Source organism: Pseudomonas sp. Leaf127, from assembly GCF_001423155.1.
Lineage (GTDB): Bacteria > Pseudomonadota > Gammaproteobacteria > Pseudomonadales > Pseudomonadaceae > Aquipseudomonas > Aquipseudomonas ovata.
Window position 1 is genome coordinate 227,266 of the sequence record NZ_LMOA01000021.1, and the last position, 56,149, is coordinate 283,414.

Annotated in this window: 52 protein-coding genes (2 of these 52 running past the window's edge); 24 read left to right on the forward strand and 28 right to left on the reverse strand. The window is 63.0% G+C overall.

Annotated features, from left to right (window positions below; all coding sequences use genetic code 11):
• Positions 1-761, forward strand: partial view of an alkene reductase gene (locus ASF84_RS14360; RefSeq protein WP_056839457.1) — the 3' portion only. It extends 310 nt beyond the left edge of the window; the window shows 761 of its 1,071 coding nt (coding positions 311-1,071); its start codon lies beyond the left edge, outside the window; the stop codon is at positions 759-761.
• On the opposite strand, the gene ASF84_RS14365 is transcribed toward ASF84_RS14360, so the two are convergent.
• A complete protein-coding gene (locus ASF84_RS14365) occupies positions 758-1,765 on the reverse strand; it encodes a zinc-dependent alcohol dehydrogenase family protein (protein ID WP_056839459.1) in 1,008 nt (335 codons plus the stop codon). The genes ASF84_RS14360 and ASF84_RS14365 overlap by 4 nt on opposite strands.
• A 77-nt stretch (positions 1,766-1,842) precedes the next feature.
• A complete protein-coding gene (locus ASF84_RS14370; RefSeq protein ID WP_056839461.1) occupies positions 1,843-2,697 on the reverse strand; it encodes an SDR family oxidoreductase in 855 nt (284 codons plus the stop codon).
• Between the two features lie 85 nt (positions 2,698-2,782).
• Here ASF84_RS14370 and ASF84_RS14375 point away from each other — a divergent pair, with 85 nt between their 5' ends.
• Positions 2,783-3,199: a winged helix-turn-helix transcriptional regulator gene (locus tag ASF84_RS14375; protein WP_056839463.1), complete on the forward strand. Its 417-nt coding sequence runs from the start codon at positions 2,783-2,785 to the stop codon at positions 3,197-3,199.
• Here ASF84_RS14375 and ASF84_RS14380 read toward each other — a convergent pair.
• Positions 3,187-5,535 (reverse strand): FdhF/YdeP family oxidoreductase, encoded by a 2,349-nt coding sequence (locus ASF84_RS14380; RefSeq protein ID WP_056839465.1) that lies wholly within the window; start codon positions 5,533-5,535, stop codon positions 3,187-3,189. The two genes, ASF84_RS14375 and ASF84_RS14380, sit on opposite strands and share 13 nt — an antisense overlap.
• Before the next feature lie 74 nt (positions 5,536-5,609).
• Positions 5,610-6,248: an NAD(P)H-dependent oxidoreductase gene (locus ASF84_RS14385; protein ID WP_056839467.1), complete on the reverse strand. Its 639-nt coding sequence runs from the start codon at positions 6,246-6,248 to the stop codon at positions 5,610-5,612.
• Positions 6,249-6,347: 99 nt separating this feature from the next.
• Here ASF84_RS14385 and ASF84_RS14390 point away from each other — a divergent pair, with 99 nt between their 5' ends.
• A complete protein-coding gene (locus tag ASF84_RS14390) occupies positions 6,348-6,956 on the forward strand; it encodes a TetR/AcrR family transcriptional regulator (protein ID WP_056839468.1) in 609 nt (202 codons plus the stop codon).
• 18 nt (positions 6,957-6,974) lie between these two features.
• Here ASF84_RS14390 and ASF84_RS14395 read toward each other — a convergent pair whose 3' ends face one another.
• On the reverse strand, positions 6,975-7,472 hold the full coding sequence (locus ASF84_RS14395) for a CinA family protein (RefSeq protein ID WP_056839470.1): 498 nt from the start codon (positions 7,470-7,472) through the stop codon (positions 6,975-6,977).
• Between the two features lie 231 nt (positions 7,473-7,703).
• On the opposite strand from ASF84_RS14395, the gene ASF84_RS14400 reads away from it, so the two are divergent.
• Positions 7,704-8,927, forward strand: a complete 1,224-nt coding sequence (locus ASF84_RS14400) for a zinc-dependent alcohol dehydrogenase (RefSeq protein ID WP_056839471.1) — start codon at positions 7,704-7,706, stop codon at positions 8,925-8,927.
• A 25-nt stretch (positions 8,928-8,952) separates the two neighbouring features.
• The gene (locus ASF84_RS14405; RefSeq protein ID WP_056839474.1) at positions 8,953-9,174 is read left to right on the forward strand and encodes a PLD nuclease N-terminal domain-containing protein; all 222 of its coding nucleotides are present in this window, start codon (positions 8,953-8,955) and stop codon (positions 9,172-9,174) included.
• An 8-nt stretch (positions 9,175-9,182) separates the two neighbouring features.
• Here the strand turns inward: ASF84_RS14405 and ASF84_RS14410 are convergent, their stop codons facing one another.
• The 3 genes from ASF84_RS14410 to ASF84_RS14420 all read right to left on the reverse strand — a co-directional run bounded on the left by ASF84_RS14410 (position 9,183) and on the right by ASF84_RS14420 (position 12,283).
• Positions 9,183-10,478 carry an NAD(P)/FAD-dependent oxidoreductase gene (locus ASF84_RS14410; protein WP_056839476.1) on the reverse strand — a complete coding sequence of 432 codons (1,296 nt, stop codon included), beginning with the start codon at positions 10,476-10,478 and terminating at the stop codon, positions 9,183-9,185.
• 217 nt (positions 10,479-10,695) lie between these two features.
• A complete protein-coding gene (locus ASF84_RS14415; RefSeq protein WP_056839478.1) occupies positions 10,696-11,115 on the reverse strand; it encodes a RidA family protein in 420 nt (139 codons plus the stop codon).
• 28 nt (positions 11,116-11,143) lie between these two features.
• Positions 11,144-12,283, reverse strand: coding sequence for a tyramine oxidase subunit B (locus ASF84_RS14420; RefSeq protein ID WP_056840151.1), 1,140 nt, complete (start codon positions 12,281-12,283; stop codon positions 11,144-11,146).
• Between the two features lie 227 nt (positions 12,284-12,510).
• Between ASF84_RS14420 and ASF84_RS14425 the strand changes: the two genes are divergently transcribed.
• Complete coding sequence (locus ASF84_RS14425; protein WP_056839480.1) at positions 12,511-13,341, forward strand: helix-turn-helix transcriptional regulator; 831 nt, start codon at positions 12,511-12,513, stop codon at positions 13,339-13,341.
• A 52-nt stretch (positions 13,342-13,393) separates the two neighbouring features.
• Here ASF84_RS14425 and ASF84_RS14430 read toward each other — a convergent pair whose 3' ends face one another.
• From ASF84_RS14430 to ASF84_RS14440, 3 genes are read right to left on the reverse strand one after another with little or no spacing between them, the layout of a single operon-like run.
• The gene (locus ASF84_RS14430) at positions 13,394-14,032 is read right to left on the reverse strand and encodes an RraA family protein (protein ID WP_056839482.1); all 639 of its coding nucleotides are present in this window, start codon (positions 14,030-14,032) and stop codon (positions 13,394-13,396) included.
• Between the two features lie 21 nt (positions 14,033-14,053).
• A complete protein-coding gene (locus tag ASF84_RS14435; RefSeq protein ID WP_056839484.1) occupies positions 14,054-15,034 on the reverse strand; it encodes a hydroxyacid dehydrogenase in 981 nt (326 codons plus the stop codon).
• An 11-nt stretch (positions 15,035-15,045) separates the two neighbouring features.
• Positions 15,046-16,392: an MFS transporter gene (locus tag ASF84_RS14440; protein WP_056839486.1), complete on the reverse strand. Its 1,347-nt coding sequence runs from the start codon at positions 16,390-16,392 to the stop codon at positions 15,046-15,048.
• A gap of 164 nt (positions 16,393-16,556) precedes the next feature.
• On the opposite strand from ASF84_RS14440, the gene ASF84_RS14445 reads away from it, so the two are divergent.
• The gene (locus ASF84_RS14445; protein WP_082481596.1) at positions 16,557-18,086 is read left to right on the forward strand and encodes an IclR family transcriptional regulator domain-containing protein; all 1,530 of its coding nucleotides are present in this window, start codon (positions 16,557-16,559) and stop codon (positions 18,084-18,086) included.
• Positions 18,087-18,215: 129 nt separating this feature from the next.
• On the opposite strand, the gene ASF84_RS14450 is transcribed toward ASF84_RS14445, so the two are convergent.
• A complete protein-coding gene (locus ASF84_RS14450; RefSeq protein ID WP_056839490.1) occupies positions 18,216-19,091 on the reverse strand; it encodes an AEC family transporter in 876 nt (291 codons plus the stop codon).
• 124 nt (positions 19,092-19,215) lie between these two features.
• On the opposite strand from ASF84_RS14450, the gene ASF84_RS14455 reads away from it, so the two are divergent.
• Positions 19,216-19,926, forward strand: coding sequence for a metallophosphoesterase (locus tag ASF84_RS14455; protein WP_156684238.1), 711 nt, complete (start codon positions 19,216-19,218; stop codon positions 19,924-19,926).
• A gap of 146 nt (positions 19,927-20,072) precedes the next feature.
• Here ASF84_RS14455 and ASF84_RS14460 read toward each other — a convergent pair whose 3' ends face one another.
• Complete coding sequence (locus tag ASF84_RS14460; RefSeq protein WP_056839492.1) at positions 20,073-20,441, reverse strand: COG4315 family predicted lipoprotein; 369 nt, start codon at positions 20,439-20,441, stop codon at positions 20,073-20,075.
• A 337-nt stretch (positions 20,442-20,778) separates the two neighbouring features.
• On the opposite strand from ASF84_RS14460, the gene ASF84_RS14465 reads away from it, so the two are divergent.
• A complete protein-coding gene (locus ASF84_RS14465; protein WP_056839494.1) occupies positions 20,779-21,966 on the forward strand; it encodes an acyl-CoA dehydrogenase family protein in 1,188 nt (395 codons plus the stop codon).
• Between the two features lie 9 nt (positions 21,967-21,975).
• Positions 21,976-23,076: a sigma-54 interaction domain-containing protein gene (locus ASF84_RS14470; protein WP_056839495.1), complete on the forward strand. Its 1,101-nt coding sequence runs from the start codon at positions 21,976-21,978 to the stop codon at positions 23,074-23,076.
• A 238-nt stretch (positions 23,077-23,314) separates the two neighbouring features.
• On the opposite strand, the gene ASF84_RS14475 is transcribed toward ASF84_RS14470, so the two are convergent.
• Genes ASF84_RS14475 through msuE form a run of 8 tightly spaced genes read right to left on the reverse strand, consistent with a single transcriptional unit; the run spans position 23,315 to position 31,037 of the window.
• Entirely contained in the window at positions 23,315-24,061 is a 747-nt protein-coding gene (locus tag ASF84_RS14475) for an ABC transporter ATP-binding protein (protein WP_056839496.1), read from the reverse strand.
• Positions 24,062-24,113: 52 nt separating this feature from the next.
• Complete coding sequence (locus tag ASF84_RS14480) at positions 24,114-25,436, reverse strand: ABC transporter substrate-binding protein (RefSeq protein ID WP_056839497.1); 1,323 nt, start codon at positions 25,434-25,436, stop codon at positions 24,114-24,116.
• Between the two features lie 45 nt (positions 25,437-25,481).
• Positions 25,482-26,549, reverse strand: a complete 1,068-nt coding sequence (locus ASF84_RS14485) for a branched-chain amino acid ABC transporter permease (RefSeq protein ID WP_056839498.1) — start codon at positions 26,547-26,549, stop codon at positions 25,482-25,484.
• A gap of 12 nt (positions 26,550-26,561) precedes the next feature.
• Positions 26,562-27,443: a branched-chain amino acid ABC transporter permease gene (locus ASF84_RS14490; protein WP_056839500.1), complete on the reverse strand. Its 882-nt coding sequence runs from the start codon at positions 27,441-27,443 to the stop codon at positions 26,562-26,564.
• Entirely contained in the window at positions 27,427-28,239 is an 813-nt protein-coding gene (locus ASF84_RS14495) for an ABC transporter ATP-binding protein (protein ID WP_056839502.1), read from the reverse strand. Before ASF84_RS14495 ends, ASF84_RS14490 begins: the two co-directional genes overlap by 17 nt.
• A complete protein-coding gene (locus ASF84_RS14500; protein WP_056839504.1) occupies positions 28,236-29,360 on the reverse strand; it encodes an AMP-binding protein in 1,125 nt (374 codons plus the stop codon). The genes ASF84_RS14495 and ASF84_RS14500 overlap by 4 nt, the downstream gene beginning before the upstream one ends.
• On the reverse strand, positions 29,360-30,460 hold the full coding sequence (sfnG, locus tag ASF84_RS14505; protein WP_162241265.1) for a dimethylsulfone monooxygenase SfnG: 1,101 nt from the start codon (positions 30,458-30,460) through the stop codon (positions 29,360-29,362). The genes ASF84_RS14500 and sfnG overlap by 1 nt, the downstream gene beginning before the upstream one ends.
• Before the next feature lie 22 nt (positions 30,461-30,482).
• Positions 30,483-31,037, reverse strand: a complete 555-nt coding sequence (gene msuE / locus ASF84_RS14510; protein ID WP_056839508.1) for an FMN reductase — start codon at positions 31,035-31,037, stop codon at positions 30,483-30,485.
• 351 nt (positions 31,038-31,388) lie between these two features.
• On the opposite strand from msuE, the gene ASF84_RS14515 reads away from it, so the two are divergent.
• Positions 31,389-32,630 carry an acyl-CoA dehydrogenase family protein gene (locus ASF84_RS14515; RefSeq protein ID WP_056839510.1) on the forward strand — a complete coding sequence of 414 codons (1,242 nt, stop codon included), beginning with the start codon at positions 31,389-31,391 and terminating at the stop codon, positions 32,628-32,630.
• Between the two features lie 13 nt (positions 32,631-32,643).
• Here the strand turns inward: ASF84_RS14515 and ASF84_RS14520 are convergent, their stop codons facing one another.
• Both ASF84_RS14520 and salA read right to left on the reverse strand, forming a co-directional pair.
• Positions 32,644-33,978, reverse strand: coding sequence for an MFS transporter (locus ASF84_RS14520; protein ID WP_056839513.1), 1,335 nt, complete (start codon positions 33,976-33,978; stop codon positions 32,644-32,646).
• Positions 33,979-34,021: 43 nt separating this feature from the next.
• Positions 34,022-35,302 (reverse strand): salicylate 1-monooxygenase, encoded by a 1,281-nt coding sequence (salA, locus tag ASF84_RS14525; RefSeq protein WP_056839515.1) that lies wholly within the window; start codon positions 35,300-35,302, stop codon positions 34,022-34,024.
• Between the two features lie 298 nt (positions 35,303-35,600).
• On the opposite strand from salA, the gene ASF84_RS14530 reads away from it, so the two are divergent.
• The 3 genes from ASF84_RS14530 to ASF84_RS14540 all read left to right on the forward strand — a co-directional run bounded on the left by ASF84_RS14530 (position 35,601) and on the right by ASF84_RS14540 (position 38,550).
• Entirely contained in the window at positions 35,601-36,500 is a 900-nt protein-coding gene (locus tag ASF84_RS14530; protein WP_056839517.1) for a LysR family transcriptional regulator, read from the forward strand.
• 112 nt (positions 36,501-36,612) lie between these two features.
• Positions 36,613-37,749, forward strand: a complete 1,137-nt coding sequence (gene lldD, locus ASF84_RS14535) for an FMN-dependent L-lactate dehydrogenase LldD (protein ID WP_056839519.1) — start codon at positions 36,613-36,615, stop codon at positions 37,747-37,749.
• A gap of 90 nt (positions 37,750-37,839) precedes the next feature.
• Complete coding sequence (locus tag ASF84_RS14540; protein ID WP_056839521.1) at positions 37,840-38,550, forward strand: hypothetical protein; 711 nt, start codon at positions 37,840-37,842, stop codon at positions 38,548-38,550.
• 469 nt (positions 38,551-39,019) lie between these two features.
• Here the strand turns inward: ASF84_RS14540 and ASF84_RS14545 are convergent, their stop codons facing one another.
• A complete protein-coding gene (locus ASF84_RS14545; protein ID WP_056839523.1) occupies positions 39,020-39,946 on the reverse strand; it encodes a LysR family transcriptional regulator in 927 nt (308 codons plus the stop codon).
• 146 nt (positions 39,947-40,092) lie between these two features.
• Here ASF84_RS14545 and ASF84_RS14550 point away from each other — a divergent pair, with 146 nt between their 5' ends.
• The 6 genes from ASF84_RS14550 to ASF84_RS14575 all read left to right on the forward strand — a co-directional run bounded on the left by ASF84_RS14550 (position 40,093) and on the right by ASF84_RS14575 (position 46,041).
• Positions 40,093-41,391, forward strand: coding sequence for an MFS transporter (locus ASF84_RS14550; protein WP_056839524.1), 1,299 nt, complete (start codon positions 40,093-40,095; stop codon positions 41,389-41,391).
• 16 nt (positions 41,392-41,407) lie between these two features.
• On the forward strand, positions 41,408-42,592 hold the full coding sequence (gene rhmD, locus ASF84_RS14555; RefSeq protein WP_056839525.1) for an L-rhamnonate dehydratase: 1,185 nt from the start codon (positions 41,408-41,410) through the stop codon (positions 42,590-42,592).
• A 23-nt stretch (positions 42,593-42,615) separates the two neighbouring features.
• Positions 42,616-43,416: an aldolase/citrate lyase family protein gene (locus tag ASF84_RS14560; protein WP_056839526.1), complete on the forward strand. Its 801-nt coding sequence runs from the start codon at positions 42,616-42,618 to the stop codon at positions 43,414-43,416.
• Positions 43,417-43,449: 33 nt separating this feature from the next.
• On the forward strand, positions 43,450-44,883 hold the full coding sequence (gene aldA, locus ASF84_RS14565) for an aldehyde dehydrogenase (RefSeq protein WP_056839530.1): 1,434 nt from the start codon (positions 43,450-43,452) through the stop codon (positions 44,881-44,883).
• 544 nt (positions 44,884-45,427) lie between these two features.
• On the forward strand, positions 45,428-45,781 hold the full coding sequence (locus tag ASF84_RS14570) for a hypothetical protein (RefSeq protein ID WP_056839532.1): 354 nt from the start codon (positions 45,428-45,430) through the stop codon (positions 45,779-45,781).
• A gap of 26 nt (positions 45,782-45,807) precedes the next feature.
• The gene (locus tag ASF84_RS14575; protein WP_236709427.1) at positions 45,808-46,041 is read left to right on the forward strand and encodes a hypothetical protein; all 234 of its coding nucleotides are present in this window, start codon (positions 45,808-45,810) and stop codon (positions 46,039-46,041) included.
• 22 nt (positions 46,042-46,063) lie between these two features.
• On the opposite strand, the gene pgm is transcribed toward ASF84_RS14575, so the two are convergent.
• The 3 genes from pgm to ASF84_RS14590 all read right to left on the reverse strand — a co-directional run bounded on the left by pgm (position 46,064) and on the right by ASF84_RS14590 (position 51,946).
• Positions 46,064-47,704: a phosphoglucomutase (alpha-D-glucose-1,6-bisphosphate-dependent) gene (gene pgm, locus ASF84_RS14580; protein WP_056839536.1), complete on the reverse strand. Its 1,641-nt coding sequence runs from the start codon at positions 47,702-47,704 to the stop codon at positions 46,064-46,066.
• Positions 47,705-47,815: 111 nt separating this feature from the next.
• Positions 47,816-50,125: an ATP-dependent DNA helicase gene (locus ASF84_RS14585; RefSeq protein WP_056839538.1), complete on the reverse strand. Its 2,310-nt coding sequence runs from the start codon at positions 50,123-50,125 to the stop codon at positions 47,816-47,818.
• Between the two features lie 117 nt (positions 50,126-50,242).
• Complete coding sequence (locus ASF84_RS14590) at positions 50,243-51,946, reverse strand: amidase (protein WP_056839540.1); 1,704 nt, start codon at positions 51,944-51,946, stop codon at positions 50,243-50,245.
• Between the two features lie 246 nt (positions 51,947-52,192).
• On the opposite strand from ASF84_RS14590, the gene ASF84_RS14595 reads away from it, so the two are divergent.
• From ASF84_RS14595 to ASF84_RS14605, 3 genes are all read left to right on the forward strand, one after another.
• On the forward strand, positions 52,193-52,699 hold the full coding sequence (locus ASF84_RS14595) for a hypothetical protein (protein ID WP_056840152.1): 507 nt from the start codon (positions 52,193-52,195) through the stop codon (positions 52,697-52,699).
• Positions 52,700-52,717: 18 nt separating this feature from the next.
• Positions 52,718-53,170: a DUF421 domain-containing protein gene (locus tag ASF84_RS14600; protein WP_056839542.1), complete on the forward strand. Its 453-nt coding sequence runs from the start codon at positions 52,718-52,720 to the stop codon at positions 53,168-53,170.
• Positions 53,171-53,288: 118 nt separating this feature from the next.
• Positions 53,289-54,476 (forward strand): MFS transporter, encoded by a 1,188-nt coding sequence (locus tag ASF84_RS14605; protein ID WP_056839546.1) that lies wholly within the window; start codon positions 53,289-53,291, stop codon positions 54,474-54,476.
• A gap of 4 nt (positions 54,477-54,480) precedes the next feature.
• Here ASF84_RS14605 and ASF84_RS14610 read toward each other — a convergent pair whose 3' ends face one another.
• Positions 54,481-55,035, reverse strand: coding sequence for a DUF6891 domain-containing protein (locus ASF84_RS14610; protein ID WP_056839548.1), 555 nt, complete (start codon positions 55,033-55,035; stop codon positions 54,481-54,483).
• Between the two features lie 344 nt (positions 55,036-55,379).
• On the opposite strand from ASF84_RS14610, the gene ASF84_RS14615 reads away from it, so the two are divergent.
• On the forward strand, positions 55,380-56,149 hold the 5' portion of the coding sequence (locus tag ASF84_RS14615) for an STAS domain-containing protein (RefSeq protein WP_056839550.1). Its footprint extends 82 nt past the window's final position; 770 of the gene's 852 nt are visible here — the first part of the coding sequence; the start codon lies at positions 55,380-55,382; the stop codon falls past the right edge of the window.

Sequence of the window (56,149 nt, forward strand, 5' to 3'; positions counted from 1 at the left end):
GGCATGTAGGCCGCCTGTCCCACGCCCTGGTACAACCCAACGGCAACCAGCCGGTGGCCCCTTCGGCGATCAAGGCCGACGGCGAGCTGTACACCCCCGAGGGGCTCAAGGCCTACGAGGTCCCACGCGCCCTGGGTATCGACGAGATTGCTGCGGTTGTGGCCGACTTTCGGCAGGCGGCCGAGAATGCCCGGCAGGCCGGTTTCGATGGCGTGGAAATCCACGGTGCCAATGGTTACCTGATCGACCAGTTCCTGCGCGATGGCACCAATCAGCGCACCGATGCCTACGGCGGCTCGGCCGAGAACCGCGTGCGCTTTCTCAAGGAGGTGGTCGAGGCGGTGATCGAAGTCTTTGGCGCCAGCCGCGTCGGCGTTCGCCTGTCGCCGGTGTTCGATTATTTCTCGATGAGCGACAGCCAGCCGCAGGTCACGTTCAACCAGGCGGCGAAAATGCTCAGCCGCTACAGCCTGGCGTATCTGCATGTGGTGAGGATGGGCACAGAAGCCTTCGACTTTGCCGAGCTCAAGCGCCACTTCGGCGGCACCTACATCAGTAACGGTGGCTACGATGCCGCCCAGGCCGAAACCGCCCTGCAAACCGGCGACGCCGACCTGGTGGCCTTTGGTACGCCCTTCATTGCCAACCCGGACCTGGTCGAGCGCTTCAGAAAAGGCGCCGGGCTGAACCCGCTCGACACCACCACCTTTTACCAGGGTGAAGAAAAAGGCTACACCGACTACCCGGCCCTGGCGGTCTAAACGCTCAGCACAATCTTGCCAAAGTGCGCGCCAGAGGCTTCATGGGCGAAGGCTTTGCCGATGTCCTCCAGGGCAAACACGCTGTCGATCACCGGCTTGACCTTCAGGCACTCCAGCGCCTGGACCAGGTCAAGCTGGTGTTGCCGGTTGCCGACGATCAAGCCCTGCAGACGCTGTTGCCGGGCCATCAGCGCCACGGTCGGCACTTCACCAGACACCCCGGTGAGGATACCGATAAGGGCAATATGCCCGCCGATCCGGCAGGCCGTGATCGATTGCGCCAGCGTCGCCGGGCCGCCCACTTCGACCACATGATCGACGCCGCGCCCGTGGGTCAGCGCCAGGACTTCTTCGCCCCACTGCGGTTGCGTGCGGTAATTGATCGTGTGGTCGGCGCCCAGCGCCCGCACCCGGGCCAGTTTTTCGTCCGATGACGAGGTCGCAATCACCACGGCACCCATGGCCTTGGCCAGTTGCAGGGCAAAAATCGACACCCCGCCGGTGCCCATCACCAGCACCGAATCACCCGGCTTGATACCGCCATTGACCACCAATGCACGCCAGGCGGTCAGCCCGGCGGTGGTCAGGGTCGCGGCTTCCTGATGCGAATAGCCTTTAGGGGCACGGGTAAACCAGTGACTGGGCTTGACCACGACTTGCCGGGCATAACCGTCGACACCGTCACCCGGCGTGGTGCTGAAGTCGCCAATGGTCGGCGCCCCGTCATGCCAGTGCGGAAAGAAGCACGACACCACATGGTCGCCCACCTTGAATTCGGTCACCTCTTCGCCTACGGCCTCGACCACCCCTGCGCCATCGGCCATGGGAATACGCCCGTCAGCCGTTGGCATCTTGCCGGTGGCCACCGCGTAGTCATGAAAATTCAAGGAGCTGGCGTGCACGCGCACGCGGATCTGGCCTGGCCCCGGCTGGCCGGGATCAGGCAAGTCGACCAGGTGAAGATTATCCAGGCCTGCAGGCAGGCGAAGGGTGATGGCTTTCATTGAACAAGTCCCTTTCAAGGCGATGAGGGTGCGCCAGCGGATGGCGCTTCAAGCCACCGGCTGGCGCACTGTGAACGTCAGTGCTTGAGGGCTTGGGCAACAGAAACGGCAATTGGTGTCGTCGCCCGGCCGATCAGTCGGCTCAGTTGACGCGAATCATCGAACAGCGCGCCCTTGGCCGCACCGGTGTCGGAGTCCGAGAGCAGCGCGGCAAAGACATCGGGCAGACCGATACCGATCAGCGCGGCTTTGTACTGCTGCTCCGGCAGGTCGCTGTACACCACTGGCCGGCCCGATTGTTCAGCCACCTCTGCGGCCAGTTCCGTCAATGAATAGCTGTCGTCACCGGCCAGTTCGTAGACCTTGCCGGCATGACCGTCCTGGGTCAGCACCACCGCAGCGGCGTCGGCATAGTCGGCGCGCGAGGCCGAAGCAATGCGCCCCTCACCTGCGCTGCCCAGAATGGCGCCATGCTCAACCGCGGCAGGCACGCTGGCGGTGTAGTTCTCGTGGTACCAGCCGTTGCGCAGCAGCACATGATCCAGGCCGGACTCGGCCAGCGCCTGTTCGGTGTCGCGGTGCTCCAGCGCCAGACTCAAGGGCGAAGTGTCGGCCCGCAGCACGCTGGTGTAGGCCAGCAACTGCACGCCGGCGGTCTTGGCCGCCTGAATGACCGCTCGGTGCTGTGCCGAGCGCTGGCCGATTTCGTTCGAGGAAATCAGCAGCAGCTTGCTGACGCCGGCCAGTGCCGCGTCGAGCGTCTGCGGCTCGGAGTAATCAGCCCGGCGCACAATCACACCCTTGGCCGCCAGGTCCTGGGCCTTGAGCGGGTCACGCACCAGGGCGATCACGTGGGTTGGGGCCACGCTGTTAAGCAGCGCGTCGATGACCAGACGGCCCAGTTGGCCGGTTGCACCTGTGACAGCAATCATGAAAGCACCTTGATTCGAATGAGAGGAAGCCGCATGCTACGCCGCACACTTACGATTAGTAAGTACGCACAAAAAGGTAAGTGCCATGACCGTGGATGAACAGCTTTACACGCCGTTGGCCGCCAGACTTCGCCGTGGCGAGGTGCTGAGCGCCGACTGCCCTTCGCGCCATGTGCTCAAGCACATGACCAGCCGCTGGGGCGTGCTGGTACTGGTGGTGCTGATTGACGGCACGCATCGTTTCAGTGACCTGCGACGCAAGATCGGCGGCATCAGTGAAAAAATGCTTGCACAGACCCTGCAAGGGCTTGAAGGCGACGGCCTGGTGCAGCGCGTCTCACACCCGGTGGTGCCGCCGCATGTGGAATACAGCCTCACGCCGCTGGGCCGTGAGGCTGCAGCAAAAGTCGAAGCCATGGTCGACTGGATCGAAGAACGGCTGCCGGCCATTCTGCAGATTCGCCATGAAAAAGCAGACTCTGCGCTGAATCAGACCACCTGATCGCTACCTGGCACCTCGCGCTCACGCGGTTGACGAGGCGCTGCATGCAGGGTCACGGGCACTGACTTGGCCGCCGGCACCTTGCTGCGCTCGGCGTGATGCCACAGCGGCACCAGCGCATTGCACTCGGGGTAATACCCCGCCGCGCAGCCTTCGGGAATGTCATACGCCAGAATCTGCAAGGGCCCGGCTTCACGCAATACTTCCGGTTCGACCGCCGTGCGCAGCATGATCCAGTCACCAGGGGCAAAGCCCAGGCGCACGATGTCGTTGCGGTTGAGAAACACCACGCTGCGGGTGCCCTTCACGCCACGAAAACGGTCGTCGTAGCCATAGATGGTGGTGTTGAACTGGTCGTTGCTGCGGATCGTCATGAGCTGAATGACATGGCGGTTGTCAGCGGTGCCAGGAACATCGTCGTTTTCATCCAGTGTCTGCGGCGTCACGAACTGTGCCTTGCCGGACTCGGTGGGCCACTCACGCTGGCGCACCGGCAAGGGACGGTGAAAGCCGCCCGGCATCCACATGCGCGTTTCCATGTCATGAAAAATCTGCGGGTACACCTGCGCAATGGCTGCCCGGATCTGGGCATAGTCGCCCTGCCACTGCGCCCAGGGAATCCGGGCCTGGCCATCGAGGGTGGCTTGTGCAATACCGGCGATGATCGCCACTTCTGATTGCAGGTGCTCGCCGGCCGGCTTCCGGGTTCCTTTCCAGGCATGCACGAACCCGGTGCTGTCTTCTGTGCTGTAGACCTGCTCCTGGCCGTTTTGCCGGTCCATTTCCAGGTGACCCAGGCACGGCAGCAACCACATATGGGTGCCAGGCAACAAATGACTGCGATTGAGCTTGGTGGCCACTTGCACGTTCAACTGCAACTGCGACCAGGCCGGCTCCATGCGACTCGTATCTGGAATGGCACGCAGAAAGTTACCGCCCAGCCCGATGAAGCCTTTGACGCTGCCGTCCAAAATCCCCTCGCAGGTGTCGACCGTGGCCCGGCCCATGCGCTCGGGCACCTTGAAACTGAACAATGCCTCGATCTTGTCCTTGGGCACCTTGGCCGGGTCTTCGGTAATGCCCACCGTGCGCTGGCCCTGCACATTGGAGTGCCCGCGCACCGGGCAGATGCCCGCACCCGGCTTGCCGATATTGCCGCGCAGCAACAGGAAGTTGACCAACATCTGTACGTTTTCGACGCCATGACGGTGCTGGGTCATGCCCATGCCGTAGACCAGCATGACCCGTTCGCTGCGCGCATACACGGTGGCGGCGGCCTCCATCGCACCGCGACTCAGGCCCGAACGGCTTTCCAGCACAGCCCAGGGCTGGCGCTCGACCTGGGCAATGAACGCCTCGAAACCTTCGGTGTGTTGCGCGATGAAATCATGGTCCAGCACCGGCTGGCGCTGTTCGGCCTGGGCCTGGCGGTCCATTTCCAGCAGCGCCTTGGCCATGCCGGTGATGGCCGCAATGTCGCCGCCAATCGCCACCTGATGGTATTGCGTGCTGATCACAGTCGACGCCGGCCCCAGCATCTCGACCGGCGATTGCGGGTTGACGAAGCGCTCCAGGCCCCGCTCGCGCAACGGGTTGAAGGTGATCACCGGCACCTGGCGCTTACGCGCCGCTTGCAGCGGGTGCAGCATGCGCGGGCTGTTGCTGCCGACGTTCTGGCCGAAAAAGAAAATGCAGTCGGTGTGTTCGAAGTCATCCAGCGTGACCGTGCCTACCGGCACGCCAATGCTTTCCTGCAAGCCGACCGAAGTGCTTTCGTGGCACATGTTCGAGCTGTCGGGCAGGTTATTGGTGCCGTAGGCCCGGGCCAATAGTTGATACATGAACGACGCTTCCAGCGACGCCCGCCCGGAGGCATAGAACACCACCTCATCGGGCGCCAGCCGGCGCAGTTCGGCACCGATTTCCTTGTAGGCCTGGGCCCAACTGGTGGGCCGGTAACGATCATCCCTGGCGTCGTAGCGCAACGGATGGGTCAACCGCCCGTGTTGCTCCAGGGCATGATCGCTCCAGCCGCGCAGTTCGGTCAGGGTGTGGCGGGCAAAGAAATCCGGGGCGGTTCTGAGCGCGGTCAGCTCCCAGGCCGTGGCCTTGGCGCCGTTTTCACAGAACTCCAGTGCCAGCGGATGGGCCGGCTTGGCCCAGGCGCAACTTACACAGGCAACGCCCTTGGGTTTATTCAACTGGAACAAAGTGGCCGGGGCATGACGCCATGCCTGCTCGCGCCAGAGAATGTTCATGACCGAACGGGCCGAGCCCCACCCTCCCGACGCCGAGAGATAAGGCCGGAACCGGGCAGTGGAATGGATAAGCTGCATCGAACGCCCCTTGCTGGAAGCCCCTGAAAGGCCAATGGAAAACCTTGCATGCACAGCAAAGGACTGCTTGCGATTCAGCCTTGTTCAACGGCTGTGTCGCGTTTGACGACAGATGGCTTATCGGCATCTCGGAACAAGCGTCTACCCAGTTGGTGTGCCGCCTGGAGAGAGGCTGCTGCCGGCTGCGTTTCCGATTCGAACACCCGCGTGGAGCTTATGACCGGTGCGCCGCAGTAATCGAAAATGCCGTGATCGATCTGGGTTTTCATTGCCGTACCGTATCCATGCCGTTCGTATGTACCAGCGTCGGCTCCGGCCACGCCAAGCAGATGGACCTGCAGGTGGCCCAGTTTCTTGACCAGCGTGGCATCCGGGCTGAAATCGAACGCCCAGCCATTGCAGAATACCCGGTCGATCCAGCCCTTGAGCAACGCCGGCATCGACCACCAATACACCGGATAGACCAGCACCAGTGCATCGGCACGCTCGATCCGCGCCTGTTCGGCCAGGACATCGGCAGGCGGCGGGCTTTTGTGGCGATGAACCGCGCCATCGGCCACCGAAAATCGAGGGTCGAAGCCGCTGGCGGCCAGATCGAGGATTTCATGGCTGTGCGACGGATCAGCGTCGGTAATGCCTTGGGCCACTTGCCTGGCCAGGCTGTGAGTCAGGGAGGAGGCATCATGATGGGCGACAACGATAAGCGTGTGCATGGGCGGTTCCTTGTGGGCGGATGATCAGTCGATTGCGAGACGGCGCCTGACGCAATATACTTTTGGTAGGTTTCGATAACTTACTTTTGGTATATAGCGATGTCAAGCCCGCCCTCACCTGCCCGTTCCCAGCCGCGCCAACGCCTGTCGCGGGAAAACCGCCTGGCCCAGTTGCTGGGCGTGGCCTGGAAAATCGTTCGTGAACAAGGCACCGAAGCGTTGACGCTGGGTCATCTGGCCGAACAGGCCGGTGTCACCAAGCCGGTGGTCTACGATCACTTTCCGGATCGCCCGGCGTTGCTGTGCACGCTGTATCAGGATTTCGACGAGCGTCAGACAGCGCTGTTCGATGCAGCCTTGCAACACAGCGAAGCGAGCGCCGAGGCCAAGGCGCGGGTGATTGCCAATGCCTATGTGGACTGCGTGCTGCAGCAAGGCCGTGAAATCGCGGGCGTACTTGCCGCGCTCAGCAGCTCGCCGGAACTGGCGCGGGTCAAGCAGGCGTATGAGGCAGCGTTCATGGATAAATGCCGGGCTGTGCTGGCGCCCTTTATCGGCAACAGGCAGCTGTCGACCGCGCATTTGCGCGCCATGCTCGGCGCCGCCGAAGCGCTGTCGGACGCCGCGGCATCCGCTGAGGTGTCGCCATCACAGGCCAAGGCCGAACTGTATGAGGTGATCGTGTCGATGCTCAGCCGCGCCCGATAAAGTCGGCGTCTGGCCGGCTTATCCTGACTCGCCCGCCAGCATTCGCTGGTGAAAGCCGGCCAGGCGGTCCAGGGCATAGAGCGCCGCCTCCTTCTGCAGGTTCGACCGGTCACCGAAGAACCGCTCGCGCCGGGTAAAGACGCTGAGGCGCTTGCCCTCGACAAATCCCCAGGCAAAACACACGGTGCCGGCCGGAATGCCGTCGACGTCTTCGCTGCCGCATAACCCTGTGGTGGCAATCACCACATTGGCCGGGCTGTCACGCAGTGCGCCTATGGCCATTTCCCGGGCCACTTCATTGCTGGTGAGGTTAAAAAACTCCATGGTCTTGAGGCTGACGCCCAACAGCCGGTGCTTGGCCTCAGGCGAATACACCACATAACCGCTTTCCATGACTTCGCCACAGTGCGGTACTTCAGCCAGCAACGAAACGATTCTTCCGGCCGTGCAGGATTCCGCGGTGGTGAGGTAAAGGGAATGGGCCTTGAGGTAGTCGACAACTTCGGCAGGGTTCATTGCGCACTCCGCACTCAATACGTTTATGTCTGGCTGCACTCGGTTTTTATACGTGCAGCCGGCTCACGTTTGACGCGCCGTCATAGCCACTTGATCCGTTGCAGCGCCCCATTACAAGACGAACGGTTTAAATCTGTCATGAGCATGTTCCGTCTGGAACATTACTCGGAACTTAGCCCTTCGACGCTGCCTCATTTAACTATCATCCCCCACGATCAGGCTGATAGCGATATGAGAGCACTTACCTATCACGGCGCCCACAACGTCAAGGTCGACACCGTTGCGGATCCGGTCCTGCAACAACCGGACGACATCATTTTGCGGGTCACGGCCACTGCCATCTGCGGCTCGGACCTGCACCTTTATCGAGGCAAGATTCCAGCGGTCGAGCACGGCGATATATTCGGCCATGAGTTCATGGGCGTGGTCGAGGAAGCCGGCACCGCCGTGACAGCAGTCCGTCCCGGTGATCGGGTGGTGATTCCCTTCGTGATTGCCTGCGGCAGCTGTTTCTTCTGCCAGCACGATCTGTTTGCCGCCTGCGAAACCACCAACACCGGGCGCGGCGCAATCCTCAATAAAAAGGCCATTCCGGCCGGTGCAGCACTGTTTGGCTACAGCCACCTGTACGGCGGCGTGCCCGGTGGCCAGGCCGAATACGTGCGGGTGCCCAAAGCCAATACCGGGCCATTCAAGGTGCCGGGCACGCTGGCGGACGAGAAGGTGCTGTTTCTGTCCGATATTCTGCCCACCGCTTACCAGGCGGTCACCAACGCCGAAATCGGCAATGGCTCCAGCCTCGCCATCTACGGTGCCGGACCGGTGGGGCTGTTATGTGCCGCCGTGGCACGCATGCTGGGCGCCGAGCGCATTTTCATGGTCGACCACCATGCCTACCGCCTGGCGTATGCACAGAAAACCTACGGCGTGATTCCGATCAATTTCGACGAGGACGATGACCCGGCCGACACCATCATCCAGCAGACGCCTGGCATGCGCGGGGTCGATGGCGTGGTTGACGCGGTGGGTTTCGAGGCCAAGGGCAGTACCACCGAAACCATCCTGGCCACGCTCAAGCTCGAAGGCAGTAGCGGCAAGGCCCTGCGCCAGTGCATCGCGGCGGTCAGGCGCGGCGGCGTGGTCAGTGTGCCGGGGGTCTACTCCGGGTTCATTCATGGTTTTCTGTTTGGCGATGCGTTCGACAAGGGCCTGACCTTTCGCATGGGCCAGACCCATGTGCAGCGCTACCTGCCCGAGCTGCTGGGGCATATCGAGACCGGCAGGCTGGCGCCGGAAGCCATCATTACCCATCGTCTGTCGCTGGAGCAGGCGGCCGAAGGCTACAAGATTTTCGACAAGCGCCAGGAAGACTGCCGCAAGGTCATTCTGACGCCGGGCAAAAGCCATATCGAGGCCCCCATCGTCGAGTCGGTAGGCGTCGTACCGGTCGTTTAAAACGCGCTACACAAGGAACTGCCTCATGGAAACGTCATTGTTCTCGATCGCCTTGACGATCATCATCCTGCTGCTGGACATCTGGGCCGTCGTCAGCGTCTGGCGCAGCACCAAATCGTCGGGCACGAAAATCGGCTGGACTATCCTGATAGTTGCCATGCCGCTGGTGGGCCTGGCGATCTGGGGTATCGCCGGCCCCCGTGGCATCGCCAGACCGCCCAGCTCACCCAATCACAGCAAGGGCTGAGCCTGGCCTCAGGCAAAACGTGTGAAACGATAAGGCGCCGGGTCGATGATCGGCGCCTGGCCTGACACCAGGTCGGCAGCCAAGTGACCGGCGGCCGGCGACGTGCCGAAGCCATGGCCCGAGAAACCACTGGCCAGCACCAGGCCGGGAATTGCAGACACCTGGTCTATAACCGGATTGGAGTCCGGTGTTATATCAATGGTCCCCGCCCATGCCTGCTCGATCTCGGCATTCTGAAACACCGGCCAGGCTGCCCGCAGGTTACGCATGGCCTCGTCGTTGAGTCCATTGTTGGCCGCCGGGTCCTGAATGCGTACACGTTCGAAGGGCGAAACCGCATCAGCTTTCCAGCGGCGGGCCAGGGCCAGGTCCTTGAAGAAATACTTGCCCATGGAAATTCGCAGAAAGTCGCGCTGCGACTTCAAGGCTGGCAGGTATTTGCTCCCCAACAAGAAGTGATCCAGGGTCAGGAAAGCGTCCAGTGCCCCGCGCTGGGTGATGATGTAGCCCCCATCGATGTGCTTGCGAAAGGAAAAGTCCGGCGCGCCCACAGCAATGTCAGTCGGCCCGTTCATGGGTCGGGTGCGCAGCACCGAGCAGGTCAGTGGCAGCGTGGGCAGGTTGATGCCCAGGTTGCCCAGAAAACGGCGCGACCATAGGCCACCGGCCAGCAGCACCTGCTCGCAACGAATCTCACCGCGCTCGGTGACCACGCCACTGACCCGCCCGCCCGAGGTTTGTACAGTACGCACCGCACACTGCTCGATGATCACCGCGCCCTTGGCGATGGCCGCATTGGCAATGGCGCTGGCGGCCAGCGTCGGTTCGGCACGGCCGTCTGACGGTGTGTAGATGCCGCCAAGCCAGTCGCCCTGCCCGCCTGGCACATGCTGGGCAATTTCCTGCTTGCTCAGCAGGCGCGAGCCCAGCGCCAGCGGCTCCACACCCTTGAGCCATTGCTCATGCATCGCCATCTGCGCTTCGTTACGGGCGATGAACATGATGCCGGCCTGGCGATAACCCACATCAACCCCTACCCGCTCGGGCATTTGTGCCCATAGCCGGTCGGCGGCCTGGGCCAGGGGAATGTCGGCGGCATGGCGGCTGGTCTTGCGGATCCAGCCCAGGTTGCGCGAAGACTGCTCACCGGCAATCCGGCCTTTTTCCAGGACCACGACCGGAATGTTGCGCTCGGCCAGGGTCAAGGCCGCCGTCAGGCCGATGATGCCGCCGCCGATGATGACCACCGTGGTCGAGGCCGGCAGCGGATGGGAGGTGTTTACAGGCGCAATGGTAGGGGCCATGGGTCTATGACTCTGGAAAACTGGTAAAAAATCACCCGCCGCGCGGTCGCGCAGCAAACATGGAGCCGGAGTAGGAGCGCGCTTGCCCGCGACCGAGTGCGTAGCGCTCGCAAAATCTGCGAAACGCCAAAAATCTTACGGCTGCGAACACATTCAATATCTGCGAAACGCTGCAATTTTACGACTGCTACGCAGCCGGTCGCGGGCAAGCGCGCTCCTACAGGAGACTGATCTGCGTCACTTCGGCGCGTGCCGCACCGCGGTAGGCGGTCACTTCCAGCTCGACCTTGTAGACGGTCGAGCCCAGTGGCGGACAGGTCACGGTGCTGGCCGGGTCGACGCCGCGAAACTTCTGGCCAATGATTTCCATCACCTGTGGCACATCGGCCGGGTCCTGAATGAATACCCGCGAGCACACCACGTCGGCCAGACTGGCATCCACTGCCGCCAGTGCCGCCTCGATGTTGGCGAACACCTGGTGGGTCTGCTCGACCAGGTCTTCGGGGATTTCCTTGGTCTGCGGGTTACGGCCAGCGGTGTTGGACACGAAGATCCAGTTGTCGACGGCGACCAAGCGCGAGTAGCTGGCCATGTCTTCGAATTTCGAACCGGTCTTGAGCTTGGTGATCTGGGTCATGCCGTATTTCCTTATGAAAAATGTTCGATCAGCTGAGAACCGGGGTTTCCCAGAGGTTCAGCTTGATGCCGATGCCGCGCTCGATGGCATTGCGGTACACCACCGTGCCCCAGGCCACGTCCTCGACCGGCATGCCACCGACCGACATCAGAATGATTTCTTCATCGTTCAAACGGCCCGGCGCGTCGCCGGCGATGATCTTGCCGATGTCCTCGACCTGTTCAGGCTGCAACGAGCCCTCGGCGATCATGTCCATGAAGCGCACGCCGATCACCGGCACGCAGTGGTGCGCAGGCTTGGGCAGTTCGTGGAACCAGGCCTGGTAAAGACCGGTGTTGTCGACCACCTTGCGCACATCGGCCTGTTCCATACCGGCGTCGATGTTGCACGCGGCCGGCATTGCCAGGAACGCACCGGGCTTGACCCACTCGCGCTTCACGATCGGATAGGCATTGGGGTCGCCCACTTCGCCAGAGCTGCAATAGGTCACCAGGTCCGAGCCGCGCACCACTTCTTCAAGCGTGTCGACCACCTGGACATTGACGATCTGCGGGAAGGTGACACCGATCCAGGTCAGGAAATCATCCAGGCTGCGCTGTCCGCGGGCCTTGATCTTGATCGTGTCGATCTGTGGGCACACGGCTATGAACGCGGCCACCGAGGTCTTGCCCATCACGCCGGGCCCCAACAGGCCGATGACCCTGGAATCCTTGCGCGCCAGGTGCCTGGCACCAACACCCGGAATGGCGCCGGTGCGGTAGGCCGACAACAGGTTGGCCGACATGTGCGCCAGTGGCGCGCCGGTGTCCGGATCGTTGAGGGTGAACATCAGGATCGAGCGCGGCAGCCCCTTGTCGCGGTTGGCGATGTTGGAGCCGTACCATTTCACGCCGGCGGTGCAGAAGTTACCGCCCAGGTACGCCGGCATCGCCATCATGCGCCGGTCGGCAGTAGGCTTGGGCATGGTCGGAAACGGCGAGTGTTCGGGAAAGGTCACCATGGCACCGTGCGAATCGTTGTTCGGCCCCGCCATGCGATAGTCGCCGTGGTACAGCAGGCCGAACATCTCTTCCATGGTGTCGACGCACGAAGGCATGTCGGTCACCCCGGCGCGGATCATGTCCTGCTCAGACAAGTAGATAAAGTCGATCTTGGTATTGTGGGTCATGTTTATCTCGAAGCACTGAGACATAGTGGGCGGCCGCTCTGGCGCCGCATTCGGCCTGCCTTGAGCTGTCCGGGTCAGGTGATTTCGAGTCTAGGGAGGCCGCTGACGGGCGTATTGTAAAAACCCGACATGTTCGAGCAGACGGCCACTGGTGCGCTAATTGCAATGCAATGGCAATCGTGAACACCGTGACTTCACGTGCAGATCGCTTTTCAGGTGCAAGATCCATGACCTCACCCTCACCGGTCCATGCCCCGCGCGACCTTGGCGAACAGCCCTGGTTTGTGCTGAATTCATCGCGTTATCGGGTCATCAACACCCGTCACCCGGCGATTTCGCACTTTTATGCCCTGGACATCGCCACGCCTTCGGACCTGACCTTTGCGGTGCCGGATGGCTGCGTCGACATTCTGTTCGACTGTGACGCCAGCCGGCCGGGCGCCAAGCTGTGTGGCACCCCGTTGAAGGCGCAGCGGGTGGATTTGCTACACCAGCACCGTTACTTCGGGGTGCGTTTCCGCCCAGGCGTGATACCGGGCTTTGCCCAGAACCTGGCCGAGGATCTGGCCGAACAGCAAATCGACCTGCAAGACCTGCTGCCTAACGCCCAGGACATGATCGAAAGCATTACCCGCGAGGTGCAGTTCGACGAACAGATGGCGCTGTTCAACGGCTTTGCCCCCGCCAGCCTGTCACGCACCACCTCGGCGCTCACCACCCTGGTCATCGACAAGGTGCTGGCGCACCGGGGCGACATTCGCATCAGCCAGCTGGAGGCCCTGAGCGGTTACACCGAGCGCACGTTGCAGCGCCAGTTTCGCCACGACACCGGCATGACGCCCAAGACCTTTTGCCGCATCATCCGTTGCCAGGCCGCATTGAGCTGCATCAGCAACGGATTCGAGCTGTCGTTTTCCGACCTGGCGCAGGATCTGGGCTTTACCGACCAGTCGCATTTCCTGCGCGACTTCAAGCAACTGATCAGCACCACGCCCAACGACTATCAACGCCAGCTTATAAAGAGCGCTGGTCGGGCACGGATTGATGTAACGGCCTGAGGTGCATGTTCTTGGCGCACCTGAAGAGGCTTGCGCACCATCAATGTGCCGGTTACTGCACGCTGGCGCGGACCTGCTCCCTGAAACGGTTCTCGAAACCGTCCTGAACCTTGAGCTTTTCCAGCAGTGAGGGCAGCACCTGCCGGCTGATCACGATGATGCCGTCACGGTCGCCCACAATGGCATCGCCGGGGTTGCAGACCACATGCGCACACGCTACCGCCGTGCCGACCAGGCCCGGCCCGGTCTTGGAGGGGCCGGCGGGATTGACGGCACGGGCATAGACCGGCAGACCCATGACGTCCAGTTCCTCGATATCACGCACCGCGCCATCAATGACCACCGCTGCCACTTTTCTCGCCAGGCACACCTCACCCAGCAGGTCGCCGAACACCGCACGATTGGTTTCACCATTGCCGTTGATGACCAGCACATCCCCGGGTTGGGCATCGTCCAGCGCCCGATGAATCGCCAGGTTGTCGCCCTCGCGAGTCAGCACCGGCAGGATGGTGCCGAAAAACGAAGGCTTGCCGGCCACATGGCGAATGACCGAAGCCATCATGCCCATGCGTTGCAGGACATCGCCGATCAGGGCGACCGGATAGTGAGAGATGGCGTGCAGCACCGTGAGATCGGCGCGCTCCCAATGCGGCGTCACGCCAATGTTTTCAGCCGATACGTTGATGAACATGATGACCTCGACAAAAAATGATCAGGCCTGGCGCTGCAAGGCAGCCACAGGTTGGTTGACCGGATGCGCTGGCGCCTGGCCGCGCAAGACGGCGGCAATGGCCTCGACCGCACTCATGCCCACGCGCAGCAGCGACTCGTCGGTCTGCCCGGCCACATGCGGGGTCACGATCAGGTTCGGCAGGTCCGCCACGGCCAGGGTGTTGTGTTTGAAAGGGTCGATCATGTCGACATTCTCCGCATCGAGTACATCGACGCCGGCCCCGGCCAGCCGGCCGCTGCGCAGCGCATCGCTCAGCGCGCCCTCATCCACCACACCACCGCGGCTGGTGTTGATCAGCACCGCCCCCGGTTTCATCTTGTCGAACTCGGTTGCCCCCAGCAGATGACGGGTGCCCGGTAACAGCGGTACATGCAGGCTGACGACATCGGCGGTGGCCAGCAAGGTGTCGAGGTCGACCCAGCGCGCATCATGGCGGGTGTCGAAGGCCGGGTCGGTGAACACCACCTTCATGCCGAAGGCTTCAGCCACCGGGGCCACGTGCTGACCGATATTGCCAAAGCCGATCAGGCCCAGGGTACGCCCTTCAAGCTCGATGCCGCTGAGGGCCAGTCGGTCCCGAGCCCAGTTACCGTCGCGGGTCTGTTGCGCGGCGGTGATCAGTTGTCGGCTGATCGCCAATAACAGCGCAAAGACATGCTCGACCACGCTGCGGCAGTTGGCGCCTGGCGTATTGGTGACCCAGATACCGTGCTCGGCGGCCGCCAGCGTGTCGACGTTGTCGTAGCCGGCACCGTGGCGCGCGATGATTTTCAGCCGTGGCGAGGCCGCGATGCGTTCGGCGGTCATGTGCCCGCCGCGCAAAAAGACCGCGTCGACGTCATGCGCGATGGCGTCATAGTTGACCGCGTGCTCGCCGTAGCCCAGGCGAACCTCGCCATAAGTACCCAACGCTTGCAGAACCTGTTCATGGATCGGGCTGGTCACAAAAATCAGAGGCATGACAGACTCACTCACTTGAATTGATGGTTGTCGGTGTTGTGGCTGGAGGCGTCATGTGGGCGAACCGTGGAAATCACCCACAGCCCCAGCAGGCCTGCGGCGCACAGGATGTAGCTCGGTGCCGACAGATCGCCCGTGGTGCCGGTCAGCCAGGTCGCCAGATAAGGACCTGCGCCGCCACCGATGACTGCCCCCACGCTATGCCCGAAGGCCACGCCGGTATGGCGGATATGGGTGGGGAAGAATTCGGGCATGGCCGAATAGGTGCCGGCCACGCACAAGGCGTAGGGAATCATCAGAATGGCCAGGCCCAGGATGGCGTAGGTGATGTCACCCTTCTGCATCAGCATGAACGCCGGGATCGACAGCAGCGCGTAACCGGCATACGAGAAACGCAGCAGCGAGCGGCTGCCGCGAACCGAACCCAGCTGACCGGCCAGCGGGATCAGAAACGCGGCCAGGGTCACGGCAATCAGCACGATGGTCGAGGCCTGTCCCTTGGAGTACTTGAGCACCGAACTGAAGTACGACGCGATAAACACCGTGCCGATGTAGGTGCCCACGTTCTGCACCAGCGAAATCATGATGACCTTGAGCAACTGCCTTGGATATTCACGCACCAGTTGCATGAAGGGCTGGGTCTGCTCGACGGCACCGCCTTCCTTTTTCGACGAAAACTCCGGGCTGTCTTCAATACTCAGGCGCATGTACAAGCCGATGATGCCCAGCGGCAACGCCAGCAGGAACGGCACCCGCCAGCCCCAGTCCATCATTTGCGGATCGGTCAGGAAGGCGGCGGCAAGCCCTGCGATGGCGGCGGCCAGGCCCTTGCCGAACTGGGCAATCGACGGCAGGAAAGAGATATACAGCGCACGGCGGTTGGCCGGCGCCCATTCGCGGATGTAGCTGGCTGCGCCGCCAATCTCGCCGCCGGCCGAAAAGCCCTGCAGCATGCGCAGCAACACCAGAAAAATTGGCGCCCAGACGCCAATCTGCGCGTAGCCCGGCAGCAGGCCGATCAGGGTGGCGGCTGCCCCCATCAGGGTGATGCTGGCGATCAGGCTGGTACGCCGGCCAACCTTGTCGCCCAACCAGCCGAAGGCAATCGCACCCAGCGGTCGCACCAGAAAAGCCGAGCCAAACACCAGGAACGTGTTGAGCAGACCGGTGGTGGGGTCATCCGAAGGGAAGAACACCATCGCCAGCGTGGCGGCCAGGTAGCCATACACACTGAAATCGTAGTACTCGACAAAGGTGCCGAACACCGCTGCGCGTGTGGCTTTCTTGGCCTTTCGGGTTTGCTCGGACGGTTCCGTGGCCAGGCTCACGGTGGGTGCAGCAGCATTGTTGTTATTCATGGGCACTCCGGATTAATCGAACGCTTTTACAAAAAATGGGACGACGTCCTGTTTTGTTTTTATAGCATCGCCAAGGCGTCAAGGCTTGTCAACTGCTCGATGCGATTGCGGTTCGATGGCCTTCGCCCGCAAAATAGCGCTTCTTTGCGGCGACCCACTTGACGATGAATCAGGCAAACCCGGTTACTTCTGCTGTACCTCGCACTGCGGCCACCTCCAGCCATACCCGGTTGATCGAAGTCATCGATGCGCTGGTGCGCCGCATGGCGGCCGAACCGTGGGGCGTGCGGGAGCTGGCGGCCGAGTTGAACGAAAGTCGCAGCACGGTCAATCGGTTGTTGTTGTCCCTGGTCGAGCGCGGTTTTGCCAGCGAGGTCGGCACGGGGAAATACAGCCTGGGACCCCGGCTCAAGGTTTTGGCCCACGCGCTAAACGTCGGCAGCCCCTTGCTGCATACCGGCGATTTGCTGGCTGGGACTCTGGTTGAAAATGCCGGCTGTACAGCCATGCTGTCGGTTCATTGCGCAGCCGATAATGGCTATTTCGTAACGGCTTGCAGCGAATCCAGGGGTACGCTGAGTTTCAGGCCGGAACCCGGGGTGATCTATCCTCTCGAATTTGGCGATATTGGCCGCGCGTTCAGCGATTATCTGCGCATAGACAGGGGGATGGCCGACAACGCAGCGCAGCCGCCCTACCTGGCTGAGTCCGAGTTTCCCCGCGCCATGTCGATCGTAGTGCGTACCCTGTCCAACGGCTTGACCCTGGCCTTGTCACTGCACTCGTTCAGCGAGGTACCTGACGCACAGCCTTCGTTGCAGGATGCCGATGTCGACAAAGTCCTGGCTGCGATCGACGCTCGGTTCGACGCCTGTTGCGCCCAGGACATTCAGCATCTGAGCGAGACGTCGACAAACGATGCCAAGTCCACCATCGCCCGGCTCGAGCGGCTTGTACAAATGGCCTGCGCCTGCCCGAACGGGTTCAATAATGGCGCCAGAATTCACGATCACCTGATGTGTAACGGCATCACGGCCAAGCGATTTATCCAGTCGGCCACCCAGGAGGGGCTGTTGAGCGGTGACGGCACGCGGCTGTTCCCGGGCCCCAAGCTCTATCAATGGGCAGCGCGGATCACCAACATGCCGATCGACCCTGCCGGGCTATGTCGCTCGATCCTGCAAACGCTGGTCCAGGACACCGGAGAAACCGTCGCCTTTCTCAGCTATGACGCGCACACGCAAAAAGCGCAGTTCCTGGAAGTGCTGCAAGGCTGGCGACCTATTCAGTACAAACTGCAGACTCACGTCGATGTGCCGCTGTATGCAGGGGCCGCAGGCAAGGCCGTGCTGGCCTGGCTGGACCCTGCGCTGGTCGAGACATTGCAACTGGTTGCCATCACCGAGGCAACCATCACCCGCGCATCAGCGCTGGTCAGTGATCTCAGCGCGATTCGCCAGCGTGGCTGGGCCACCGGCGACGGCGAGCGAGTGCCCGGAGCCTTTGGCCTGGCGGTGCCCTACTTCATCGATGGTGAAGTACGCGGCTCCATTTCAGCGACCATCCCGCAATACCGCAAGGACGAGCAGGCATTGCCCCATATCGCCCAGCGCATGCTGGAAGCGGCGCGCCAGATCGAAAACCTGCTGTCAGTGGGTGTGACGCTGTCGCGCAGCGAGCATGGGCCGGGGTAGGAGCGCGCTTGCCGGAATGCCGGACCACCGCGACCGAGTGCGTAGCGCTCGCAGAAATCTCGGAAACGCTGCAAATCTACGACTGCTGCGCAGCCGGTCGCGGGCAAGCGCGCTCCTACAGTGCCTGTGTTACATCCACGCGGCCAGCAGCACCGGCAGCCAGGCAAACGACAGCACGGTCGAGCACATCACCAGGTTGGCAACCTTTTCCGGCGACTGGTTGGCGCGCACCGCCAGCAGGTAGTTGAACACCGCCACCGGCATGGCTGACTGGGTGACCAGCACGGCCCGCGCCAGCGGCTCCAGGTCCAGCGCCATACCGACCAGCCAGCCCACCGCCGCGCCCAGCACGATGCGCAAGCCGCCCTGCAGCATGCCGCTGGCCACATGATGCAAGCGAATACTGGCCAGCGAGACTCCGAGCGTCAGCAACATCAACGGAATACTCATGCCGCCCAGCAGGTTGACGGTATTGACCATCCACCGCGGGAGTTGCAGGTCGAGAAAGATGATCGGTATGGCCAGCACCAGGCTGATCACGATCGGGTTGCGCAGCAAGTCCTTGAACGAGGCAATGCCACCGGCCAGGGCAAGCCCCAGGGTGAACTGAAAAATCGACAGGGTCAGGAAAAAGGCCACCGCCAGCGCCAGGCCGTGGTCACCAAAGGCATACAGGCTGATCGGCAGGCCCATATTGCCGGTATTGGGGAACATGAAGGCCGGCACCAGCACGCGCCAATGCTGACGAAACGCCTTGCTGACCAGCAGGCCGATCAGCGCCATGGCCGCCATGCACAGCACGCACGCCAGCGCCATGCTGAGAAACGCGCTGGAATCGAGCCGGGTGCGGCTCAAGGTCGAGAGCACCAGCGACGGCGTACCGATGGTCATGACCAGTCGGGCGATGAAGTCGGTCGGATAATGCTGTCCATTGCGCGCCCATGCATAACCGATACTGGCGACAATAAAGACCGGTGCCAGAACGGCAAATAATGAAGCGAGCATGGATACTCCTCCCTGAAAATGCCCCATGCTGAAGCGACCAGGGGTAAGGTGCAACATGTGTTGCAATTTATTGCCTGCTTCAGCCCTCCAATGCCCCACAGCCCTTTGCGAGAACATCCGTCCCATGCATGCAAAGCTATTGAAACTGCCGCGCAATACCCAAGGCCGGGACTTCGTGGTCGGCGATATTCACTTCAAGATCACTGAGCTCTACCAGGGTCTTGAAGCACTGGGCTTTGATAAAACAACTGACCGGGTGATCGGCGTCGGCGACCTGATCGACCGGGGTCTTGAGGTGATCGAGGGCCTGACACTGTTGGGCCAGCCCTGGTTTCATGCCGTGCAAGGCAATCACGAGCACATGCTGATCCGTGCCTGGCTGGAACACCCGCAGGTGCCTTACTCGGCCCATGGCGCCCGCTGGTGGCTGAACATTGCCGATGAATCGCGCGGCATGATCATTGGCAAGCTGCAAAGCCTGCCGCTGGTGATCGAAATCGAATCGGCACACGGCATCGTCGGCGTCCTGCATGCCGACATCCCGGCCGCGCTCGGCTGGCAGACGCTCATCGAGCACTTGGATGACCCGCGTATCGAACAGTCCGTGCTCTGGGGACGCGAGCGCATTCTCAGACAGCAGCCTGCCGGAGTAGAAGGTGTCTGGCGCGTATGCGTAGGCCATACCCGGCTGCCCTGTCCGCAGCGCCTGGGGAATGTCATGGCACTGGACTGCACGGGCGGCGGTGAAGGGCCATTAGGGATTTACTGCGTGCAGGAAGATGCACTGTATGTAAATGGCAGGTGTGTGGACAGGCTTGATCAGCGCCCTGTTTGAGTCCCCCCTGACCTGATTACTGTGTTACAGATGGAGTTGGGAAGATCCAAGCTTTCAATATATGGGGTGGTATTACGACAGTGTTTGTTTACACGCCATCAAACCCGCCCTGTACAGGCAGAACGGGTCTGGCCAGGCGTTAAAAATCAGGGCTTGGCGACTTTCCAGTTACCACCCTTGCCGTCACCGGTCATGTCGCCGGCCTGCTTGTCCATCACGTAGGTGTACAGCGGGTCATCGTCGTAGGCCCACTGCATGCTGCCATCGTCGCGCTTGATTACGGTCCATTCACCACTGGCCTTATCACTGGCACTGGCTTTGAGAGGCGGCCAGTTTTCAGCGCACTTGTCGTTGCACACGCTCTTGCCGTCCGAATCCTTCTCAAAGGTGTACAGGGTCATGCCTTTGGCATCGACCAACATGCCGTTCTTTTCCATGGCTGGCATGGCGTCCGCTGCAACAGCGGCACCGGCGAAGGCAAAAGAAGCAGCAGCGAGCCAGATCTTGACGTTCATGGGCAACTCCGTAGTGATACAGGGGTGATACAACGCGGTCGTTGTAAAACTCTGACGAGGCCGGCGCCGATATCGTTCCGCAGCCCTGCAAAACATCCGGTTGCCCAATGCCGTGCAGTGTCCATGCAGCAACACCCCGACCGCTGTTGACCCAGCAACAGCGTATCGACACTTGTAAGCTCGCCCAACACCCTGCCCTCACAAAATTTATCGTCAAGTCTTTGTTTTTAAAGACTTTGATAAAGATGGAACAGTGCTTGCTCTGCTCTTGGCACCTTCTTTATCCAAGGACATCCCCCATGCCATCCACCCTGCCCTACTGCCCGGGAAGCCGCCCATGAGCCTCAATCCGCAAGCCCTGCCGACCAACCCGTTGCAGACTGTGCGTGAACTCACGCCATGGTTTGCCGAAACCGCCGTCGAGCGTGATGCCAAGGGGGGCACGCCCAAGGCCGAGCGGGACGCATTGCGCGACAGTGGCTTGTTGGCGCTGGTCATTCCCCGCCAGCATGGCGGCCTGGGCGCCAGTTGGTACGATACCTTCGAGGTGGTACGCGAAGTGGCCCGGGTCGACAGCTCCCTGGCCCATGTCTTTGGCTTTCATCATCTGATGCTGGCCACGGTGCGGCTGTTTTCCAGCCCCGAGCAGTGGCAACCATGGTTCGAACAAACGGCGCGTAACCACTGGTTCTGGGGCAACGCCCTCAACCCGTTGGACACCCGCACGGTGCTGCGCAAATTCGAGGGGTGGTATGAGTTCTCGGGCAAAAAGAGCTTCTGCTCCGGCGCCAGTGACTCGCAGATGCTCATTGCCTCGGCCATCGATGAAAGCGCCGGCGGCAAGCTGTTGATTGCGGCCATTCCCAGCGGCCGCACCGGCATCAGCCTGCATGACGACTGGGACAATATCGGCCAACGCCAGACCGACAGCGGCAGCGCCACCTTCGAGCGTGTACGGGTCGAGCACGCCGAGATGCTGCTCAATCCGGGGCCCTTGAGTACCCCGTTCGCCAGCCTGCGCCCGCTGATCGCGCAACTGCATTTCGCCAACCTGTTTCTGGGCATCGCTGAAGGTGCCTTTGACGAAGCCCGCCAGTACACGCTCAAGGAAAGCCGGCCCTGGTTTCGCTCCAACGCCTCCAGCAGCCAGGAAGACCCTTACATCCTCAAACACTACGGCGAATTCTGGGTCGGGCTGGAAAGCGTACGGCTGTTGATCGAGCGCGCCGCCCACCGGCTGGATGACGCCTGGCGCAAGGAGCATGACCTGGGTGCTGAAGAACGCGCGCAACTGGCGCTGGCGGTGGGCACCGCCAAGGTGGCCGCTACCCGCCACGGACTGGACATCTGCAACCGCCTGTTCGAGGTCACCGGCGCCCGGGCCACCCATGCATCGCTGCGCTTCGACCGTTACTGGCGCAACCTGCGCACCCAGACCCTGCACGACCCGGTGGACTACCGCATCCAGGAACTGGGCGACTGGGCGTTGAATGCCAAGCGCCCCACCCCGTCCTTCTACTCGTAAGGATTGCCCATGCATTTGCTGACCCTGCCCCCGTCCCCGTCCCTGGCCACCTCGATCAGGGCCACCGCCCAGGTGTTCGAAGACCCCAAGTCTCAAGCCCTGCTGGCCCATGTGCAGCAAGTGGCACCCAGTGAAGCCAGCGTGCTGATCATCGGCGAGACCGGCACCGGCAAGGAGCTGGTGGCCCGCCATATCCATAACCTGAGTACACGCAAGACCGGTCCGTTTGTCGCGGTCAACTGCGGGGCCTTTTCGGCCTCGCTGGTGGAGGCCGAACTGTTCGGCCATGAAAAAGGCGCCTTTACCGGCGCCCTGGCGGCCAAGGCCGGCTGGTTCGAGGAAGCCAGTGGCGGTACGTTGTTTCTCGATGAGATCGGCGATCTGCCGATGGCCATCCAGGTCAAGCTGCTGCGCGTGTTGCAAGAACGAGAAGTGGTGCGCCTGGGCTCGCGCAAGAGTATCCCGATCAATGTGCGGGTGCTGGCGGCCACCAACGTGCACCTGGAAAAAGCCATCAACGCCGGCCACTTTCGTGAGGACCTGTATTACCGGCTGAACGTGGTCAGCCTGCAGCTCTACCCGCTACGCGAGCGCCCAGGCGATGTGCTGCCGCTGGCCCGGCACTTTATTGATCAATACAGCCACCGACTGGGCTATACGCAGGTGTCACTGGCCGACGATGCCATCCGGCGCCTGACCGCCTACGGCTGGCCGGGTAATATCCGCGAGCTGGAAAACGTCATTCACCACACTTTGCTGATCTGTCGCGAGGGGCTGATTCGCGCCGAAGACCTGCACCTGTCCAGCCTGCGCATTGAGCGTGAGAACGACAGCCAGCCGCGTGAAGAAACTGCCGAGCAATTGTTGCAACGCGCCTTCACCCGCCTGTTCGAAGAACACAGTGGCGCCCTGCATGAGAAGGTCGAAGACAGCCTGCTGCGTGCGGCCTGGCGTTTCAGTCATTACAACCAGGTGCACACCGCCAGCCTGCTGGGTCTGTCGCGCAATATCACCCGCAGCCACCTGATTCGAATGGGCGAACTGGTGGTGAACAAGCGCAAACCGGCGCAGGCGGCCGCCAGCCAGCGGCCGATACAGGTGTCGATATGATCTTGAGCGCCAAGGCGGCACGCCAAGGCGGTGCGCCGCAGACATGGGACCGCCGTAGGAGCGCGCTTGCCCGCGACCGAGTGCGTAGCGCTCGCAAAATCTCGGAAACGCTGAAAATCTACAGCGCATGACCGCAAAATCTCGGAAACGCTGAAAATCTGCAGCGCATGATCGCAAAATCTCGGAAACGCTGAAAATTTACGGCTGCTAACGCAGCCGGTCGCGGGCAAGCGCGCTCCTACTGGGTTCCGGTGCTGCCCAGGTAGAAATCATGCAGGTCCTCGCGGGCGGCCATCTGCCGGGCTTCGCCCTGGTCCACCACCCGCCCGCCTTCAATCACGTAGGCATAGTGCGCATGCCTGAGCGCCACGTTCACGTTCTGTTCGGCCAGCAAAAAGCTCACGCCTTCGCGGCTGTTGAGCGCCGCGATGATGTCGAAGATTTCCTCGACCAGTTGCGGCGCCAGGCCCATTGAGGGTTCGTCGAGCAACACCAGGCGCGGGCGTGAGATCAGGGCGCGGCCCAGGGCGATCATTTGCTGTTCACCGCCGGAGGTATAGCCGGCCAGGCTCTTGCGCCGGGTTTTCAGTCGCGGAAACCAGGCGTAGATGCGTGCCAGCTCATCACTCACTTGACGGCGCGACAGCCGGGCTCCGGCAAAGGTGCCCGTCAGCAGGTTTTCCTCGACCGTCAGGTGCGCAAAGCAGTGCCGTCCTTCCAATACATGTACCAACCCATCGCCGGCCAGTGCCTGGGATGAACGGCGCGTTACCTCACGCCCCTGATAGAGCACGCGACCTTGCACCACCTCGCCACGCTCGGCGCGTACCAGCCCGCTGATGGCCTTGAGCGTGCTGCTCTTGCCGGCGCCATTGGCGCCCAGCAGCGCGACCACCTGGCCCTCATCCACCTTGAGCGACACCCCCGCCACGGCGAGAATCGCCTGTTCGTATACCACTTCGATAGTGTCGACCTGCAACATCATGCGCCCCTCCGGCGTGAAGGCCGGGCACCCGGCCCGGCCAGGTACACGGCAATCAGCCTTCCTGACTGCAATCGCGCGGGGTAATGCCCTTTTCCCGGGCGTACTGGTGCGACGAGGCCTCGATGATCGGCCGCAGCAAGGCGCGGTCGGCCTGCACCCAGTCGCTGATCAGGTTCCACTTCTCGCCGTCCCATTGCTGAAAGCGCACCGCGCCGCCGCCTTCATGGTCGGCGCACGACAGTTGCAGCGGTTGCACCAGCCCCTTGGCGCCCAGCGCGGCCAGGCGCGCATCGTCCAGTTTCAGGTGCTCGAAGCCCCAGCGCACCTGCTCGCCAGTGAGCGGCTGCTGGCCGAACTTCTGCTGGGCAATGCGCAGCGCCTCGACATTGAGGATGCCGTTGACCACCCCGAGGTTGTAATACACGGTGCCAAAGCGCTTGGGGTCGGCCAGATCACCCAGCCCCTTGTCCAGTACCTGCTGCCGGATGCCCTGCAGCACCGGGAAGGCCGTGCCCGAGGGGTGGGTGGTAATGGCGATAAAACCCTTGGCCGCCGCACCCGCCGGCAGGGCGTCCTCTTCGGAGTTGCTCCAGATATTGCCGATGATGTGGTCAGCCGGGTAACCGACCTTTTGCGCGGTCTTGAGCGCCACCGGGTTCATCACGCCCCAGCCGCGCAGGATCACCCAGTCCGGCTTGAGGCGGCGAATGTTCAGCCATTGCGATTGCTGCTCGTTGCCAGGATGGGGCACTTCCAGCAGGGTCAGCTCGAAGCCGTACGTGTCGGCCAGGGTCTGCAACACCTCGTTGGTTTCCTTGCCGTACGGCGAGCCGTGGTACAGGGTGACGATCTTCTTGCCCTTGAGCCCGGCCAGCCCGCCGCTCTTGTCGCCAATCCAGTTGATGATCGCCGACACTTCGGAATACGGGTTCAACTGCAACGGGAAGGCATACGGAAATACGCTGCCGTCGGTGGAGTCGGTGCGCCCGTGGTTGATGGTGATCAGCGGCAGCTTGTCGGCCGTCGAGCGCTCCAGCGTGGCGTAGGCAATACCCACCGACAACGGATTGGTGGCCGCCGCCGGCGCGCCGTTGAGGCCCTTTTTCAGGCGTTCATAGCACTCGACGCCCTTCTCGACCACGTACTCGGTCTCGCACTCGCTCCAGGTCAGCTTGACGCCGTTGACCCCGCCATTGGCGTTGACGTACTTGAGGTAGTCGATAAAGCCGCCGAAAAAACCGGTGCCCCCGGCGGCATACGGGCCGACCCGGTAGCTTTGCAGCGGAAAGTACTGCTCGGGCTCGGCCTGGGCCGAAAACGACGCGGCCAGGCCCAGCGCCAGGGCCAGGCCGCCGGCGATTACATGTTTGATCATGGTTGAATCCTTGGTTTGAGGTCAGAGTGGCAGGCAGGGGTTGGCTCAGTAGCGCAGCGGCCATCGCCGTGCGCGCTCGCGCAATGTGGTCCAGAGGCGCGCCAGGCCCTCCGGCTCCTTGATGAGAAAAACGATGATCAGCGCGCCAAACGCGATCTTTTGCAGGTTTTCCAGTTGGCCGGCGGCGATCAGCCCGGCCGGCAGCAACGCGGCCAGGTTCGACAGCAGCAAGGGAAACAGCACAATGAAGGCCGCCCCCAGAAAGTTGCCGAGGAGGCTGCCCAGCCCGCCGATAATGATGATGAACAGGATCTGGAACGAGCGGCTCAGATCAAAACCATGCGGCTCCACCGTGCCCAGGTAAGTGAATGCCCACAGCGCGCCGGCGATGCCCAGGTAAAAACCGCTGATGGCAAACGCCAGCAGCTTGCTTTTGAGCAACGGGATGCCGATCACCGCCGCGGCCGTGTCCATGTCGCGCACCGCCCGCCACTGCCGGCCCAGTTCGCCGCGCACCAGGTTACCGGCCAGCCAGAACAGCGCCAGCACCACCGCCAGGGTCAACAGGTAGCGGCCGGCCGGCGCGCTCAAGTCGACGCCGGCGATGTGCAACGGCGGCGCGCTGATCACCCCGGAGGCATTGTGGTTGGAAAACCAGCTGAAGCGGGTCAGCGCCCACTGCACGAAAAACTGCGCCGCCAGGGTCGACACCAGCAGGTAAAAGCCCTTGATGCGCAGGCTCGGCAAGCCAAACACAATGGCCACCGCTGCCGCTGTCAGGCCACCGAACATCAGGCTCACCAGTAACGGCAATCCCGGTACGCGCAGCCCGGCGTTATAAGTGGCAAACGCGCCCACCGCCATGAACGCCGCCGAGCCCAGTGACAACTGCCCGGCGTAGCCGGTCAGCAGGTTAAGCCCGAGCCCGGCCAGCGACAGCACCAGAAATGGAATCAGGATCGCGCTCAGCCAATAGTCATTGCCCAGCCAGGGCACCACGCCAAAGGCCACCGCCACCAGCAGCGCCACCGCGATACGGTCCTGGCGCAGGCGAAAAAAACGGCGATCCTGGGCATAGCCTGTGCTGAACTGACCCGCTTCCCGGTAGAACATGCTGACTTCTCCTTACACGCGCTCAATCGCGCGTTCACCGAACAGACCGGCCGGGCGCACCAGCAGAAACAGCAGCGCCAAGGCATAGGGAAACCAGTTTTCCAGCCCGCCACCGATCACCGGGCCCAGGTAGACCTCGGCCAGTTTTTCCGAGGCGCCGATGATCAGCCCACCGACAATGGCGCCACTGATCGAGGTAAATCCGCCAATGATCAACACCGGCAACGCCTTGAGCACAATCAGCGACAACGAAAACTGCACCCCCAGCCGTGCGCCCCACAGCAGGCCCGCGACCAGGCCGACAAACCCGGCCACGGCCCAGACCACTACCCACACCCGCTGCAGACGAATGCCCACCGCTTGCGCGGCCAGCGGATCGTCGGCCACCGCGCGCAGGGCCAGGCCCATGCGGGTGCGGTTGAACCCCAGCGACAGGCCGATCACCAGCACACCTGCGGTGGCAGCGGCGAACAGGTCGAACGGCGACAGCAACATGCCGTGCAGTTCCAGCGGCTCGTCACTGATGCCCAGGTCCAGCCCGTGCACCTGCGCGCCCCACAAGGCTTGCGCTGCACCTTCGATCACGTACGACAGGCCCAGCGTGGCCATGAACAGGGTGATCGGCGGGCGGTTGACCAGCGGGCGCAGCACCAGCCGCTCGACCCCGACCGCCAGGGCCAGCATCACCGCCAGGGTGATGAGCAGCGCCAACCAGAACGGCACGCCGCGCTCCAGCAGGCTGACAAAAGTCAGGGCGGCAAACAGCACCATGGCGCCCTGGGCAAAGTTGAACACCCCGCTGGCCTTGTAGATCAGCACAAAGCCGATGGCGACCAGCGAATACATCACCCCCGCCAACAGCCCGCCAATCAGCACCTCAAAGAAAAATTCCATGCGTCTTTTCCTGTTTTCTGTCATAGGCCTGTACGCCGAGGTACGCGGCAATGACTTGCGGGTTACGCCGCACTTGGGCCGGCGGGCCATCGCCGATCTTGCGGCCGTAGTCGAGCACCACCACATGGTCCGACAGGCTCATCACCACGCCGATGTCGTGCTCGATCAACACCACGGTGGTGCCGAATTCGCGGTTGGTGTCGACGATAAAGCGGCTCATCTCGGCCTTTTCCTCGGTGTTCATGCCCGCCATCGGCTCATCGAGCAATAGCAGACGCGGCTCGGCCGCCAGGGCCCGGGCCAGTTCCACACGCTTTTGCAGGCCATAGGGCAAGGTGCCGACGATCGCATCGCGCCATGGCTGGATACGCAGAAACGCCAGTACCCGCTCGGCGGCTTCACGCTGCCGGTCGTCTTCGGCCGGTGCCCGGCCCACGCACAAGGCCTGTTCCAGCCAGGTGGCGCGGCGCTTGAGGTGGCGCCCGGTGAGCACGTTGTCGAGCACGCTCATGCCCTTGAACAGCGCAAGGTTCTGAAAGGTACGGGCAATCCCTTGCTGCGCGGCCTGATGGGGGCGCATCGCCCGTCGGGTCTGCCCGGCAAAGCGAATGCTGCCCTGCTGCGGCTGGTAAACCCCGTTGATGACATTGAGCAGCGAACTCTTGCCGGCACCGTTCGGGCCGATCAAGGCGCAGATCTCGCCTTCGGCCACGGCAAAGCCGATGTCGCTGATGGCCTTGACGCCCTTGAACGCCAACGAAATGCCCTGCAACTCCAGCAATGGCGGCGCACTCATACCGCCACCGACAGGCCAAGGGCACGCTCGGTGCTGTAGCGACCCGACTCATCCAGTACCTCACGGCCAGGCCAGCCCAGCACCTGCACCCCCAGCACGGCAAAGAACCGCTGCGTCCGCTCATCCAGCGGCGGTCCCGCCAGCAAGGCTACGCGCACACGGCCAACCCCCAGGACATCGCGCAGCGGCCGGCGGATCAGCACCTCACCGATCCCGCTTGCCAGTCGCCCGGCCCCCTCTTGCAGTGCCCAGTCCAGCAAGCGTCGGTGCAACGTGCCCGGCAGCGGCAGGCGCTGCAGCACCCTGGCATACAGCCGCCCGTAGGTTTCACGGGTGCCCAGCACCAGCGTCGGGCCCAGTTCGCGGCGGTCCTGGTCACGGGTTTCCAGGCGCTCGGGGAAATTCAGCACAAAGCCGGCCAACAGCCAGGGTGCCAACAGGTAGCGGGCCTGGCCACTGGCGGCAAAGGCGCGGGCAGCCAGGGCCTGCTCCTGATCGCTCAAACCTTGCTGTTCGACCAGTGGCCGGGCCTCCTTGAGCAACTGGGCGTGGCTGAAAAACTGCCGTTCCAGGCCGTCAGCGCCCAGTTGATAGAAGACAAAGGCCATGTCCACCGCCTGCGCCTGCATCGGCACGGGCATATCCCCGATGGCGGGCAGACGCGCATACTCCACAGCCCCACCACGCGACAACTCGTCTACCAGCCCGCGCGCATCGGCATACACCAGCCAGCGCGGCTCCAGACGCCAGTCGCGCAAACGGGTGATTTCCTCAAGCCCCTCGGCCAGCACAAAGTCAACCGACAACTGGCGCAGCACCTCACCCTGCGCACCGGTCTCTTGCAGCGGGTCGAACAAGGCCGCCACCCCGCCCAGCCATTGCGCGGCCAGGGCGCCGATCAGCGCTTCGGGCCGTGGCCGGCTGAGGATCACCAATTGCTGGCCGGGCCGGAACCCACTGGCCTGCAGGCTGGCCGCCACGCGCAGCACTTGCTGCTGCAGTTGCGTCCAACTGAACGCCTGCCAGATGCCCAGCGTTTTATGGCGCAGGGCAATGGCGTGTGCCCGGGCGCCGGCCTGATGCGCCAGCCAGGCGGGCAAGGTCAGCGCCTGAACGTTCATCAGGCGACAGCCGGCGCATTGAGTTTATGGGCTTCCAGCTCGCGCACCAGCGGCAACACACGTTGGCCGAAGTACTCGACTTCTTCATGAAAATGCAGGAACCCCGAAAGAATCAGGTCTACCCCCACCGCCTTGAGCGCCACGATGCGCTCGGCGATCTGCCGTGGGGTGCCGATCAGGTTGGTCTTGAAGCCGTCGTTGTACTGCACCAGGTCTTCGAAGGTCGACTTGGCCCAGTTACCCTCGCCTTCAGGACTGGCTGCGCCGGCGTTCCTGACCTCATGGCCGAAGGCATTGACCGCCTCGGGGTTGGCCTGGTCGATGATCTCGCGCAGCACCGCCTGGGCCTCTTGCTCGGTGTCACGGGCAATGATGAAGGCATTGACGCCGACCTTGACCGAGTGCCCATTGGCCGCTGCCTTGGCGCGGATGTCGTCGACCTGGGCCTTGATGCCCTCGACGCTATTGCCGTTGGTGAAGTACCAGTCCGACACCCGTGCGGCCATGTCACGCGCGGCCCGCGAGCTGCCGCCCTGGAAGATTTCCGGATGCGGCTGCTGCAGCGGCTTGGGCTTCAAGGTGTAGTTGCGAAAGCGGTAGAAGTCGCCATTGAAAGTGAAGTTGTCCTGGGTCCAGATGCCCTTGAGGGCACGAATGAACTCCTCGGAGCGGCGATAACGCTCGTCGTGGTCCAGCCACGGCTCGCCAATGGCATGAAACTCGCCCTTGAACCAGCCCGACACCACGTTGATGGCCACCCGGCCCTGGGTGAACTGGTCGATGGTCGCCAGTTGCTTGGCGGCCAGCACCGGGTTCCAGGGGCCGGGCAAAATGGCGGCGATGACCTTGAGTGTGGTGGTCGCGGCCAGCAGTGCATGGCTGATGGTCACCGACTCGTGCTGGAATTCGGCGCCGTAGCCGGCGGTAAAGCGGATCTGCGACAGGGCGTAGTCGAACCCCGAACGCTCGGCAATCTGCGCCAGCGTGCGGTTGTAGTCGATGTCCCAGCTGGTGCGCTGTTCAATGTTGCTGACCACCAGGCCGCCGCTGACGTTGGGCACCCAGTAGGCGAACTTGATCGGTTGTTGGCTCATGTCGATGACTCCTTGAAGGTGTGGAAAATCAGGCGGCGCTGAGCGCGGCGGGATGAAAGAAGGCGATGACCGGGTCGAGCGCCCGCTCGATGCGCGCCAGGTGCGCGGCCTCAAGCAACTGGTAGTCGGTAAAGGCCTCGGCGGCGACGTACAGGCCGTAGGGCAAGGTGTGCGCCTGGAAAAAACCGAACAGCGGGCGCAACTGGTGATCGATGACCAGCGCATGGCGGTCGCTGCCGCCGGTGGCCGCCAGCAATACCGGCACCCCCTTGAGCGCCTGGTGGTCGACCAGGTCGAACAGGTGCTTGAACAGGCCGGTATAAGAGGCGCGGTAGACCGGGCTGCCGGCGATGATCAGGTCGGCGTTTTCGATGGCCTCTAGGTGCGGCAGCAAGGCCGGCGAGGCCGTGTCGCGCTCCAGCGAACCGGCCAGCGTGCCGGCCAGTTCAGCGACGCGCACCCAGTGCACTTCGACCGGCAGGCGCTGCTGCAGTTGATGGGCCACGGCCTGCAACAGGCCGTGGGTTCGCGATGGGGTGCGCAGGCTGCCGGAGACCACCACGACCTTGATTGTCTTGCTCATTTCATCCTCCCAGGCACATGCCTCGATACAGGACGCTAGAGCAGCAACCGTGCCAATCATTAAAAGTCTTTTAAATCAAATAGATAGAAACAAATCACACGAGTGGGACGATGTCTGTTCAACAGCAAGGTGTCAAACAACTGTTGATCCACGAACAGTGCGCAGGAGGTATGACAAGGCCTGGTACGCAAGACCGCTGTGTGCCTGGCAACAGTACTTCAGCAAGCTGCTGCAACGGACACAGCATGCTTTTGACCTTAAAACATTCAAGCCTATGATTTTTAACGAATTATCAGTCAGGCACGAAGCTTGCGAAAGCCCGGTATCGCTCATTGATCCAGGAGATACCCGATGTCTGTCCAGCAGCACTTGCCCCAACTGTCCACCGGCACCGACTATCCGGTACTTGCCGAACGGTTCCGTCCGATCTTCAAGCGCATCGCCGACACGGCGCTGGCGCGCGAGCACAGCCGTACCCTGCCCCACGAGCCGATTCGCTGGTTGAAGCAAGCAGGTTTTGGCGCGGTGCGCGTGCCGCGTGAGCACGGCGGCGATGGCGCCTCGCTGACGCAACTGTTGCAGTTGCTGATCGAGCTGGCCGAGGCCGACTCCAACATTCCCCAGGCCTTGCGCGGCCACTTTGCCTTTGTCGAGGACCGCATCAACGCCCATGCCCACACTGACCAGACGCTGTGGTTCGAACGCTTCGTCAGGGGTGAACTGGTCGGCAATGCCTGGACCGAAGTCGGCAACGTCAAACTGGGTCAGGTGATCACCCGGGTGTCACAGGACGGCGAGCGCTGGGTGGTCAATGGCACCAAGTACTACAGCACTGGCAGTATCTTCGCCGATTGGGTCGACCTGTATGCCCAGCGTGACGACACCGGCGAGGACGTGATTGCCGTCACACGCACCGCCCAGGCGGGCGTGACGCTGCAGGATGACTGGGACGGGTTCGGCCAGCGCACCACCGGCAGCGGCACCTCGGTGTTTGTGAATGCCGAAGTGGCTGAACACGACATCCTGCCCTTTGCCGGGCGCTTCAAGTACCAGACCGCGTTCTACCAACTGGTGTTGCTGGCCGTGCTGGCCGGCAGTGGCCGGGCGGCGGTGCGTGACTTTTCCAGCCAGGTCCGCCAGCGCACCCGCGTGTTCAGCCACGGCAATGCCTCATCGGTGGACCGCGACCCGCTGGTGCAGCAGGTAGTGGGCCGCGCCTCGGCGCAGGTGTATGCCGCCGAAGCCACCGCGGTGCGCGCCGCCGAGGCCTCGCACGGGGCTTATCTGGCGCATTTTGGCACTGACGTCGAGGCTGAGCGCCAGGCCAACCTGGCGGCCGAGCTGGAGTCAGCCCAGGGCCAGGTGGTGATCAGTGATCTGGTGCTGCGCGCCACCAGCGAGCTGTTCAATGCCCTGAGCGCCTCGGCCACCAGCACCGGCAAACAGCTCGACCGCCACTGGCGCAACGCCCGCACCGCCGCCTCGCACAACCCGCTGATCTACAAGGAACGCATCATCGGCGACTGGGAAATCAACGGCACCGAACCGCCGTATATCTGGCAGATTGGCGCAGGCTCCAAGACCACGCAGTAACGCCAGCCCGCGTCTACAGGCTGGCAGCTTTTACAGCTGTCAGCGGCGCGCCGGACGTGTTGAACAGGAACACCAGCACCGCCAGCGCGCCCACTACCCCTGGCAGGGCGAACACCAGAAAGCTTACTTGCAGCGGCAAGCCTGAGGCGTGCAGCGCGCCGCCCAGCAGCGGGCCGATGATCGCACCGGTGCGGCCGATGCCCATCGCCCAGCCCAGCCCGGTGCTGCGAATCTGCGCCGGGTAGTACTGCACGGTGCAGGCATTGGCCAGAATCTGGGTGCCGATGGTGCAGGCCCCGGCAATCGCCACCAGCAGGTACAACACCGCCAGCGGCGCCTTGAACGACAACAGCGCCAGGGCCAGCGCACCACAGGTGAAAAACCCCAGCAGCACCTTGCCCAGCCCGACCCGGTCGCCCAGCCAGCCGCCGCCGATCGCGCCGATGATCGCCCCCACATTCAGCACCAGCAGAAAGGTCAGGCTGGAGTTAAGGCCGTAGCCGGCACCACTCATCAGCTTGGGCAACCAGGAACTGAGTGCATAGACCATCAGCAGGCAGCAGAAGAACGCCAGCCACAGCATCAACGTGTTCAAAGTGCGGCCTTCGCGAAACAGCTCACCGATCGACACATTGGCATGCCGGCCCGAGGCCTGCTCAAGCGCATCGCCCGCCGCAGGGCGGTAATCCGGCAAGGCCTGTTCCAGAATGGCCTGGGCTCGTTCGGTCTGACCGCTGCGCAGCAGGTAGTTCATCGATTCAGGCAACTGGCGGACCAGCAGCGGCAGCGCCAGCAAGGGAATGGCCGCCACATAGAACACCGCCTGCCAGCCCCATAGCGGGATCAGCCACATGCCCAGCCCCGCCGACAACATGCCGCCCAGTGAATAGCCGCTGAACATAATCGCCACCAGGGTGCTGCGCGATTGCCTGGGCGAATACTCATTCATCAAGGCCACCACATTGGGCATCACCCCGCCAATGCCGAGCCCGGCAATGAAACGGCACAGGCCGAACATTTCCGGGCTTTGCGCCAGGCCATTGAGCGCCGTGACGCCGCTGAACAGGATGACGCAAAAGGCAATGGTCTTGCGCCGGCCGATGCGGTCGGACAACGAGCCGAAAAACAGCGCGCCGATCATCATGCCCACCAAGGCGCAACTGCCCAGCGCCCCGGCCTGCATGGCGCTCAGGCCCCATTCGGCCATCAGCGAAGGCAGCACCACCCCGTAGATCACCAGGTCGTAGCCGTCGAAGATGATGATCAGCGCGCACCACAGCAGCACGCGGGCATGAAAAGCATTGAAACGAACCCCGTCCAGCAGGGCGGTGACATTGATTGTGCGCATGGCATGGCTCTTTATTGTTGTTATGAAACCGTCAGGTGCTGGGTCAGGCGGCTTGCAACCAGCCCAGCCGCTGCCGGGCCTGGCGCAGTTCATTGTCGAAATCGTGCTCCCACAGCCAGGCGAAACGCTCGGCCAGGGTTTGCGCCAGCAGGCTTTCATCGGCGGCGGTGTGCGGCTCGCGCAGTTCATACAGCTCACCGGCCTGGTGCGAGGTGCGCTGCACGCGGCAGGCACGGGGTCGGCGGATGGCGTCATAGGCCGCCAGCACCTCAGGCAACGACGCCTCCAGCACCTGCGGGTCGGCCAGCAGCCGCGCCAGCAGCCAGGCATCTTCCAGTCCTTGCCCGGCGCCGGCACCCTGGTGCGGCAGCATGGCGTGGGCCGCATCGCCGATCAGCGCGACGCGACCGTGCACGTAACCGGGCAATTCATCAAGTTCATGCAAAGCCCACAGGGTCGGCGATGGAATGCATTCGAGCAGGATGCGCGCCGCATCGCCCCAGCCTTTGAAGGCCTGCAACATTTCCTCCTGGGTCGTGGTGCGCACCCAGGGCTGATCCTGCGGCCACACCGGTTGCACCTGGCTGCGGTCGGAAATGAAGGCCACGACATTGATCAGGCGGCCCTGCTTGACCGGAAAGGTCAGGATGTGCGCGTCCAGCCCCAGGTACATTTGCGGCACATCCAGCAGATGCTCATCGACACCCCGAGCGCGGTAGGCGGCGCGCAGGGTGTCGCTGTCGATCATGCCGCGATAGGCACAGGTGCCGCTGAAGCGCGGGCTGGCCAGCGGCTGGCCAAGGCCGGTCAACACATGGTCGCGAATCGACGACTTGATGCCATCGGCCCCGATCAGCAGGTCGCATTCATGTGTGGTGCCGTCGGTAAAGGCAATGCGCACATGGTCGTCGGCCTGGCTGACACTCGCCGCACGCTTGGCGAACTGCGCAACGCCTCCGGGCAACTGGGCCGCCAGTGCATCGAGAAAGTCGGCGCGGTGCACCGAGGACTGACCGACACCGGCGGCGACACTGGCGCTCAGGTAACCGGCATCCGCGCCACGACGCCATTCGAACCACACATCCTGCCAGGGCGCAGGGGTCTGGTCGGCAATCTGCCGGTAAGGCTCGGCAATGCCAAGGCCGGCAATGGCGCGCACGGCATTGGCACCGAACGACACCCCGGCACCGACCTCGCCAAAGGCCGCCGCCGCTTCGAACAGCTGGACATCAAGGTGGGCATGGCGGCACAGGTCAATGGCCAGCGCTACACCGGCAATACCGCCACCGACAATGGCAACGCGCAAGGAAGAAGGGTTTTGCATGACAAGGCATCCCATTGGGCTGATTGTTTTTGGAGTGAGCCCATGGTGCGCCGTGGTACGGTATTGATAAATGCAGTGGAACGTATAGAAACTATCACTGATGTGAATATTCCATTCAGCTTGGAATCCGCGCTCGGCACTAAATCCGCTGGAGCAACCAACGGTCGCGAAAGCAGAGTGTCAGGCACCGAAGAGGTTGAGCTTACCGGCCCTTTCGCGACCGCGGGTCGTTCCCACAAGTACTCTGGATCCGGGCTCGGCCTATCAACATGATGTCTACGAATTGGAATTGGCCCGTATGAACCTGCGCGACCTCGACCTCAACCTGCTGCTGGTGCTGCATCAACTGCTGATCGACCAGCAGGTCTCGGTCGCCGCCGAACACCTCGGGCTCAGCCAGCCGGCCATGAGCAACGCCCTCAAGCGCCTGCGCACCGCGCTCAACGACGAATTGTTCGTGCGCACCGGGCGGGGCATGCAGCCCACCCCGTATGCGGCCAGCCTGGCCAAACCGGTGGCGCAGGCCTTGGCGTTGCTGGGGCAAGCCTTGCAGCCCAGGATAGCGTTCGACCCGACGTCGAGCCTGCGGCGCTTTACCCTGGCCATGACCGACATCGGTGAGATCTGGTTCATGCCGCGCCTGATCGAGGCCTTGCTGCAGCGCGCCCCCGGTGTGTCGGTCACCACCGTACGCAGCGATGCACAGTTGTCCGAAGGACTGGCCGGTGGAACGGTCGATCTGGCGGTCGGCCTGCAACCGGACCTGCAGAATGGCTTCTATCAGCGCCGACTGTTTATCCATCGCTACGTGTGCCTGTGCCGGCGCGACCATCCGCTGACGCGCCAGCCCATGACCAGTGATGATTTCTGTCGCCAGGCCCATGTCCATGTGGCGGCCACCAGCACCGGCCACGGCGAGGTCGAGCAGCACCTGCGCCGCGCCGGTCTGCAGCGCGACATTCGCCTGCAAGTGCCGCATTTCGTGGCCGTGGGGCATATTTTGCAGCGCAGCGACCTGGTGGCCACCGTGCCCGAGCGCTTTGCCTCGACCTGCCTGGTGCCCTTCGACCTGGTCGCCCTGCCCTTGCCGGTGCCGCTGCCGGAAATCGCTATCAATCTGTTCTGGCATGCGCGCTACCACAAGGACCCGGCCAACCAGTGGTTTCGCGACCTGATGTTTGAACTGTTCAGCGATTGAGCCGGTGTATCGATAACCGCAAGGTATCGACTGCTCGCTAAATCGCAATGGTCTGTTATAGGCCTCTGCCTCTAGACTGTCGCAAACGCGAACAACAGAGAATGCTCCCGCCATGATCATTTCGGCTTCCACCGACTACCGCGCCGTTGCCCAACGCAAGCTGCCGCCGTTCCTGTTCCACTACATCGATGGCGGCGCCTATGCCGAGCACACCTTGAAGCGCAATGTCGCCGATCTGGCCGATATTGCGTTGCGCCAGCGGGTGTTGCGCAACATGTCGGACCTGAGCCTGCAAACGCAGTTGCTGGGCGAAACCCTGGCCATGCCGGTGGTGCTGGCGCCGGTCGGCCTGACTGGCATGTACGCGCGCCGTGGCGAAGTGCAGGCGGCCCGGGCCGCCGATGCCAAGGGCATCCCCTTCACCTTGTCGACCGTGTCGGTGTGCCCCATCGAGGAAGTCGCCCCGGCGATCAAGCGACCCATGTGGTTCCAGCTGTATGTGCTCAAGGACCGCGGTTTCATGAAGAACGCCCTGGAGCGCGCCAGGGCCGCCGGGGTCACGACGCTGGTATTCACTGTCGACATGCCGGTGCCGGGCGCACGCTACCGCGATGCGCACTCGGGCATGAGCGGTCCGAACGCGCCGCTGCGGCGCATGCTGCAAGCCTTCACCCACCCGGCCTGGGCCTGGGACGTGGGCCTCAACGGGCGGCCGCACGACCTGGGCAATATCTCGGCTTACCGCGGCCACCCTACCGGCCTGGCCGACTACATCGGCTGGCTGGGCGCCAACTTCGACCCGTCCATTTCCTGGAAGGACCTGGAGTGGATTCGCGAGTTCTGGCAAGGTCCGATGATCATCAAGGGCATCCTCGACGCCGAAGACGCCCGCGATGCGGTGAGCTTTGGCGCCGACGGCATCGTGGTGTCCAACCACGGCGGCCGCCAGCTCGATGGCGTACCGTCCACGGCCCGGGCGCTGCCGGCGATTGCCGATGCGGTCAAGGGCCGCCTGGCCATCCTGGCCGATTCCGGTATTCGCAACGGCCTGGACGTGCTGCGCATGATTGCCCTGGGCGCCGACAGCGTGATGCTCGGCCGGGCCTTTATCTATGCGCTGGCCGCAGCCGGTGGCGCGGGCGTCAGTCACCTGCTGGAACTGATCGAGAAGGAAATGCGCGTGGCCATGGTCCTGACCGGGGCCCGTTCGATTGCCGAGATCAACGCTGATTCACTGGTGCGGACCTGAACCGCCGGTCAGGATAAAAGCAGTCGACATTACAGTTTCCGGCGGTACGGCCGATCAGTTCTGTACGCCCACCAATCATGGAGTGATGAGATGGATGTCTCGCTCAATACCCTTTTCAACCCATCGACCACCGTCAACCTGACCCGCTCGACCGAGTCCATCAAGGTCCAAGCCGACTTGCTGGACGCCGGCACCGTCAAGACCCTGATCACGCCCGCCGCCCTCTACCAACCCGATTCCGGCAGCGGCGTCAGCGGCCAGCCGATCAAGCCTGCCTGGGCCGGCATCCCTGAAAACACGATCTTCAAGGCCGCGGCGGCCCAGTACAAGGAAGCCTATAACGCGCTTGAGCTTTCCTACGCTGACTTCAAGGCCGGCCTGGCCTCACGGTTTCCGGAACTGGCCGACAAGAACTTCAGTTTCACCATTGTCGAAGACGGCAGCCTCAAGGCGATCAACAGCGGCGGCCAACTGAGCGGCCCGGAAATGGAGCAGCTCGACTCGTTGTTGAATGCATCGGAAAGCCTGACAACCTCGGCCGTCCTCTACCGCGACTCCGCGATTGCCATGGTCGACGCCGACGCGCCGTGGGGTGGCAACTTGATGGGCGAGTATGTCCTGAACAAGGAAAACTTCGCCAAGACCATCGACCTGGGTGCCCTGTTCATCGAGCGCAAGGACAACGAACTGACCAGCGAAAAAGTCGCCGGCTGGTTCACCAGCCAGTTATGGAGCAAGGGCCAGTACGAGCCGTTCAAGTCTGAAGTGATCGAGATGAAGCCAACCGACACCCCTTCGTAACCTGTCAGCGCAACACACGGCCGGCCGGCAAATCACCCTCCTACCAAAAATAAAATAAATTATTGATTTTATTGAGTTTTATTAAAAAACGTTGTGGGAGGCGGCTTGCCGGCGATTGAGCGCAAAGCGCTCACGGAAATTGATTAGACGCTGAAAACTTACGACTGCTGCGCAGCCGATCGCCAGCAGAGCTGCCTCCCACAGTCCGGGGCCAGGCACAAAATCCGGGGGCTCATCAATCCGGTGGGAAGGGGCTCTGCTCCGGGCGGCGATCCGACGATGAGGCCAGCAAGGCCCATACACCTGCTGCGCCTGTCATATAGCCATCGCCAGACAGTTGCTGTCTCCCAAAGGCCCGCGCCGAGGCCTGACTGACGGGCATGACTCCATAGGAGCGACCAGCGGTCGCGAATGCCGCTGTAATCATGCGGGTCTTCTCGCGACCGTTGGTCGCTCCTACAGATCGGGGCTACGCGACAGCGCGCCGGCGCAGCAGATCAATGAACAGCTGTAGTTCCCGACTGATCGGTTCATTTTTACGCCGCAGCAATCCGAAGGGCGCCATTTGTGCATCAATGCTGATCGGCAGCGCGGTGACCAGGCCCATTTTCAGGTAGTCGCGCATGGCCGACTCCGACAGCACCATCACCGCATCGGTCAGTTGCACCAGTTGCTGCATCGAGTACACCGAACTGCATTCGATGATGTCCGCCGGCATCGGCAGTTCATGGCGCAGCAGCGCCTGTTCGAAGGCCACCCGCGCCGGGCTTGATTGCGGTTGCAGAATCCATGGCCAGTCCCTCACCAGCTCGTGCCAGTGCAGTACCGCCCTGTCGGCCAACGGGTGGCCGCTGTGCACCACGGCAATCAGTTGCTCGTTACCCAGGGGCTCGAACTCGTATTGTTCGCGGTCATTGCTCAAGTCACGCCGGGCCACGGCAATGTCCACCCGTCCCTGCTCCAGCAACTGCACGACCTGATCACTGGTGTCGCCCATGATGCGCAGGCGCAGGCGCGGATTGAGCGCCTTGATTTCGGCCACCGCATGCATGACCAGGTCCGGTGCGGCGCCCATGATGGTGCCAATCGCCAGGTAGCCATAGCCACCCTGCTGACGCGCCGCCAGGTCGGCCGCGCAGCGATCCAGGCCACTCAGCGCCGCCTCGGCAAAGCGCAGCAGCTCGCGGCCCAGCGCCGTGGGCTGCATGCCGCGCGGCAAACGCTCGAACAGCTCGCAGCCAAACATGTCCTCGATCTCTTGCAGCATGCGGCTGGCGGCCGGCTGCGACATGTTCATGCTCACCGAGGCGCGGTGCAGGTTGAGGCTGGAGCCGAGCATCATCAGCATCTGCAAATGCTTGTAGCGCAGCCGGCCAAACAGGTGGTGATCGCTCATGCAACCCTCTTTAGACCGATACCCTCAAGGTATCGGCCAACAGCTAATTTCGATTGGTCATGCATCATAGGTACGCAGTAGAGTTTGTTCCACAAGAAAGATCATCCGCTGTTACTCAGTCGAATAATTCCAAAAAGGAAGCTGACGTGAACACTCTCCCTGCCTCATTGCTGGCCAAGGTCTCCTGGCGGCTGCTGCCCTTCCTGCTGTTGATGTACATCATGGCCTTTCTGGACCGTGCCAATGTCGGCTTTGCCAAACAGGCGTTCCAGGCCGACACCGGCATCAGCGATGCCGCGTTTGCCTTCGGTGCCGGGGTCTTCTTTGTCGGCTACGCGCTGCTGGAAGTGCCCAGCAACCTGATCATGCACCGGGTCGGCGCCAAGCTGTGGATGTGCCGGATCATGGTCACCTGGGGCCTGGTCTCGGCCGCCATGGTCTTTGCCCACAACGAAACCACCTTCTATGTCTTGCGCTTTCTGCTGGGTGTGGCTGAAGCCGGCTTTTTCCCGGGCGTGATCCTCTACCTCACCTACTGGTTTCCCAGTGCCGCACGCGGCAAGGCCATGGGTTTCTTTTACTTCGGGGCACCGCTGGCATTCATCTTCGGCAGCCCGTTGTCGGGCCTGCTGCTGGAGCTGGACGGCGTGCTGGGCAGCCACGGCTGGCAGTGGCTGTTCGCCGTGGAGGGCCTGATGGCCAGTGCGGTGGGCATCTGGGCGTACTTTTACCTGGACAACCGCCCTGCCGATGCCAAATGGCTGACTGCACAGGAGCGCACGCAGTTGCAAGGCGTGCTGGACGCCGAAGACAGCCAGAAGCAAAGCCACGGCAGCCTGCTCAAGGTGCTGTGCCAGCCGAGCGTGCTGTACCTGTGCCTGATCTACCTGCTGATCCAGGCCAGCGTCTACGGCGTGGTCTTTTACCTGCCCACCCAGGTCGCCGGCCTGCTGGGCACCAAGGTCGGGCTGATGGTCGGCATTGTCGGCGCCATTCCCTGGGTCTGCGCCTTGATCGCCGCCTGGAAAATCCCCGGCATCGCCGATCGTACCGGCCAGCGCCGCACCGTGGCCGCCCTGACCCTGGTGGTCTCCGGGCTCGGCATCGCCGCCTCGGTGACCTTCGCCAACCCGGTGCTGGGCATTCTGGCCCTGTGCTTTGCCGCGTCGGGCTTCATTGCCGTGCAGCCGGTGTTCTGGACCTTTCCGGGCAGCTTTCTGGCCGGCTCCGCAGCCGCTGGCGCCATTGCGCTGATCAACTCCTTCGGCGCCCTGGGCGGGTTTATCGCGCCCATTCTCAAGAACTGGGCCGAAGGCGCCTTCCAGTCCCCGGCGGCAGGCCTGTACCTGCTGGCCGTAACCACTTTCATCGCTGCCGCGCTGGTGATGGGCATTCGTGCCCCGCGCACGGCCCAGCCGCACAAGCAGCCAACCTTCCAGCATTGATCAAGAGGCATCCACCATGGCCACTCCGACCATCAAACACGTTCGCGCCTACGTTCTGCGAGGCGGTGGCGCCGATTACCACGACCAGGGCGACGGTCACTGGATCGACGACCATATCGCCACCCCCATGAGCAAATACCCCGAATACCGCCAGAGCCGGCGCAGCTTCGGCATCAACGTGCTGGGCACGCTGGTGGTCGAGGTCGAGGACAGCGACGGCAATGTTGGCTTTGCGGTGACCACCGGCGGTGAACCAGCGGCCTATATCGTCGAAAAACACCTGGCGCGCTTCGTCGAGGGCGCCAAGGTCACCGACATCGAGCGCATCTGGGACCAGATGTACTTCTCGTCGCAGTACTACGGGCGCAAGGGCCTGGTGATCAACACCATTTCCGGCATTGACCTGGCGCTGTGGGACCTGCTGGGCAAGGTGCGCCAGGAGCCGGTGCATCAACTGCTGGGCGGCGCGGTGCGCGACGAACTGCAGTTCTACGCCACCGGCGCCCGCCCGGACCTGGCCCAGAAGATGGGTTTCATCGGTGGCAAGCTGCCCTTGCACCACGGCCCGGCCGAAGGTGAAGAAGGCCTGCGCAAGAACCTTGAGCACCTGGCGGTGATGCGCGAGCGGGTCGGCAAGGACTTCTGGCTGATGCTCGACTGCTGGATGAGCCTGGACCTCAACTACGCCACCCGCCTGGCCCAGGGCGCCCACGAGTTCGGCCTGAAGTGGATCGAAGAGGCGCTGTCGCCCGACGACTACTGGGGCTATGCCGCCCTGAAGAAAAACGTGCCCACCGGCATGCTGGTGACCACCGGCGAGCACGAAGCCACCCGCTGGGGCTTTCGCATGCTGCTGGAGATGGGCTGCTGCGACATCATCCAGCCCGATGTCGGCTGGTGCGGTGGCATCACCGAACTGATCAAGATCTCGGCCCTGGCCGACGCCCACAGCGCCATGGTGGTGCCGCACGGCTCGTCGGTCTACAGCTACCACTTCGTGGCCACGCGTACCAACAGTCCGTTTGCGGAATTTCTGATGATGGCGCCCAAGGCCGATGAAGTGGTGCCGATGTTCCACCCGCAACTGCTCGGCGAGCCGGTGCCGGAAAACGGCCGCATGCGCCTGTCGAAACTCGACAAGCCAGGCTTTGGCGTCGACCTGAACCCTGAATGCCAGCTGCATCGGCCGTATCAGCACTGATTCTTTTGCACAGGAACCCTCTCATGAGCATGCCCCACAACGCGTTCAAGGCCGCCCTGGCCAAAGGCGAGCCGCAATACGGCATCTGGGCCGGCTTTGCCACCGGCTACGGCGCGGAAATCACCGCCAGTTTTGGCTATGACTGGATGCTGATCGACGGCGAACACGCCCCCAACACCGTGCCGTCGGTGCTGGCCCAGCTGCAGGCCGTGGCACCCTACACCACGGCGCCCGTGGTGCGTGCAGTCGGTCATGATGCGGTGCTGATCAAGCAGTTGCTGGACATCGGCACCCAGACCCTGATGATCCCGATGGTCGAAACCGCCGAACAGGCCCGTGCCCTGGTGCAGGCCATGCGCTACCCGCCGCACGGCATCCGGGGCGTCGGCGGCGGCCTGACCCGCGCAACGCGCTGGGACGCGGTGCCCGACTACATCAACACCGCGCACGAACAGCTGTGCCTGATCGTGCAGGTCGAGTCGCGGGCCGGGGTCGAAAACGTCGCGGCCATCGCCGCGGTCGAAGGCGTCGATGCGGTGTTCATCGGTCCTGCCGACCTCTCTACCGGGCTGGGTCATATCGGCAACCCGTCGCACCCCGAGGTGCAGGACAAGATCCGCCAGGCCATCGACGCCACCCTGGCCGCCGGCAAGGCTTGCGGCATCCTGGCGCCCGCCGAGGAGGACGCACGGCGCTATCAAGGCTGGGGGTGCCAGTTCATCGCCGTGGCCATCGACATCAGCCTGATGCGCCAGGCCGCCCTGAGCAACCTGGCGCGCTACCGGGAAACAACCGAACAGCGCCCGGCGTCGCGCACTTACTGAGTCTTGCGTACCTATCGAACAGGAACATCGAACATGACTGCTTTGCCGATCTACGAGAACTACATCAACGGCCGGTTCGTCAGCAGCACCGAGCACCTGGATGTCTTCAATCCGGCCACCGGCACCTTGCTGGCCAAGGTGCCCGCCTCCGATGCCAGCCAGGTCGACGCCGCCCTGGCGGCGGCCCGCGCCGCCCAATCCGCCTGGGGCCGCCGCCCGGCCAATGAACGGGCAGGCTACCTGCGCAGGATTGCCAGCAAGATTCGTGAAAACGTGCCGCACCTGGCGCGCACCATCACCCTGGAGCAAGGCAAGATTTCGGCCCTGGCCGAGGTGGAAGTGAATTTCACCGCCGATTACCTGGACTACATGGCCGAATGGGCGCGGCGCATCGAAGGCGAGATCATCACCAGCGACCGTCCCGGCGAGAACATCTTCATGTTCCGCAAGCCGCTGGGTGTGGTGGCCGGCATTCTGCCGTGGAATTTCCCGTTCTTCCTGATCGCCCGCAAGATGGCGCCGGCGCTGGTCACCGGCAACACCATCGTGATCAAGCCCAGTGAAGAAACCCCCAATAACTGCTTCGAATTCGCCCGCCTGGTGGCCGAGATCGACCTGCCAGCGGGGGTGTTCAATGTGGTCTGCGGCGACGGCAGCGTGGGGGCCGCCCTGACCGCGCACCGCCAGGTGGACATGATCAGCTTTACCGGTAGCGTCGAGACCGGTGCGCGGATCATGAGTGCTGCGGCGCCCAACATCACCAAGCTCAACCTGGAGCTGGGCGGCAAGGCACCGGCCATCGTGCTGGCCGATGCCGACCTGGACCTGGCGGTGCGAGCCATTCGTGACTCGCGCATCATCAACACCGGCCAGGTGTGCAACTGCGCCGAGCGAGTGTATGTCGAGCGCAGCATCGCCGATCAGTTCATCGAGAAGGTCAGCGCGGCCATGGCCGCCACGCGCTATGGCGACCCGCTGGCCGACAGCTCGGTGGAAATGGGCCCACTGATCAACCGCCAGGGCCTGGAGAGCGTGGCGGCCAAGGTGCGCAACGCACAGGCCCAGGGCGCACAGTTGATCACCGGCGGCCAGGTGGCCGACCAGGGCATGGGCTTTCATTACCAGCCGACCGTGCTGGCCGGGTGCAACGCGGGCATGGAGATCATGCGCAAAGAGATTTTCGGCCCGGTGCTGCCGATCCAGATCGTCGATGACCTGGACGAAGCGATCGCCCTGGCCAACGACTGCGAATATGGCCTCACCTCCTCGCTCTATACCCGCGACCTGAGCAAGGCGATGCACGCCATGCGCGAAATCGACTTTGGCGAAACCTACATCAACCGGGAGAACTTCGAGGCCATGCAGGGCTTCCATGCCGGGGTGCGCAAATCGGGCATGGGCGGCGCGGATGGCAAGCACGGACTGTATGAATACACCCATACGCATGTGGTTTATCTGCAGGCCTGATCGTAATGCATGATCCGCGGGAGGGAGCTCTGCTCGCGACTTCGATAAGACAAACGATAAACATGCGGCAGATTCATTGCCGCTATCGCCAGTTGCTTCCCACAGTCTGATGCCAGGTCCGAAATTCAGGGTCACATCAATCCTGTGGGAGCCGGCTCTGCCGRCGATGAGGCCAGCAAGACYCATACACCTGCTGCGCCTGTTAAATAGCCATCGCCGGCAAGCCGCCTCCCACAGTCTGTGGCCAGTCCCGAGACCTTGGGCGACATCAAATCCTGTGGGAGGCGGCTCTGCCGGCGATGAGGCCAGCAAGRCYCATACACCTGCTGCGCCTGTCCCATAGCCATCGCCAGCAACGAGCTGCCTCCCATACTGTCCATTCGTCGCAGCGCAGCGATCTTTATCAAACTTTGCCGGGCGGTTTTCTTTCCCAAGCTCATGAGTGGCCGGTTTCAGCCGGTCTTTCAAGGGAGACGGACCGTCAATCCGGCCGTTATCAGGGCCGCCCTTCAAGACGGCCCGGGTTTGATCAAGAGGTGTACCCATGAAGACTTCATTGCGTCATGCACTGGCCACGGCGGGCTTGGCTTGCCTATTGACCATCCCTGCCCTGGCAGCCACCGCCACCGCGGCGACTGTCAGTGACATTCCGGCCGGCCTCGGCCAGCAGCCCATGACCCCCGGTGGCTCGGCGTTACCCCCTGGCACCCGGTCGGCTGACCCCAGCGACAGCAATGGCACTGATGGCAATAACATACGCCCGGAAACCCGCATGACGCCTGATGGCCGACAGGATCTTGAAAAAGAACCGGCCGTCGAGCGTCAAGCACCCGGCACGCACGTGCCCAAAACCCCTGACGATGAGCCCAGGAAAGACAGCCCTCGCGAAAGTCAGTAAGTGGTACAGCGATGTGGATTGACCTGATGCAATGGCCAGCGATGGCCATTACCGTTCTGGCGGCCTGGTTCACCGGCTGCAAGACACCGCGCCAACGCATGATCGGCTTCTGGTGCTTCTGCCTGAGCAATGTGCTGTGGGTAATCTGGGGGCTGCACGCCAGCGCCTGGGCACTGATCGTGCTGCAGGTGCTGCTGGCGGGCATGAATATCCGGGGGTATTGCAAGAACCGTCGCCTCAAGCGTGCCCAGGCGGACTGATCCGCCCGGACACCCATGGGTTTTAGCGAATGGCGGTGTCCACCAGGGTCTGGGCTTGTGCAACCAGACGCTGCAGGTGATCGTTGCCAATGAAGCTCTCGGCGTAGATCTTATAGATGTCTTCAGTGCCAGAAGGACGCGCAGCGAACCAGCCGTTCTCCGTCATTACTTTCAGACCACCAATGGCCTGGTCGTTGCCCGGCGCGTGGCTGAGCACGCGCTGGATCGGTTCGCCGGCCAATTCGGTGGAGGTGACCTGGTCGGGCGACAGCTTGCCCAGTGCGGCTTTCTGCTGCGGGTTGGCCTTGGCGTCGACACGGGTGGAAAACGGCTCGCCCAGCTCGGCGGTCAGCGCGGCATAGCGCTCGCTGGGGTTCTTGCCGCTGGTGGCGGTCATTTCGGCCGCCAGCAACGCCGGGATCAGGCCGTCCTTGTCCGTGCTCCAGACGCTGCCATCGCGACGCAGGAACGACGCCCCGGCGCTTTCTTCGCCGCCAAAGCCCAGCGAGCCTTCGTACAGGCCCTGAGCAAAGTACTTGAAACCCACCGGCACTTCATACAGCGTGCGACCCAGGCGTGCGGCGACCCGGTCGATCAGGCCGCTGCTGACCACGGTCTTGCCCACGGCCGCATCGGCACGCCACTGCGGACGATTCTGATACAGGTAATCGATGGCCACCGCCAGGTAGCTGTTGGGGGTCATCAGGCCGCCGGTGGGCGTGACAATGCCATGGCGGTCGTGGTCCGGGTCGCAGGCGAAGGCGATCTGGTAACGGTCCTTGAGGCCGATCAGGCTCTGCATCGCATGGCTGGAAGACGGGTCCATGCGGATCTGGCCGTCCCAGTCGACGCTCATGAAGCGGAAGGTCGGATCGACGTGCGGATTGACCACGTCCAGGTCCAGGTTGTAGTGCTCGGCAATGGCCTGCCAGTAGCGCACACCGGCCCCGCCCAGCGGATCGACGCCCAGCTTCAGGCCCGAATGGCGAATCGCATCCAGGTCAATGACGCTTTTCAGGTCAGCAACATAGGTATTGAGGTAATCGTGACGATGGGTGGTGTCGGCCCGCAGGGCCTTTTCATGGCTGACGCGCGACACCCCCACGACCTGCTCGGCCAGCAGTTCGTTGGCCTTGTTCTCGATCCACTTGGTGACATCGCTGTCGGCCGGGCCACCATTGGGCGGGTTGTACTTGAAGCCGCCGCTCTGCGGTGGATTGTGCGACGGCGTGATGACAATGCCATCGGCCAGGCCGCTGGTACGGCCACGGTTGTAGCAAAGGATGGCATGGGACACCGCCGGTGTCGGGGTGTATTCGTCGCCGACGGCGATCATCACCTGAACACCGTTGGCGGCCAGCACTTCCAGGGCCGTGGCACTGGCCGGGGTCGACAGCGCGTGGGTGTCGGCGCCCAGGAACAGCGGGCCGTCGATGCCCTTGCTCTGGCGGTACAGGCAGATCGCCTGGCTGATGGCCAGGACGTGCCATTCGTTGAAGCTCAATTCAAAAGAGGTGCCGCGATGCCCGGAAGTCCCGAAGGCCACACGCTGGGTGGTCACCGACGCATCCGGCTGGCCGGTGTAGTAGGCCGTGACCAGCCGAGGGATATCGACCAGCAAATGCTCAGGGGCCAGCTTTCCGGCGAGGGGACTCAGACTCATGCAACCTCCATTTAAATAAGAAATAGCGGCTGGTTACGTAGGAAAAAACCAGACCAGCGGCAGTTTACTGGCACTTCGACTGTTATGCCCGATTTTGATTCCCTAAAAAAGCTAGTGCAGCCGCCACCAGGACGGGAACAGCCGCTGCACCTTGGGTTCGGCAAAGCGATCATCGATCAGCATCACCACGCCCCGGTCATCCTGGGTACGGATCACCCGGCCTGCAGCCTGCACCACTTTCTGGATGCCGGGGTACAGGTAGGTGTAATCGTAGCCGTCACCGAACAACCCGGCCATGCGCTGTTTGAACTGTTCGTTGACCGGGTTGAGCTGGGCCAGCCCCAGGGTGGCAATGAATGCGCCGATCAGCCGCGCGCCCGGCAGGTCGATACCTTCACCGAAGGCGCCGCCCAGCACGGCAAAGCCGATGCCCTGGCTGGTGGGGGTAAAGCGCTCCAGAAAGCCCTGGCGCTCGGCCTCGCTCATGCCCCGGGACTGGCTCCATACCGGCACCTCTGGATAGGTGATGCGCATCAGTTCAAGCACCTGTTGCAGGTAATCGAAGCTGCTGAAAAACGCCAGGTAGTTGCCGGGGCGCGTCTGGTACTGCTCGGCCATCAGCGCCACGATGGGCGCCAGCGACGCCTGGCGGTGGGTGTAGCGGGTCGAAATGCGACTGACGATGTTCACTTGCAGCTGCTCGTGATGAAACGGCGACTCGACATCGATCCACACCGTGGTGCCCGGCAAACCCAGCAGGTCGGTGTAGAAGCGCTGTGGCGTCAGGGTCGCAGAAAACAGCACCGTGCTGCGCGCCGCGTTCAGCCGCGGGCCGATAAAGCGCGCCGGCACCACGTTGCGCAGGCTCAGGCGTGAGCGGCTGCGCTGGCGGCCGATGTCGCGCACCAGAACGTCGAAAATGAAATGCTCATCGAACAGCTCGGCAATGCGTGTAAAGCCGATCATCTCCAGATACAACCCCTGCAAGGCGGCGGCATGAACCTGCTGCGGGTGTTCATTGAAGTAGTCACCCAATGTGGTGATGCAGCCGGTCAGGCTGGCCAGCCATTTGCCGGGCAACTGCGCATGGGCCTGGTAAGGGTGGGACTGGGCCTTGTTCAAGGCACTCCATTGCCGGTTGAGGCGCTGCAGGGCCTTTTTCACTGGCTCCGGCGCTTCGCTGATGACCTCGGCCAGCGCCTGTTGGTCAAGGCTGGCGCTGTACATCTGTCGGCTGCGGTCGACCATGTTGTGCGCTTCGTCCACCAGCACCGCGACCTGCCACTGGTTAAGCTGGGCCAGGCCGAACAGCATGGCGTTCAGGTCGAACCAGTAGTTGTAGTCGGCAATCACCGCGTCGGCCCAGCGCGCCAGCTCCTGGCTCAGGTAATACGGGCACACCTGATGCGCCAGCGCCACCTCGCGCACCCCGGCCTGGCTCAGCCACGGCTGTTGCACAGCGGCCTGCCGGGCCGCCGGCAAGCGGTCGTAGAACCCCTGGGCCAGCGGGCAGGAGTCGCCATGGCAGGCTTTGTCCGGGTGCTCGCAGGCCTTGTCGCGGGCGACCATTTCCAGCACCCGCAATGGCAGGCCCGGTGCATGCCGGCCAAGGGTTGCCAGGGCATCGAGGGCCAGTTGGCGACCGGGGGTCTTGGCGGTCAGAAACAGCACTTTGTCCAGCCCACGCACCGGCATGGCCTTGAGCAACGGAAACAGGGTGCCCAGGGTCTTGCCAATGCCGGTCGGCGCCTGGGCCATCAGGCAACGGCCGGTGCTTACGGCTTTATAGACCGACTCGGCCAAAACCCGCTGACCGGTCCGAAAGGCCTCGTGCGGAAAACCAAGGTCGGTCAGCGCCTGGTTGCGTGCGCCGCTGTGCGCCAGCTCCTGCCCGGCCCAGTGCAGGAACAGGTCGCACTGGTGCACAAAGAACGCGTGCAGTTCATCACGGCTGACGTGCTGGCGGATCAGCGTCTCGCGCTCGGTGGCGACATTGAAATACACCAGCGCCAGCGTCACTTCGCGCAACTGGCGTTGCTGGCACAACAGCCAGCCATAGACCTTGACCTGCGCCCAGTGCAACTGGCGATGGTTCTCGGGCATGGCGTCCAGGTCACCACGGTAGGTCTTGACCTCCTCAAGCTGGTTGAGGATCGGGTCGTAGCCATCGGCCCTGCCGCGTACGGTCAGGGCGCCATGCTCACCCGTCAGCGACACCTCGGCCTGATAGGCCGCGCCGCGCCGGGTGGCCACGGTCTGGTGCCCGAGCATGCCTTCAAGCGCCGTGGGTGACGGGGTAAAGCGCAGGTCCAGGTCACCGGCCTTGGCCGTGAACTCGCACAAGGCCCGCACCGCGACGGTGTAGCGCGCGGGCACCGGCTCAGCGCCGGGCGATGGCGGTAAAGGGCTTGGAAGGGTCACTGCGCGGTTCAACCATCGGCAAAGGGGCACTGGATGGGCGCACAGTAACCAGCCGGCCCCATGCTGGCAAATGGAAATGGATCGGTGGTGCGCACGACCGCACCACCCTGCCCGGCCTTACGCCAGCGGCGGCGTGCGCGGCGGCACCCGGCGTTTGTTGCCGGTGGCCTCGTAGGCCGAGGCCAGATGCAGCAACGCGTTGTCGTCATAGGCGCGCCCGGCGAAAGTCAGGCCCACCGGCATGCCGATGTCGGCCATTACCCCCATGGGCACAGTCACGGTCGGCACGCCCAGATGGCGGATGGCAAGGTTGCCATTGGCGACCCAGACCCCGTTGCGCCAGGCAATGTCGTTGGACGCCGGGTTGACGTCGGCATCGGCAGGCGCCACGTCGGCCACGGTGGGAAAGATCACCGCGTCCAGTTGCAGACGATCCATCCACTCTTCCAGATCGAGGCGTCGCGTCTGTTCAAGGCCACGCAAGCCGTCCGGCAATGTGGCAATGCGGTCCCAGGGCGTAATGCCCCGTTTGGCCATGTTCACGTACTCGTCCATACCCGCCGCCAGTTCATCTTCGCGGTTGGGCAAGGTGCCAGGGTCATGTGGGAAAATCTGCGCACCGTCGACATCTTCCAGGCGGTTCAAGGCCGGATCGCCATTGGCGCGCAAAAAGTCGTCGAAGGCCCAGCCCGACAATTCCCACAGTTCATCGTGCATGAAGGCTTTGGAGACCAGGCCACGATTGAACACCGTCGGCGCGCCCGGGCGGTCGCCTTCGCAGTTGGACACCAGAGGGAAATCGGTCTCGACCACCTCGGCACCGGCGGCCAGCAACGCCTGGCGGGCCTGTGCCCACAAGTCGATCACCGCTGGCCGCGTGTCGATGCGCTGGCCGGTCGGGCCACCGATGCCGGGGGCCTCGCTGGTGCCCATTTCCGGGTCCTGGTTGATGAACATCTTCGGCACACCGAACCGCTTGCCGGCCAGCGCACCGGGGCCAGCCGCCAGCGCCGGGTAGGACGCCGGGCGCACCGCCGAGGCTTTCGGGATCGGCACCCAGGGTTGCAGGCGCCACAGATCGCCACGGGTGTCGGGGTCGTCGGCCACCACCACGTCGAGCACTTCGAGCAGGTCGGCCATGGTCCGCGCATAGGGCACGACCACGTCCATGGTCGGGGTCAGCGGCCAGTTGCCGCGCACCGAGATCACCCCGCGTGAAGGTGTATAGGCGCACAAGCCGTTATTGGACGCCGGCCCGCGCCCGCTCGACCAGGTTTCTTCGGCCAGACCAAAGGCGGCGAAACTGGCGGCCGTGGCCGTGCCGGCGCCATTGGAGGAGCCCGACGCAAAGGGGGCAGTCAGGTAACCGCCGTTATAGGGGCTTTCAGCACGGCCATAAACGCCGCGTTGCATGCCGCCATTGGCCATGGGCGGCATATTGGTCTTGCCCAGGCAGATGGCACCGGCAGCGCGCAAGCGCTCGACGGTGAAAGCATCCTTGTGCGCCACCAGGTCCTTGAACGCCGGGCTGCCGGATGCCGCGGTCAGGCCCTTGACCAGATAACTGTCCTTGGCGGTGTAGGGAATGCCATCGAGCGGCCCCAGCACCTGGCCGCGCGCACGGCGGGCATCGCTGGCCTCGGCCTCGGCGAGCGCCTCGGGGTTGCGCACCACCACGGCATTGAGGGCGGTGGCCGTGCCCGGACCATCAAAGGCCTCGATACGGGCCAGGTACGCCTTGACCAGCCCGACCGCCGTGGTCTGGCCGGCCTCAAGCGCGGCGCGCAGCCGGGCAATGGAAACTTCGGTGACTTCTATCATGGAGGTGTTCACTCATATTCGGGTCGAAGCGGGCGCTGCGTGCACGCGCTTCAGATACAGCCGGTACGGCACAGGCGGGCCATTTCGACAGGGCCAGCCACCGGCGTCAATACGCAGGTCTGCATTGTCTGATTGCAGCAAAGCGCAGACGCAGGCACGACATGACGCCCGGCGCACGAAAAAATGAGCAAGCCCGGGTTTGCTGTGGTCTGCATGAAAACAGCGCGGATGCGCAAGGAATCGCTCATGCACCACAACGAGTTTGCCAACCGGCAGGAACCGGTCCGGGAAGACATGGCCTTGCAGCGCAGGTTCTGGCGCTTCGAGCGGGTCGGCTGGCTGGCCTTGCTGGTGCTGATCGCCCTGGCCCTGGCCGGTCTGTTTTCCAAAGGGCCGCTCAGCCATGTCCAGGCCCGCACCGCAGACGCACGCCTGCAGGTCGAGTATGAGCGCTTCAGCCGCAATGGTGCCCAGGAAGACCTGGTGATCTCTACGCACAGTGCGCCCGGCAAGATTCATTACGTGGTGGTGGGCGGCGAGTTGCTGCGAGGGTATTCCATCGAAACGATGTACCCGCTGCCGGCACCTTCGCGCAGCCGTGGCCAGGACTTGCTGGTCGCCCTGCAGGCCGATGCCCAAGGCATTGCCACGCTGTACCTGACCCTGCGCAGCAACGGCGTGGGGCGCTATCGCGGCGTGATCGGCCTGCAGGACGGGCCGGAGCTGGACATCGGCAAGTTCATTTACCCCTGATACGGAGGTCACCCTTTCATGGATGCCGTCTTGCGCGCTGCGGTGATGTACCTGGTCCTGGTGGTGCTGTTCAAGATCGCCGGGCGCCGTTCCCTGGCCGACCTGACCACTTTCGATTTCGTCTTGCTGTTGATCGTCGGCGAGGCCACCCAACAGGCCTTGCTGGGCGACGACTTCTCGGTTACCAATTCGATTCTGATCATCGCCACGCTGATTGCCATCGACGTCGGCTTCACGCGCCTCAAGCGACGTTACGGGCGTCTGGCGCGCGTGGTGGACGGCGGGCCAACCCTCATCGTCGAGAACGGCCAATGGCTGCACCTGCGCATGCAAGAGGCGCGCGTGACCGAAGAGGACGTGCTGGAGGCGGCACGCACTGGCCAGGGCCTGGTCAGGCTGGAGCAGATTCGCTACGCAATCATCGAGCGTAACGGGACCATTTCGATCATTCCTGCCCAACAAGCGTCCTGAGTGTTCACCGGGCAATAGCCGTTCTGCCGGTAACAGCCTGTAACGCGCCGGCTGGAGCCGTTAAGCTGCCATTCTTTTGCGCTGTTGCCGGCGCCAGACCGTGATCGAAGGACCCCGCTTGAACACCGTCACCGAACCCCAGCGCCCCAACCGCCGCAAGATCGTCCTGCTTGGCCTGCTGCAAATCCTCTCATGGGGCGGCTCGTTCTACCTGCTCGGCGTCCTGGCCGACCCCATCGCGGCCGACACCGGCTGGTCGCATCAATGGGTGCTGGGCGGTGCCTCGCTAGGCCTGCTGGTGGCAGCCCTGTTGTCGCCCTTGTGCGGTCGGCTGATTGCGCGGGTGGGCGGGCGCAAGGTGCTGGCGGCCCACGGCCTGATCCTCGCCGCCGGCCTGGGGTTGCTGGCCATTGCCCCGTCGCTGCCGGTGTTCCTGCTGGCCTGGGCCGTGCTGGGCGCGGCCATGGCCACGGGCCTGTATGACGCACTGTTCACCTCGCTGGGGGCGATGTACGGCATGAAGGCCCGGCCGGTGATCGTCGGCATCACGCTGATTTCGGGCTTCACCACCACCCTGATCTGGCCGCTGCTGGCGATCATGAACCAGGCCATGGGCTGGCGCTCGACCTGCGCGGTGCTGGGCGTCATCGTGCTGTTCACCCTGTTTCCACTGTACCGCTATGCCCTGGCCGAGCATGTGCCGATGCCGCCCCGTGCCAAGATTGCCGCTGGCAACGGACAGGCCCTTGCGCCCTCGATCTACGGGTGCATGACGGCGCTGTTTGCGATCGCTGCCGCGCTGATGACGTGCCTGTCCATCGTTCTGCTCACGGTCTTGCAGGCACGCGGTCATAGCCTGGCGTCGGCCATTGCGCTGGGCGCATTGATCGGCCCGGCCCAGGTGCTGTGCCGTGTCGGGGACCTGCTGATCAAGCGCCAGGCGCCGATGTTTACCGCCTTGCTGTCCAGCGGCATGACTGCGCTGGGCCTGCTGCTGGTCGACTTTGCCCAGGACCTGGTGATCTGGGGCCTGCTCTGCTACGGCGTGGGCAACGGCTTGCGCGCCATCGTCAAGAGCACCCTGCCGATGGTGGTGGTGCATTCAGCCGACTACGCCGTGGTGTCGGGGCGCATGGCCCGCCCCGCCCTGCTCGCCCAGGCCGCAGCGCCCCTGGCCTGCGGCTATGTCATTGCCACCTGGGGCAGCGAGGCGGTCATCCACCTGCTGACGGCCCTGGCACTGATTGCCTTCGGCTTGTGCCTGTGGCTGGTGCGCCTGATCAAGCGACAGGGGCCAGTCGCTTGAGGATTCAGCTACGGCGCAGCCACTGAAACCCTGGCAGATCGATACGTTGTTCAATCGTGCCGTCCCAGGCCACATCGAAACCGGCCGCTTGCAGGGCATCGACGATATGCCGGGCCACACGCAGGCTGTGCTCAGGATCATCGGCCATCGCCCCGAACGCGATCATCAGACCGCCTTCTTCTATAGCGCGCTCCACATCCTGACCGTGATAGAAACAGAAGCCGTGATAGTGTCCCTCGGGCGCATCGTGAACAGCCTCGGCTATTTCAGTAAAACCCTCAGACATCGTGTAACCGGCATTGCCCAAGGCGCAAATACCCGCTTCGTGAAGCTGTTCAAACACGCTATCAAGCCGGTCACAGGGCGTGACGGTCGGCCAGGTTTTCTGCTGGTCACGCTTGTTCTGTAGTTCCGGCTCGATCAGGCCCTTGAGCATTTCATCGTCGCAATCGTCTTCCAGAATGTCGTCGACCATGTCGGTCATTTCTTCAACGGTATAAAAACCGGACCACACCCACAGGCGGATACTGTTGGCGACATAGCGTTCGTCCTCATTCATTGGCGGTTCCTTGAATAGGGCAGGCAGATGGACACGGCCTATCCGACCGGCACCGACCCATGAGGTTCCACCACGCCGTCCGGTGTACAAGGTCTTGACCCGTTGAATAAAATGGCGCGGTGGATCATTTATAACTTACTGATTTAAATACGCGACCGCCCTGACAGGTCTATTCTCTTGACCTGCAGATTCAATTACTCTGCAACGTATTGATACAGCTCAGCGCAGCCGCTGTTTTTCCATGCAAGCTGCACGGCAGGCTCAACTATCCTGAGCCTGCAATGTCAGTTTCATACGCCGATTACTCCGGGAAAGTCGGCGTTTATTTTTCGGGAGCATCTTTCATGGCAGTACTGCAACTCGGCACGATCGAGGCGATCAAGAATAACCAGCCGCAGCTTCTGGACGCCTGGCGCAAAGGCCTGCAAGCCAAGGGCGCCACGCGCAATGTCAAGGAACAGGATCTGCAGCAGCAGACCGCAGAGTTCCTGCAGCTGGTGATCAGCGGCCTGCAAGACGGCCATGGCACGCAGACAGCCGCCACCGGTTGGGCTGACACCCGTCAGTTCCTGGAAAAGCTGTCGGCCAGCCGTGCCCTGCTGGGCCTGGACTCGCAACAGACGGCCAATTTCATCTTTGCGCTCAAGGGCCCGCTGTTCAGTGTGCTGCAAGACCATTACCGCAACGACCCGGCGCAACTGACCGAGCAGCTTCTGGAAATCTCCGAGCTGTTCGATGCCCTGGGGATGCACACCATCGCCACCTTCCAGAAATCCCGGGAAGCGGTGATCAAGCGTCAGCAGGAAGAACTGCTGGAGCTGTCGACCCCGGTGGTCAAGCTGTGGGACGGCGTGCTGGCCCTGCCCATGATCGGCACCCTGGACTCGCAACGCACGCAGATGGTCATGGAGTCGCTGCTGCAACGCATCGTCGACACCGGCTCGGAAATCGCCATCATCGACATCACCGGCGTGCCCACCGTCGACACCCTGGTCGCCCAGCACCTGCTCAAGACTGTCACGGCCATCCGCCTGATGGGCGCCGACTGCATCATCAGTGGCGTGCGCCCGCAAATTGCCCAGACCATCGTGCACCTGGGCCTTGACCTGCAGGG

What these genes read in the sequence shown, in the direction of transcription:
- ASF84_RS14460 (WP_056839492.1), bottom strand. Translation starts at nt 20,441, where the DNA reads ATGAACGTCAAGATCTGGCTCGCTGCTGCTTCTTTTGCCTTCGCCGGT.
- ASF84_RS14370 (WP_056839461.1), bottom strand. Translation starts at nt 2,697, where the DNA reads ATGATTGCTGTCACAGGTGCAACCGGCCAACTGGGCCGTCTGGTCATC.
- ASF84_RS14450 (WP_056839490.1), bottom strand. Translation starts at nt 19,091, where the DNA reads ATGCTCGCTTCATTATTTGCCGTTCTGGCACCGGTCTTTATTGTCGCC.
- ASF84_RS14420 (WP_056840151.1), bottom strand. Translation starts at nt 12,283, where the DNA reads ATGACCCACAATACCAAGATCGACTTTATCTACTTGTCTGAGCAGGAC.
- ASF84_RS14435 (WP_056839484.1), bottom strand. Translation starts at nt 15,034, where the DNA reads ATGCCTCTGATTTTTGTGACCAGCCCGATCCATGAACAGGTTCTGCAA.
- pgm (WP_056839536.1), bottom strand. Translation starts at nt 47,704, where the DNA reads ATGAGTCTGAGTCCCCTCGCCGGAAAGCTGGCCCCTGAGCATTTGCTG.
- ASF84_RS14455 (WP_156684238.1), top strand. Translation starts at nt 19,216, where the DNA reads ATGCATGCAAAGCTATTGAAACTGCCGCGCAATACCCAAGGCCGGGAC.
- ASF84_RS14600 (WP_056839542.1), top strand. Translation starts at nt 52,718, where the DNA reads ATGGATGCCGTCTTGCGCGCTGCGGTGATGTACCTGGTCCTGGTGGTG.
- ASF84_RS14380 (WP_056839465.1), bottom strand. Translation starts at nt 5,535, where the DNA reads ATGCAGCTTATCCATTCCACTGCCCGGTTCCGGCCTTATCTCTCGGCG.
- ASF84_RS14415 (WP_056839478.1), bottom strand. Translation starts at nt 11,115, where the DNA reads ATGACCCAGATCACCAAGCTCAAGACCGGTTCGAAATTCGAAGACATG.
- ASF84_RS14425 (WP_056839480.1), top strand. Translation starts at nt 12,511, where the DNA reads ATGACCTCACCCTCACCGGTCCATGCCCCGCGCGACCTTGGCGAACAG.
- ASF84_RS14560 (WP_056839526.1), top strand. Translation starts at nt 42,616, where the DNA reads ATGAGCATGCCCCACAACGCGTTCAAGGCCGCCCTGGCCAAAGGCGAG.
- ASF84_RS14515 (WP_056839510.1), top strand. Translation starts at nt 31,389, where the DNA reads ATGTCTGTCCAGCAGCACTTGCCCCAACTGTCCACCGGCACCGACTAT.
- ASF84_RS14430 (WP_056839482.1), bottom strand. Translation starts at nt 14,032, where the DNA reads ATGTTCATCAACGTATCGGCTGAAAACATTGGCGTGACGCCGCATTGG.
- ASF84_RS14385 (WP_056839467.1), bottom strand. Translation starts at nt 6,248, where the DNA reads ATGCACACGCTTATCGTTGTCGCCCATCATGATGCCTCCTCCCTGACT.
- ASF84_RS14540 (WP_056839521.1), top strand. Translation starts at nt 37,840, where the DNA reads ATGGATGTCTCGCTCAATACCCTTTTCAACCCATCGACCACCGTCAAC.
- msuE (WP_056839508.1), bottom strand. Translation starts at nt 31,037, where the DNA reads ATGAGCAAGACAATCAAGGTCGTGGTGGTCTCCGGCAGCCTGCGCACC.
- ASF84_RS14545 (WP_056839523.1), bottom strand. Translation starts at nt 39,946, where the DNA reads ATGAGCGATCACCACCTGTTTGGCCGGCTGCGCTACAAGCATTTGCAG.
- ASF84_RS14590 (WP_056839540.1), bottom strand. Translation starts at nt 51,946, where the DNA reads ATGATAGAAGTCACCGAAGTTTCCATTGCCCGGCTGCGCGCCGCGCTT.
- ASF84_RS14570 (WP_056839532.1), top strand. Translation starts at nt 45,428, where the DNA reads ATGAAGACTTCATTGCGTCATGCACTGGCCACGGCGGGCTTGGCTTGC.
- ASF84_RS14400 (WP_056839471.1), top strand. Translation starts at nt 7,704, where the DNA reads ATGAGAGCACTTACCTATCACGGCGCCCACAACGTCAAGGTCGACACC.
- ASF84_RS14390 (WP_056839468.1), top strand. Translation starts at nt 6,348, where the DNA reads ATGTCAAGCCCGCCCTCACCTGCCCGTTCCCAGCCGCGCCAACGCCTG.
- ASF84_RS14475 (WP_056839496.1), bottom strand. Translation starts at nt 24,061, where the DNA reads ATGATGTTGCAGGTCGACACTATCGAAGTGGTATACGAACAGGCGATT.
- ASF84_RS14395 (WP_056839470.1), bottom strand. Translation starts at nt 7,472, where the DNA reads ATGAACCCTGCCGAAGTTGTCGACTACCTCAAGGCCCATTCCCTTTAC.
- ASF84_RS14410 (WP_056839476.1), bottom strand. Translation starts at nt 10,478, where the DNA reads ATGGCCCCTACCATTGCGCCTGTAAACACCTCCCATCCGCTGCCGGCC.
- ASF84_RS14375 (WP_056839463.1), top strand. Translation starts at nt 2,783, where the DNA reads ATGACCGTGGATGAACAGCTTTACACGCCGTTGGCCGCCAGACTTCGC.
- ASF84_RS14500 (WP_056839504.1), bottom strand. Translation starts at nt 29,360, where the DNA reads ATGAACGTTCAGGCGCTGACCTTGCCCGCCTGGCTGGCGCATCAGGCC.
- rhmD (WP_056839525.1), top strand. Translation starts at nt 41,408, where the DNA reads ATGGCCACTCCGACCATCAAACACGTTCGCGCCTACGTTCTGCGAGGC.
- ASF84_RS14530 (WP_056839517.1), top strand. Translation starts at nt 35,601, where the DNA reads ATGAACCTGCGCGACCTCGACCTCAACCTGCTGCTGGTGCTGCATCAA.
- ASF84_RS14405 (WP_056839474.1), top strand. Translation starts at nt 8,953, where the DNA reads ATGGAAACGTCATTGTTCTCGATCGCCTTGACGATCATCATCCTGCTG.
- ASF84_RS14495 (WP_056839502.1), bottom strand. Translation starts at nt 28,239, where the DNA reads ATGAGTGCGCCGCCATTGCTGGAGTTGCAGGGCATTTCGTTGGCGTTC.
- ASF84_RS14470 (WP_056839495.1), top strand. Translation starts at nt 21,976, where the DNA reads ATGCATTTGCTGACCCTGCCCCCGTCCCCGTCCCTGGCCACCTCGATC.
- ASF84_RS14465 (WP_056839494.1), top strand. Translation starts at nt 20,779, where the DNA reads ATGAGCCTCAATCCGCAAGCCCTGCCGACCAACCCGTTGCAGACTGTG.
- ASF84_RS14445 (WP_082481596.1), top strand. Translation starts at nt 16,557, where the DNA reads ATGAATCAGGCAAACCCGGTTACTTCTGCTGTACCTCGCACTGCGGCC.
- ASF84_RS14610 (WP_056839548.1), bottom strand. Translation starts at nt 55,035, where the DNA reads ATGAATGAGGACGAACGCTATGTCGCCAACAGTATCCGCCTGTGGGTG.
- lldD (WP_056839519.1), top strand. Translation starts at nt 36,613, where the DNA reads ATGATCATTTCGGCTTCCACCGACTACCGCGCCGTTGCCCAACGCAAG.
- ASF84_RS14490 (WP_056839500.1), bottom strand. Translation starts at nt 27,443, where the DNA reads ATGGAATTTTTCTTTGAGGTGCTGATTGGCGGGCTGTTGGCGGGGGTG.
- ASF84_RS14595 (WP_056840152.1), top strand. Translation starts at nt 52,193, where the DNA reads ATGCACCACAACGAGTTTGCCAACCGGCAGGAACCGGTCCGGGAAGAC.
- ASF84_RS14440 (WP_056839486.1), bottom strand. Translation starts at nt 16,392, where the DNA reads ATGAATAACAACAATGCTGCTGCACCCACCGTGAGCCTGGCCACGGAA.
- salA (WP_056839515.1), bottom strand. Translation starts at nt 35,302, where the DNA reads ATGCAAAACCCTTCTTCCTTGCGCGTTGCCATTGTCGGTGGCGGTATT.
- ASF84_RS14575 (WP_236709427.1), top strand. Translation starts at nt 45,808, where the DNA reads ATGCAATGGCCAGCGATGGCCATTACCGTTCTGGCGGCCTGGTTCACC.
- aldA (WP_056839530.1), top strand. Translation starts at nt 43,450, where the DNA reads ATGACTGCTTTGCCGATCTACGAGAACTACATCAACGGCCGGTTCGTC.
- ASF84_RS14520 (WP_056839513.1), bottom strand. Translation starts at nt 33,978, where the DNA reads ATGCGCACAATCAATGTCACCGCCCTGCTGGACGGGGTTCGTTTCAAT.
- ASF84_RS14485 (WP_056839498.1), bottom strand. Translation starts at nt 26,549, where the DNA reads ATGTTCTACCGGGAAGCGGGTCAGTTCAGCACAGGCTATGCCCAGGAT.
- ASF84_RS14480 (WP_056839497.1), bottom strand. Translation starts at nt 25,436, where the DNA reads ATGATCAAACATGTAATCGCCGGCGGCCTGGCCCTGGCGCTGGGCCTG.
- ASF84_RS14365 (WP_056839459.1), bottom strand. Translation starts at nt 1,765, where the DNA reads ATGAAAGCCATCACCCTTCGCCTGCCTGCAGGCCTGGATAATCTTCAC.